Genomic DNA, 44,111 nt, shown 5'->3' with positions numbered 1-44,111 from the left:
TCCCACCCCTCCCGCCACCCCCGCCGGAGGCGACCAGCGTCGTGGAGCCCTTCAGCAGCGCCGCCACCCCGTACCGCTCGGCCAGCGCCCGTACCGACCCCAGCCGCCCCGCCTCCACCGACTCCCGCGACACCCCCAGCAGGGCCGCCGCCTCCCCCGCGTGCGGGGTCAGCAGGGTCGGGGCGGACCGGGCCCGCAGCACCTCGGCGTCGAGCCCGCGCAGCCCGTCCGCGTCGACCAGTACCGGCACGTCCTCGGCCAGCAGCCCCGCGACCTCGCCCGCGCGCCCCTCCCCCAGCCCCGGCCCGACCACCCAGGCCTGTACGCGGCCGCGCCCGATCAGCGTCTCCGGGTACCGCGCGAGCACCGCGTCCGCGGCCGCCGTCGGGCCGACGTACCGGACCGCGCCCGCGCCGCCCCGCAGCGCCCCGGCCACGGCCAGCACCGCCGCGCCCGGGTACTGCGCGGACCCGGCGACGATGCCGACCACGCCCCGCCGGTACTTGTCGCTCGACGCTCCCGGCTCCGGCAGCAGCCCCGCGACGTCGGCGTGCTGGAGGGCCTCCGCGTCCGGCTCGCCCAGGGCCAGCCCGATGTCCACCAGGTGCACGGCGCCCGCCCGCGAGGCCCCGGGGTCGATCAGCAGCCCGGGCTTGTACGCCCCGAACGCCACCGTCACATCGGCGGTCACCGCCGGGCCCGCCACCTCCCCGGTGTCCGCGTCCACCCCGCTCGGCAGGTCCACGGCGACCACCGGGACCCCGGACGGGATCCGCTCGACCAGCGCCGCGGCCGCCGGCCGCAGCCCGCCCCGCCCGCCGATCCCGAGCAGCCCGTCGAGTACCAGGTCCGCCCGCGCGGGCACGGTGTCCGCCACCCGGCCGCCGGCGGCGCGCAGGGCCGCGAGCCCGCCCGCGTGCATCCGCTGCGGGTCCATCGGCACCGCTGTCACCCCGGCCCCGCGCCGGGCCAGGCGCGCGCCGGCGTACAGCGCGTCGCCCCCGTTGTCGCCCGGCCCCACCAGCAGCACGACGCGCGCCCCGTAGACCCGCCCCGGCCGCCGGGCCAGCAGTCCCGCGCAGACGGCGGCCAGCCCGGCCGCCGCCCGCAGCATCAGAGCGCCTTCGGGCAGCCGGGCCATCAGCTCCCGCTCGGCGGCCCGTACGGTCTCCACGCTGTAAGCAGTACGCATGGCCCCCAGCCTGCCCGACCGGCGCGGCCCCTACCCCTCGGCCACCGCCCCGCGGCTCCTACCCCTCGGCGATCACCACGGCGGAGGCGACCCCCGCGTCGTGGCTCAGCGAGATGTGCCAGGACCTCACGCCCAGCGCCAGCGCCCTCGCCTCAACCGTCCCGGACACCCGCAGCCGGGGTCGCCCGGACTCCTCCACGTACACCTCGGCGTCGGTCCACAGCATCCCGCCCGGCGCGCCGAGCGCCTTGGCGAGGGCCTCCTTGGCCGCGAACCGGGCGGCGAGCGAGGCGGTTCCGCGCCGCTCGCCGCTCGGGAGCGTCAGCTCGGCGTCGACGAAGAGCCGCCGCGCCAGGTTCGGCGTACGCTCCAGCGCCGCGCCGAAGCGGTCGATCTCCGCGACGTCGATCCCCACACCGATGATCACAACGACTACCCCACTGCCCCGCTACTCCACCGTCACCGACTTGGCAAGGTTACGCGGCTGGTCCACCTCGTTGCCCCGCGCCGTCGCCAGCTCGCACGCGAAGACCTGCAACGGCACCGTCGCCACCAGCGGCTGGAGCAGCGTGGGCGTCGCGGGGATCCGGATCAGGTGGTCGGCGTACGGGACGACCGCCTCGTCACCCTCCTCCGCGATCACGATGGTCCGCGCCCCGCGGGCCCGGATCTCCTGGATGTTCGACACCATCTTGTCGTGGAGCACCGAGCGGCCCTTCGGCGACGGCACGACCACCACCACCGGCAGGTCCTCCTCGATCAGCGCGATCGGCCCGTGCTTCAACTCGCCCGCCGCGAAGCCCTCGGCGTGCATGTACGCCAGCTCCTTGAGCTTGAGCGCGCCCTCCAGCGCCACCGGGTAGCCGACGTGCCGCCCCAGGAACAGCACCGTGTTCTTGTCCGCCAGGGAGCGCGCGAGCTCCCGTACGGGCTCCATCGTCTCCAGCACGGTGTCCACGGCCGCGGCGATGTCCGACAGCTCCCGGACGACCGTCTCGATCTCGTCGCCCCACTTCGTGCCGCGCACCTGCCCGAGGTAGAGCGCGACGAGGTAGCAGGCGACCAGCTGGGTCAGGAACGCCTTCGTGGAGGCGACGGCCACCTCCGGACCGGCGTGCGTGTACAGCACGGCGTCCGACTCGCGCGGGATGGTGGAGCCGTTCGTGTTGCAGACGGCCAGCACCCTGGCCCCCTGCTCGCGCGCGTGCCGCAGCGCCATCAGGGTGTCCATGGTCTCGCCGGACTGCGAGATCGCGATCACCAGGGTGCGCTGGTCGAGGATCGGATCGCGGTAGCGGAACTCGCTCGCCAGCTCCGTCTCGCACGGGATGCGGGTCCAGTGCTCGATGGCCAGCTTCGCGATCATGCCCGCGTGGTAGGCCGTCCCGCAGGCGACGATGACGACCTTGTCGACCTCCCGGAGCACCGAGACGGGGATGCGCACCTCGTCCAGGGTCAGCGAGCCGTTCACGTCGATCCGGCCCAGGAGGGTGTCGGCCACGGCCTTCGGCTGCTCGGCGATCTCCTTGAGCATGAAGTAGTCGTAGCCGCCCTTCTCGGCCGCCGAGGCGTCCCAGTCCACGTGGTACGCCCGCACGGTGGCGGCGGAGCCGTCGAAGTTGGTCACCGTGACGCCGTCGCGGCGCAGTTCGACGACCTGGTCCTGGCCCAGCTCGATCGCGGCCCGGGTGTGGGCGATGAACGCGGCCACGTCGGAGGCGAGGAAGTTCTCGCCCTCCCCGACCCCCACCACCAGGGGCGAGTTCCGGCGCGCGCCGACCACCACGTCCGGCTCGTCGGCGTGCACCGCGACCAGCGTGAAGGCGCCCTCCAGGCGCCGGCACACCTGCCGCATCGCCTCGGCGAGGTCCCCGGCGGCCGCGAAGTGCTCGGCGAGCAGGTGCGCCACGACCTCGGTGTCCGTCTCGGACTCCAGGCGGTGCCCGCGCTCGGCCAGTTCGGCGCGGAGCGCGGCGAAGTTCTCGATGATCCCGTTGTGTACGACGGCCACGCGCCCCGCGTTGTCGAGGTGCGGGTGGGCGTTGGCGTCGGTGGGCCCGCCGTGGGTCGCCCACCGGGTGTGCCCCAGTCCCGTGGACCCGGCCGGCAACGGGTTCCCGACCAGCTCCTTCTCCAGATTGACCAGCTTCCCGGCCTTCTTGACGGAGGCCAGCTCACCGTCGGCGAGCACGGCGATCCCCGCCGAGTCGTAGCCGCGGTACTCCAGCCGCTTGAGTCCGGCGATGACCACATCGAGCGCCGACTGCGCTCCCACGTAACCCACAATTCCGCACATAGGCGGCAGGGTACGCCGTAGTCGGCCGTCTGCCCGGTACCTGAACAAGACGAAAACCCGCCCCGGCGCGTACACCGGGGCGGGTCGACGGCGACCCTCGCGAGGGTCGGACCAGCTTCTCGCCCTGCGCCTCGATCAGCGTCCTCGGGAAGACGGCCTTGCCCGTCAGGCTGATCGACGAGAAGGCGGCGACCGTGTTGCCCTTGCGCGCCACGTTCAGCAGGACGCTCGACTTCTCGCCGGGCTTGACGCTGTCGAACCCGGTGCTCTCGCTGCCCTCGCTCACCGTGAAGCCGCCCGCGCCCGCCTGGCCCGGCGCCTTGACGGACGCCAGCGTCTTCCCGGTGCCCCGCGGCAATCGTGATCATCGCGAGACTCCAAGAGCCTCGAATCGGTACCGGAGCCCGTACCACCCCGGCACTCCGCGGCCACCGGTACCGCTACGTGACCCACCGCATAACCCACAACAGCCCCCCACCCCCGACAATGGCGGTGTGATCACTTCGCCGCCACGAAGCAGCACGCCGGAGAACGCAATGGAGCGCACCGGCCAGGACGGGCCCCACCCGGCCACCGGCCAGGACGGGGCCCACCCGCGCCCGGCCCACCGCCGGGGCCCGGACGCCTCGCCGTACGTCGACCTGAGCCGTGCCGAGTGGAGCGCCCTGCGCGAGCGGACCCCGCTCCCGCTCACCGCCGACGAGGTCGAGCGGCTGCGCGGACTCGGCGACGTCATCGACCTCGACGAGGTGCGCGACGTCTACCTGCCGCTCTCCCGCCTGCTCAACCTGTACGTCGGCGCCACCAGCAACCTCCGCGGCACCCTCAACACGTTCCTCGGCGACGCGGGCAACGGGCACGGCGCCCAGCAGGGCACCCCGTTCGTCATAGGGGTCGCCGGGTCCGTCGCCGTCGGCAAGTCCACCGTGGCCCGCCTGCTCCAGGCGCTCCTCGCCCGCTGGCCCGAGCACCCGCGCGTGGAGCTGGTCACCACGGACGGGTTCCTATACCCGATGAAGGAGCTCCAGCGACGCGGGCTCACCTCCCGCAAGGGCTTCCCCGAGTCCTACGACCGCCGCGCGCTCACCCGCTTCGTCGCGGACATCAAGGCCGGCAAGGACGAGGTCCGGGCCCCCGTCTACTCGCACCTGATCTACGACATCGTCCCGGGCGAGGAGCTCGTCGTACGCCGCCCGGACATCCTCATCGTGGAGGGCCTGAACGTCCTCCAGCCGGCCCTCCCCGGCAAGGACGGCCGCACCCGCGTCGGCCTCGCCGACTACTTCGACTTCAGCGTGTACGTCGACGCCCGGCCCGAGGACATCGAGCGCTGGTACCTGAACCGCTTCCGGAAGCTGCGCGCGACCGCCTTCCAGAACCCGTTCTCCTACTTCCGCAAGTACACGCAGGTCTCCGAGGAGGAGGCCGTGGAGTACGCGCAGACGATGTGGCGGACCATCAACAAGCCCAACCTGCTGGAGAACGTGGCCCCCACCCGCGGCCGCGCCACCCTGGTCGTCCGCAAGGGCCCCGACCACAAGGTGCAGAAGCTGAGCCTGCGCAAACTCTGAGCCGAAGGGAACGCACTAGGGTGCGGGGATGCTGCATCTCCGCCTGATCGCGCCGCCCGACCGTACCGAGGCGGTGGTCGCGGCCATCGAGAAGACGGTCGGCACCACCCACCTCGTCGTCCTGCGCGGGGCCGCCCGGGTGCCGCACGGCGACCTCGTGCTGTGCGACGTGGCGCGCGAGGCGGCGGACGAGCTGCTGGAGGAGCTCCGGGCCCTGGGGATCGCCGAGGACGGCTCGATCGCCGTCGAGAACATCGACCTCTCGCTGTCCAAGCGGGCCGACGCGGCCGAGGAAGAAGCGCCGGGCGAGCCCGCAGACGCCGTCCTGTGGGAACACTTGAGCGAATCCACGCACGAGGAGTCCACCCTCAGCGTCACCTACGTCGCGTTCATGATCATCGCGACGATGATCGCCGCCTGTGGCGTGGTCCTCGACAACGCCGTCCTGATCGTGGGCGCCATGGCCGTCGGCCCCGAGTTCGGCCCGCTCGCGGGCGTGTGCACCGCCCTGGTGCAGCGCGCGCCCCGGCTCGCGGCGCGCTCCCTCCTCGCCCTGCTGATCGGCTTCGCGGCCGCGATCGCCGTCACCACCCTGTTCAGCCTGGCGATGGACGCGCTGGGCCAGTTCGACAAGGGCATGCTGGAGGACCCGCGGCCGAACACCAGCTTCATCTGGCAGCCGGACCCGTTCTCGTTCATCGTGGCGCTGCTCGCCGGGGTCGCCGGAATACTGTCCCTGACCTCGGCCAAGTCCGGGGCCCTGGTGGGTGTGGCGATCTCCGTGACCACGGTCCCGGCGGCCGCCAACGCCGCCGTGGCCCTGAGCTACGGCGACCTCGGCCAGATGTGGGGATCGGCGGAGCAGCTGCTGCTGAACCTGGGCGGCATCGTCGTGGCGGGCGTCCTGACCCTGCTGGCGCAGAAGGCCCTGTGGCGGACCCAGCGGCGCCGCTGGGTCCGCGGCGCGAAGACCTGAAGACCCGTCGTACGCCTGCGGCCCCGTACCCGGTCCGGGTACGGGGCCGCAGGCGTACGGCGGTCGGCTGTCGGCGCGGTCAGCCCAGCGCCGACTTCACGACGTCCGCGAGCCGGCCGGCGACCGCGCGGGCCTGCTCGATGTCGGCGGCCTCGACCATCACCCGTACGAGCGGCTCCGTGCCGGACGGACGCAGCAGCACCCGGCCGGTGGTGCCCAGCTCGCGCTCGGCGTCGGCGACGGCCGCGGCCAGCTCGGCGGAGGTCGTCACCCGGGTCCGGTCCACGTCGGGAACGTTGATCAGCACCTGCGGCAGCCGGGTCATGACGCCCGCCAGCTCGGCCAGGGACTTGCCGGTGTCCGCGATCCGCGCCGCCAGGAGCAGGCCGGTCAGCGTGCCGTCGCCGGTCGTCGCGTGGTCGAGGATGATCACGTGGCCGGACTGCTCGCCGCCCAGCGCGTAGCCGTGCTGCTTCATCGACTCCAGGACGTACCGGTCACCGACCCCGGTCTGCACGACCTGGATGCCCTCGCCCTCCATGGCCAGCTTGAAGCCGAGGTTCGACATCACGGTGCCGACGACGGTGTTCTCGCGCAGCTGACCGGACTCCCGCATGGCCAGCGCCAGTACGGCGAGGATCTGGTCGCCGTCGACCTCCGCGCCGGTGCCGTCGACGGCGAGGCAGCGGTCCGCGTCGCCGTCGTGCGCGATGCCGAGGTCGGCGCCGTGCTCGACCACGGCGGCCTTGAGCAGGCCGAGGTGGGTGGAGCCGCAGCCGTCGTTGATGTTCAGGCCGTCGGGCTCGGCGCCGATCGTGATGATCTCCGCGCCCGCCCGGGTGAAGGCCTCGGGCGACACGTAGGCGGCCGCGCCGTGCGCCTCGTCCAGGACGACCTTCAGGCCGTCGAGGCGGTTGGGGAGGACTCCGATGAGGTGGGCGACGTACTTGTCGAAGCCCTCCGTGTAGTCGGAGATCCGGCCCACGCCGGAGCCGGTGGGCCGGTCCCAGGGGGCGCCGGTGCGGTGCTCTTCGTAGACGGACTCGATCCGGTCCTCCAGCTCGTCGGCGAGCTTGTGGCCGCCGCGCGCGAAGAACTTGATCCCGTTGTCGGGCATGGCGTTGTGGCTGGCGGAGAGCATCACGCCGAGGTCGCCGCCCAGCGCACCGGTGAGATACGCCACCGCCGGGGTGGGCAGCACACCGACGCGCAGGACGTCCACGCCCGCGCTCGCGAGGCCCGCGACGACCGCGGCCTCGAGGAACTCACCGGAGGCCCGTGGGTCACGGCCGACCACGGCGGTGGCCCGGTGGCCCGCGAAGGTGCCCGCCTCGGCCAGTACGTGGGCGGCCGCCACGGAGAGGCCGAGCGCGAGCTCAGCCGTCAGATCCGCGTTGGCGACGCCGCGTACACCGTCCGTCCCGAAGAGTCGTCCCACTGTTGTCCTCCCGAGTTTCTGCTTCGCTTGTGACCGCATGTGACAAATATGTGCCGCTTGTGGCGGTAAACGAACCGCCCCGGCAGCACAGAGAGTGCTGCCGGGGCGGATTCGTTGCAGAACAGCAGGCGCAGATTAACGCTTGCTGTACTGCGGGGCCTTACGGGCCTTCTTGAGACCGGCCTTCTTGCGCTCGACCGCACGGTCGTCGCGGGAGAGGAAGCCGGCCTTCTTCAGCGCCGCGCGGTTGTTGTCCACGTCCGCCTCGTTCAGCGCACGGGCCACACCCAGGCGCAGGGCGCCGGCCTGGCCGGAGACGCCGCCACCCGAGATGCGGGCGATGACGTCGTAGCGGTTGTCCAGCTCGAGCAGCTTGAACGGCTCGTTGACTTCCTGCTGGTGCACCTTGTTGGGGAAGTAGTCCTCAAGGGTACGACCGTTGATCTTCCACTTGCCGGTGCCCGGAACGATCCGGACGCGGGCGATGGCGTTCTTGCGACGGCCCAGGCCGGCGGCCGGCTGGGGGTCGCCGAAGCGGCCGGCAAGGGACTCGGAGGTGTAGTCGCCCTCGGCGACGACCTCAGACTCGCTGGTGTACTCCTCGACGTTGCCCTCGAACTCGTCGACGGGGGTCGTCTCGGCGGTGGTCTCGGCCACGATGCTCCTCAGAATTTTCTACGTCTTAGGGGGTGGCCGGAACTACTGCGCGACCTGGGTGATCTCGAACGGCACCGGCTGCTGGGCAGCGTGGGGGTGCTGGTCGCCCGAGTAGACCTTCAGCTTCGACAGCATCTGACGGCCCAGGGTGTTCTTGGGGAGCATGCCCTTGATGGCCTTCTCGACGGCCTTCTCCGGGTTGTTCGCCAGAAGGTCGTCGTAGCGCACCGAGCGGAGGCCGCCCGGGTAGCCGGAGTGGCGGTACGCCATCTTCTGGGTCGCCTTGTTGCCGGACAGGTGAACCTTGTCGGCGTTGACGATGATGACGAAGTCGCCCATGTCCATGTGGGGGGCGTAGGTCGGCTTGTGCTTGCCCCGCAGAAGGGCAGCGACCTGGGTCGCCAGACGGCCGAGGACAACGTCCTGGGCGTCGATGACGAGCCACTGGCGCGAGATGTCGCCGGGCTTGGGGCTGAACGTACGCACGCGTATGCCTTCGCTTCTTCAGTGGTGGTATCCCAAGGGCGCAAGCCCAGCGGGAAGGTCCTGACAGGGTCACCACGGACGATCACGACAGCCCTCGTCCACATCGGGGACGCAACCCGTGTGAACCGCTGGTCATCGGTCCGGTGGACCGGCGCAAGGCCCTTTCACGTGAGAATGAGAAAGCCAATACGCATAACAAACCAGCAGGATACCCAAGTAGACCCGGACGGGTCAAAACGCGGTCCGCGATGCCGGTTCTACTGGCGTCGCGGCGCACTCCGGTTCGGTCCTGAGTGGGGACCCCGTAGTTGTTACGGGCTCCAGGGTAACCCGCCCGGAGCGCAGTGCACGACGCGCCAGCAGGATCGCGAGCCCGCACAGGGTCGCGCAGTCCTTGAAGGCCCGCCGTTTGGCGTCCAGCTCCGACGGCCAGGGGATCCCGGCCGTCTGGGGCGCAAGGGCCGCCCAGAACCAGGGCGAGCGCGGCATCGAGCCCGGCCGGACCGCCGACGCCAGCAGCAGCGGGAGCACCACCAGCAGGTAGTGGTCGAAGGACGGCCGTGACACCAGGAATGCGGCGAGCATCACCATGCAGGCCGTCTCCGCCAGCCGCAGCTCCCCGCCGTCCGCGTCGTCCTCGACGCGCCGCCAGCGCACCCAGACCGCCCACAGGCCCGCCCCCGCCCCCGCGAACGCCACCAGCAGCGCCAGCGGCTCCGGCACCCCCAGCCGCGGCAGCACCGCGATCGGCGAGGCGTCCCAGGGCAGCGCGTAGGCGTCCTGCCCCTTGAGCAGGAACGGCAGGGTCTTGGTGAAGAACAGCGTCGGGCTCGGCATCAGCAGCGCGCCCGCCAGCGAGAGCCCCATCGGCACCAGCACGGCCGCGGCCAGCCCCCGCCACTGCCGGGCCAGCAGGAACAGCAGCCCGACCGGCACCAGCATCGGCTTGCAGGCGATGGCCAGCCCGATGACCAGGCCGGCCGCGCCCCAGTGCCGCCGGTGCGCGAGCAGCAGCGCCACCGGCAGGGCGGCCGCCGAGATGGCGGTCCAGTTGCCGATCAGCACCAGGTTCACGTACGGCTTGTAGGCGAGGGCGAGCACCGGGAAGCCGATGACCGCGAAGCGCGAGCGCAGCGGCACCGAGAACAGCCGCAGCGCGGCCAGCCAGCCGATGCCCAGCAGGCCCGACATCCCCACCGGCAGCAGCCAGCGCAGCGCGGTCTGCGGGAGCATCGCCTCCGGCACCGCCATGAGCACGGCGCTGGGCAGGTACAGGAAGCGCTTGTCCTCGTACGGGGACCCGCCCTCCAGCAGCGTCTGCGCCGCCTTGACCACGAAGGCGTTGTCCGAGCCCCAGTTCGCCCGCAGGCTCGTGGAGACCGCGATCCCCAGGAGCACGGCGAGCGACAGGAACTGCCACGGCCGCGAGGCCGGCCGCAGCAGCCAGTCCATCAGCCGGTTCCCCGAGGCCCGGTTCTCCCACTTCGTCAGCCAGATGCCAGGGCGCAGCCCCACAACGCCTCCCCCTCACTGTCCCGAGGGGGTGGTCCGCCCCCTAGCGCTTGCGCGCGACTCTACGTTCGTCCCAGACGGGCTCCTGAGTCTCCCGCACAACACCGTCCGAACCGAAGACCAGGTAACGGTCAAATGTGCGCGCGAACCACCGGTCGTGTGTGACACACAACACAGTGCCGTCGTACGCCTCCAGTCCGTCCTGCAGCGCCTCCGCCGATTCGAGGTCCAGGTTGTCCGTCGGCTCGTCCAGCAGCAGCGTCGTGGTGCCCGCCAGCTCCAGCAGCAGGATCTGGAAACGCGCCTGCTGGCCGCCCGACAGCTTCTCGAACGGCTGGTCCGCCTGACCCTCCAGCTCGTACCGGCGCAGCGCGCCCATCGCCGCGCCCAGCGGCTTGGCGGCCTCCGTCCACAGGATGTCGACGAGCGTGCGGCCGAACAGCTCGGGGTGGGCGTGGGTCTGCGCGAAGTGCCCGGGGACCACGCGCGCGCCCAGCTTCCACGTACCGGTGTGCTTGACGTCCTCGCCGGCCATCAGCCGCAGGAAGTGCGACTTGCCGGAGCCGTTCGAACCGAGCACCGCGACCCGCTCGCCGTAGAAGACCTCCAGCGAGAACGGCTTCATCAGGCCCGTGAGCTCGAGGTTCTCCACCGTCAGCGCGCGCACGCCGGTGCGGCCGCCCTTGAGCCGCATCCGGATGTCCTGCTCGCGCGGCGGCTCCGGCGGCGGGCCGGCCTCCTCGAACTTCTGGAAGCGGGTCTGCATCGCCCGGTACCGCGAGGCCATGTCGGGGCTGGAGGCCGCCTGGTTGCGCAGCCGCAGCACCAGCGCCCTCAGCCGGGCGTGCTCCTCGTCCCAGCGCCGCTTGAGCTCCTCGAAGCGCGCGAAGCGCTCCTTGCGGGCCTCGTGGTACGTCCCGAAGCCGGCGCCGTGCACCCACACGTCGCTGCCGGTCGGGCTCGCCTCCAGGCTGATGATCTTCTCGGCGGCCTGGGTGAGCAGCTCCCGGTCGTGGCTGACGAAGAGCACCGTCTTGCGGGTGGCCTTCAGCTGCTCCTCCAGCCACCGCTTGCCCGGGACGTCGAGGTAGTTGTCCGGCTCGTCGAGCAGCAGCACCTCGTCCGGCCCGCGCAGCAGCGCCTCCAGCACGAGCCGCTTCTGCTCACCGCCCGAGAGCGTGCGCACCTCGCGGAACTGCGCCGCGTCGTACGGGATGTCCAGGGCGGCCATGGTGCAGACGTCCCACAGGGTCTCCGCCTCGTAGCCCTGGACGTCGGCCCAGTCGCTCAGCGCCTGCGCGTACGCCATCTGCGCGGCCTCGTCGTCGACGGTCAGGATCAGCTCCTCGGCCCGGTCCACGGCCTTGGCCGCCTCCCGGATCCGCGGCTGGGCGACCGAGACCAGCAGGTCCCGTACGGTCGTCTCGTCCCGCACCGAGCCCACGAACTGCGACATCACCCCGAGCCCGCCGCTGATCGCGACCCCGCCGCCGTGCGGCTGCAGCTCACCGGAGATCAGCTTGAGCAGGGTGGTCTTGCCGGCGCCGTTCGCCCCCACCAGGGCCACCACCGACCCCTCCCCCACGCGGAAGGAGACGTCGGGGAGCAGGACCCGCCCGTCGGGAAGGTAGTACTCCAGGTGGTTGGCTTCGAGATGTCCCATGCCGGGCATTGTCCCGGTCCGCCGGCGATCCGCCCAAACGGGTGGACGGGCGCCCGGCGGGGGCGCTCAGCAGCAGCCGGCTCCGGGCAGGGTGCGCACGTTGCGCGCCTCCTTGCTGCGGGCGGCGAGCAGCTCGTCGGCGGGGTAGCCGACCTCCTCCAGCGTCAGCCCGTGCGGCTTGACCACGTGCACCGAGGAGTCCCGTACGGCGGCGGCCAGCACCTTCCCCGGCCAGTCGACCGGCCGGTGGCCGTCCCCGACGTGCAGCAGGGCGCCGACGAGCGAGCGGACCATGTTGTGGCAGAAGGCGTCGGCCCGGACGGTCGCGGTGACGATCCCGTCCTCGGCCCGCTCCCAGCCGAGCTGCTGGAGGGTGCGGATGGTCGTGGCGCCCTCGCGCTTCTTGCAGTACGCGGCGAAGTCGTGCTCGCCGAGCAGCGGGGCGGCGGCCTCGTTCATGGCGTCCACGTCCAGGGGCCACTGGTGCCAGAGCACGTGCCCGCGGCGCAGCGGGTCCACGCCCGCCTGGTGGTCGCCGACGCGGTACGCGTAGCGGCGCCAGATCGCCGAGAAGCGCGCGTTGAAGCCCGCGGGGGCCTCGGCGGCCCTCCATACCCGTACGTCGTGCGGCAGGCGCCCCGCGAGGCGCCGCAGGAGCTTGTCGTGGTGCTCGGCCCACACCTCCTCGGCCAGGTCGAACTGCGCGACCTGCCCGCGGGCGTGCACGCCCGCGTCCGTCCGCCCGGCCACGGTCAGCTCGACCGGCTCGGACAGCCGCATCACGGTCCGCAGCGCCGACTCCAGCTCGCCCTGGACGGTCCGCAGCACGCGCTGCTTCGCCCAGCCGGAGAAGTCCTTGCCGTCGTAGCTCAGGTCCAGCCGTACCCGGACGTGCCCGGGCTCCACCTCGTCACTCACGTGACCGATCCTCTCAGAAAGCCGAACACACCGGACAACGCAGAACGGGCCCGCCCCAGGAAGGGGCGGGCCCGTTCAGAGCCGTTCAAGCAGACACGATTCCCGGGAGGGGAATCAGGCCTCCTTGGTCTCCTCGGCCGGAGCCTCGGTCTCGGCGGGAGCCTCGGCCTTGGCCTCGGACTCCTTGACGGCGCGCTTGGTGGCGGCCTCGGCCTCACCGGTGGCCTGCTGGGCGACCGTAAGGGCCTCGACCAGCTCGATCACGGCCATCGGGGCGTTGTCGCCACGACGGTTGCCGATCTTGGTGATGCGCGTGTAACCACCGGGGCGGTTCTCGTAGCGCGGGGCGATCTCGGTGAAGAGCGTGTGCACGATGCTCTTGTCCGTGATCGTCTGCAGCACCAGGCGACGGTTGTGGATGTCGCCCTTCTTGGCCTTGGTGACCAGACGCTCGGCGTAGGGACGCAGGCGACGGGCCTTGGCCTCGGTGGTGGTGATGCGGCCGTGCTCGAAGAGCGCCTTCGCGAGGTTCGCGAGGAGGTGCTTCTCGTGCGCGGCGCTGCCGCCCAGACGGGCACCCTTTGCGGGACGCGGCATGGTGATACTCCTTCATATCTGCACCGGCCGTGTCAGGTACCGGTGTCAGTTCCCCCGGAGCGGCTGCCCCGGGAAAGTCACGACAAGCCCGGCCGGCGGTCGGGCACGAGGCCCGGGCCGCCGGCGGCGGGAAGAATCAGTACTGCTCGGTCTCGACGAAACCGGCGTCCGCGTCGTCGTCGGCGCCGAAGGCGTCGGCGGCGGCGGTCGGGTCGAATCCGGGCGGGCTGTCCTTGAGGGCCAGGCCCATGCCGGCCAGCTTCGCCTTGACCTCGTCGATCGACTTCGCACCGAAGTTGCGGATGTCGAGCAGGTCGGCCTCGGAGCGGGCGACGAGCTCACCCACGGAGTGGATGCCCTCGCGCTTGAGGCAGTTGTACGAGCGGACCGTGAGCTCGAGCTCCTCGATCGGCAGCGCCAGATCGGCGGCGAGCGCGGCGTCCGTCGGGGACGGGCCCATGTCGATGCCCTCGGCGTCGATGTTGAGCTCGCGCGCCAGACCGAACAGCTCGACCAGGGTCTTGCCCGCCGACGCCATGGCGTCACGCGGGCGCATGGCCTGCTTGGTCTCGACGTCGACGATCAGCTTGTCGAAGTCGGTGCGCTGCTCGACTCGGGTCGCCTCGACCTTGTAGGTGACCTTGAGGACCGGGCTGTAGATGGAGTCGATCGGGATGCGACCGATCTCCTGGCCCAGCTGCTTGTTCTGGACGGCGGAGACGTAGCCGCGACCGCGCTCGACGGTCAGCTCCATCTCCAGCTTGCCCTTGCCGTTGAGCGTGGCGAGGACCAGGTCCGGGTTGTGCACCTCGACACCGGCCGGGGGCGCGATGTCGGCAGCGGTGACCAGGCCGGGACCCTGCTTGCGCAGGTACATCACGACCGGCTCGTCATGCTCCGAGGAGACGACCAGCTGCTTGATGTTGAGGATGATGTCGGTGACGTCTTCCTTGACACCCGGCACGGTGGTGAACTCGTGCAGGACGCCGTCCACGCGGATGCTGGTGACAGCGGCACCCGGGATCGAGGACAGGAGCGTGCGGCGCAGCGAGTTGCCGAGGGTGTAACCGAAGCCCGGCTCGAGCGGCTCGATCACGAACCGCGAGCGGTACTCGTCTACGACCTCTTCGGTCAGCGAGGGGCGCTGAGCGATAAGCATGTGTGTTCCTTCAGTCGTGGACGCCCACTATTTGACGTCCGACGGGGACTACATACAGCAAGGGTACGGGCGGCACGTCCCCCGCGAGGGGTTCGTACCGCCCGGACACTCAAAGACGCACAAGTGCGTCCGCTGCGTCAGACGCGGCGGCGCTTGGGCGGGCGGCAGCCGTTGTGCGGGGTGGGGGTGACGTCCTGGATCGAGCCGACCTCGAGGCCGGTGGCCTGGAGGGAGCGGATCGCGGTCTCACGGCCGGAGCCGGGACCCTTGACGAAGACGTCGACCTTGCGCATGCCGTGCTCCTGCGCGCGGCGGGCGGCCGACTCGGCGGCCATCTGCGCGGCGAAGGGGGTGGACTTGCGCGAGCCCTTGAAGCCGACGTGGCCGGCGGAGGCCCAGGAGATCACGTTGCCCGCGGGGTCCGTGATCGAGACGATGGTGTTGTTGAACGTGCTCTTGATGTGGGCGTGCCCATGAGCGACGTTCTTCTTTTCCTTGCGGCGCACCTTCTTGGCAGCGCCCTGACGACCCTTGGGGGGCATCTAAATCTCCTACGGGAGGTGGTCGGTCCTACAGCGCAAGACCGCTGAACAGGACTACTTCTTGCCCGGCTTCTTCTTACCGGCGATCGCGCGACGCGGACCCTTGCGGGTACGGGCGTTCGTGCTGGTGCGCTGACCGTGCACCGGCAGGCCACGACGGTGGCGGATGCCCTGGTAGCACTGGATCTCGACCTTGCGGCGGATGTCGGCCTGGATCTCGCGGCGGAGGTCACCCTCGGTGCGGAGGTTGGCGTCCACGTACTCGCGGATCTTGACCAGGTCCTCTTCGGCCAGGTCACGAACGCGGGTGTTCGGGTTCACACCAGTGGCCTCAAGGATTTCCTTGGACCGGGTGCGCCCGACACCGAAGACGTAGGTGAGTGCGATCTCCACGCGCTTTTCGCGCGGGATGTCGACACCGGAAACGCGTGCCATTCAATGGCTCCTGTGTGTTCGGGGGTCTTCAGCAGAACCATCCCCGACCGCCGACCACGCCTTGATGGGTGGTGGTACGTCCGGGTCCCCGGCCCCCGCCGGAGGTGCCGCCGGCCCCGTACGGGGCTGGGCGGGTTCTGCGTATGTACGTTTTCTTACGTCGCGCGAAGAACTGCGGAAGGCAGGTCGGTCGGCGTGCGTCAGCCCTGGCGCTGCTTGTGGCGCAGGTTGTCGCAGATGACCATGACCCGACCGTGACGGCGGATCACCTTGCACTTGTCGCAGATCTTCTTGACGCTCGGCTTGACCTTCATGTGGGTGAGGTTCTCCGGGTCAGTGCCACCACCCGCGCCGGGACGAGATGCCCAGACGGAGTGAAGACAAGATCTACTTGTATCGGTAGACGATCCGGCCACGCGTCAGGTCGTACGGAGAGAGCTCCACGACAACCCGGTCATCAGGAAGGATGCGGATGTAGTGCATGCGCATCTTGCCGCTGATGTGCGCGAGGACCTTGTGACCGTTCTGGAGTTCCACCTTGAACATCGCGTTCGGGAGGGACTCGATCACGGTGCCCTCGATTTCGATGGCACCTTGCTTCTTGGCCACGCTTCGCCTTTCGAATCGGCTACCTTGATCGACTCAGTGCGCCATGCAGGCATGGGAGTGCACGTGAGCCGACGAGTCAGTCTACGACAGGGCATCCGGAAAGACGAATCCGGAAAGTTTGCCCCAGAGCCTAGATCATTAACCGAGAGGGCCCGGCGCCGTCGTGACGCCGACCCCTCCCCCTCCCGCCGCGGTCAGCCCAGCGGGTCCGGCGCCGTCGTGACGCCGTACTCCGCCAGCTTCGCCTTGCCGCAGTCCGGGCTGGTCAGCACGATGGGGCCGGCCTCGGTCAGCGCGATGGAGTGCTCCCAGTGCGAGGACCAGGTGCCGTCCGTGGTGATGACCGTCCAGTCGTCCGCCAGGACCTCCGTCTGGGCCGTGCCCAGGGAGACCATCGGCTCGATCGCCAGGCACAGGCCCGGGACGAGCTTGATCCCCTTGCCCCGCTTGCGCGAGACGTAGTTCAGCAGGTGGGGGTCCATGTGCATCTCGGAACCGATGCCGTGGCCGCCGTAGTCCTCGATGATCCCGAACTTGCCGAGGCTGTGCTCACCGGTGGTGGGCCGCGGCTGGCGCTTGATGTACGTCTCGATCGCCTTGGAGATGTCCACGAGGCGGTTGCCGAGCCGCATGGCGGCGATCCCGGCCCACATGGACTCCTCGGTCACCCGGGAGAGCTCCACGAGCTCAGGGGCGTGCCCAGTGCCCACGAAGGCGGTGTACGCGGCGTCGCCGTGCCAGCCGTCGACGATCGCGCCGGCGTCGATCGAGATGATGTCGCCGTCCTTGAGGACGGTCTTGTCGTCCGGGATGCCGTGGACGACGACCTCGTTCACGGAGGTGCAGATCGTCGCGGGGAAGCCGCCGTAGCCGAGGAAGTTCGACTTGGCGCCGGCGTCGTCGATGACCTTGCGGGCCACCATGTCCAGATCCCGCGTCGTGGCGCCCGGCACGGCGGCCTCGCGGGTCGCCGCGTGGATGGCCGCGACGACCAGCCCCGCCTCGCGCATCTTCGCGATCTGCTCGGGGGTCTTGATCTGCACCATGAACGTGCCTTCCCTCTGTAGCGGCGGGGCCGCCGCCGCTCTCGCGGAGGCGGTTGATCTCCGCTGTGGTTCCTCAATTATTGGCTGATGTCCCGCGAACCCGCGTCACGCAGACGGCCGCGGTGCCCCGAGGGACACCGCGGCCGGACCTGCGCAGCGAGGGGTACTACTTCTTCAGGGCTTCCATGGCGCGCTTGGTGATCTCCTGCACCTCGCCGAGGGCGGGGATGGTCACCAGCAGGCCCTGGGCCTTGTAGAAGTCGATGATCGGCTCGGTCTGCGTGTGGTAGACGTCCAGCCGGTTGCGGACCGTGGCCTCGGAGTCGTCGTCACGCAGGTAGAGCTCGCCACCGCAGGTGTCGCAGACGCCTTCCGCCTTCGGCGGGGCGTACGTGACGTGGAAGACGTGCTTGCCGTCGTTGCGGCAGGTGCGGCGACCCGCGATCCGCTTGACGACCTCGTCCTCCTCGACCTCCAGGTCCAGGACGGCGTCCAGCTTCATGCCGGACTCCTGGAGCATCGTGTCCAGGGCGGCGGCCTGGGACACGTTGCGCGGGAAGCCGTCGAGCAGGAAGCCGTTCGCGGCGTCCTGCTGCTCCATGCGGTCCTTGGCCATGCCGATGGTGATCTCGTCGGGGACGAGGTCGCCGGCGTCCATGAACGCCTTCGCACGCCGCCCGAGCTCGGTGCCCTGGCTGATGTTGGCCCGGAACAGGTCTCCCGTGGAGATGTGCGGGATGGACAGGTTCTTGGCGAGGAACGCGGCCTGCGTTCCCTTGCCCGCACCGGGCGGTCCGACGAGGACGATTCGCATCAGCGGAGGAACCCTTCGTAATTACGCTGCTGGAGCTGGCTCTCGATCTGCTTCACGGTTTCCAGACCCACACCCACGATGATCAGGATGCTCGTCCCGCCGAACGGGAAGTTCTGGTTCGCTCCGAAGCCGGCCAACGCCATCGTCGGCACGAGAGCGATCAGACCCAGGTACAGCGACCCCGGCCAGGTGATGCGGTTGAGTACGTAGCTCAGGTACTCAGCGGTGGGTCGACCGGCGCGGATACCCGGGATGAACCCACCATACTTCTTCATGTTGTCTGCAACTTCCTCGGGGTTGAACGAGATCGCCACGTAGAAGAACGCGAAGAAAACGATCAGGAGGAAGTAGACGGCGATGTAGTACGGGTGGTCGCCCTTGACGAAGTGCTTCTGGATCCAGGTGGCCCAGCCGGCGGTGGAACCGCTGAACTGGACGATCAGCGCCGGGATGTAGAGCAGCGACGAGGCGAAGATGACGGGGATGATGCCCGCCTGGTTCACCTTGAGCGGGATGTACGTCGAGGTGCCGCCGTAGGCGCGACGGCCCACCATGCGCTTGGCGTACTGGACGGGGATCCGGCGCTGCGCCTGCTCGACGAAGACCACCAGACCCACCATCGCGAGGCCGACGAGCATCACGACGCCGAACTCGACCCAACCGTCGGCGATCTTGCCCTGGAGCTTGATCTGCCAGAGGGCGCCGATGAAGCCGGCGGCGATCGAGATGAACATGAGGATCGACATTCCGTTGCCGATACCGCGGTCCGTGATGAGCTCACCGAGCCACATGACGACACAGGTACCGGCGGTCATGGTGATGACCATGACCACGGTGGTGAAGATCGAACGGTCGGGGACGATCTGACTGGCGGCGGAGCAGCCCTGGAAGAGGGCACCCGTGCGGGCGGTGGCCACGAGGCCGGTGCCCTGCAGGATCGCGAGCGCGACCGTCAGATAGCGCGTGTACTGAGTGATCTTCGCCGTGCCGGACTGTCCCTCTTTTTTGAGGTTCTCCAGCTTCGGGATGACCACGGTCAGCAGCTGCAGGATGATGCTCGCCGTGATGTACGGCATGATGCCGAGCGCGAAGATCGTGATCTGCAGCAGCGCACCGCCACTGAACATGTTGACGAGACCGAAGAGGCTGTTGCTGCTCCCGGCCTGGTCGACACAGATCTGAACGTTCTTGTAGCTCACGCCGGGGACCGGGATGTGTGACCCGAGCCGGAACAGCACGATGATGGCGAGCGTGAAGAGCAGCTTCTTGCGCAGGTCGGGCGTCTTGAACGCCCGGGCGAACGCGGTGAGCACGGTGCCTCCTGCGACCCCCGCGCAACTGCGTCAGAGGTGACGGTCTGAGGGATCGACGAATACGTACAAGCAAAGGTGCAGGCCACCTTACCGGCGACAGTGCCCCCCGTGGAACGACCAACCGGGGATGCCCCATATGTGAGGCATCCCCGGTCGGGTTTCGAGCTATTTAGCCACTGGATTCGTCTTAGACGAGCTCGGTGACAGTGCCACCGGCAGCGGCGATCTTCTCCTTGGCGGAGCCGGAGACGGCGTCAACCGAAACCTGCAGCGCCACGGAGATCTCGCCCTGGCCCAGGACCTTGACGAGACTGTTCTTGCGAACCGCGCCCTTGGCGACCAGGTCGGCCACCGTGACTTCTCCACCCTCGGGGTAGAGAGCGCCGAGCTTGTCCAGGTTAACGACCTGGAACTCGGTGCGGAACGGGTTCTTGAAGCCCTTGAGCTTCGGCAGACGCATGTGGAGGGGCATCTGCCCACCCTCAAAGCGCACCGGGATCTGGTAACGGGCCTTCTGGCCCTTCGTACCACGACCGGCCGTCTTACCCTTCGACGCCTCACCACGACCGACACGGGTCTTCGCGGTCTTGGCGCCGGGGGCGGGACGGAGGTTGTGGGCCTTCAGCGGGCTGTTCTCAGCCATGTTAGTCAACCTCCTCAACCGTCACGAGGTGGCGGACGGTCTGCACCATTCCGCGGAACTCGGGGCGGTCCTCCTTGACGACCACGTCGTTCAGGCGCTTGAGCCCGAGCGAACGCAGCGTGTCGCGGTGGTTCTGCTTGCTACCGATGTACGACTTCGTCTGCGTGATCTTGAGGCGGGCCATTACGCAGCACCCGCCCCGGCACGCGCACGGAGCAGGGCCGCCGGGGCGACGTCCTCGAGGGGCAGACCACGGCGAGCCGCGATCTCCTCGGGACGCTGCAGACCCTTGAGCGCTGCCACGGTCGCGTGCACGATGTTGATCGCGTTCGACGAGCCGAGCGACTTCGACAGGATGTCGTGAACGCCGGCGCACTCCAGAACGGCGCGCACCGGGCCACCGGCGATAACACCGGTACCGGGGGAAGCCGGCTTCAGGAGCACGACGCCCGCGGCACGCTCGCCCGTGATCGGGTGAGGGATCGTGCCCTGGATGCGCGGAACCTTGAAGAAGTTCTTCTTGGCTTCCTCGACACCCTTGGCGATGGCCGCGGGAACTTCCTTGGCCTTGCCGTAACCGACACCTACAGTGCCGTCACCGTCGCCCACCACGACCAGCGCGGTGAAGCTGAAGCGGCGACCACCCTTGACAACCTTGGCGACGCGGTTGATCGCGACAACGCGCTCAACGTAAGCGGTCTTTTCGGCGGCAGGGCCACCGTCGCGACCCTTCCGGTCCCGCCGCTCGCCGCCACCGGCACCGCTTCCGCGGCGCTGGGGTCCAGCCATTGGATTACCTCTCTCTGTTACGTCCGTGAGTCCCGGAACCGGGGCTTAGAACTTCAGCCCGGCTTCGCGGGCGGCGTCAGCCAGAGCGGCAATGCGCCCGGCGTATCGGTTGCCACCGCGGTCGAACACGACGGTCTCGACACCCGCGGCCTTGGCACGCTCGGCGACGAGTGCGCCTACAGCCTGGGCCTGGGCGCTCTTGTCGCCTTCTCCACCGCGGATCGAAGCGTCCAGGGTCGACGCCGACGCCAGGGTGTGACCCTGGAGGTCGTCGATGACCTGGGCAACGATGTTGCGGTTGGAACGCGTCACGACGAGGCGCGGACGCTCCGCCGTACCCGACACGTGCTTGCGGATGCGGATGTGGCGGCGGGCCTTGGCGGCACGCTTGTATGCGTCGCCCTTGGCGATCTTTACACCGTATGCCATGGCTACTTACCAGCCTTTCCGACCTTGCGGCGGATGACTTCGCCGGCGTACTTGACACCCTTGGCCTTGTACGGGTCGGGCTTCCGCAGCTTGCGGATGTTGGCGGCGACCTCGCCGACCTTCTGCTTGTCGATGCCCTCGACCGTGAACTTGGTGGGCGACTCGACCTTGAAGGAGATGCCCTCGGGCGCCTCGATCAGGATCGGGTGGCTGTAGCCAAGCTGGAACTCCAGGTTGGAGCCCTTCGCGGCGACGCGGTAACCGACACCGCTGATCTCGAGAGCCTTGACGTATCCCGTGGTCACGCCGGTGATCATGTTCGCCACCAGCGTGCGGGACAGGCCGTGCAGGGCCTTGTTCTGACGCTCGTCGTTCGGGCGGGTGACGTTCAGGACGCCGTCCTCGCCCTTGGCGACTGCGATGGGCGCCTTAACGGTGTGCGAGAGGGAACCCTTGGGGCCCTTCACGGCGACCGTGGTGCCATCGATGGTGACGTCCACACCGGCGGGAACCTGGATGGGGAGCTTGCCGATTCGCGACATTGCTTTTCCTCCGTTCCCGACTACCAGACGTAGGCGAGGACTTCCCCACCTACGCCCTTCTTGCCTGCCTGCTGGCCGGTGAGCAGTCCGTGGGACGTGGAGATGATCGCCACGCCCAGGCCGCCGAGCACCTTGGGCAGGTTGGTGGACTTCGCGTACACGCGCAGGCCGGGCTTGGAGATCCGCTTGATGCCCGCGATGGAGCGCTCACGGTTCGGCCCGAACTTCAGCTCGAGGACGAGGTTCTTGCCGACCTCGGCGTCCTCGACCTTCCAGCCGGTGATGAAACCCTCCTGCTTGAGGATTTCCGCGATGTGCGACTTGATCTTGCTGTGCGGCATCACGACGGTGTCGTGGTACGCCGAGTTAGCGTTACGCAGACGCGTGAGCATGTCTGCGATCGGGTCAGTCATGGTCATGAAGTGGCCTTCGGCCTCTCTCGCCGGGGTTTCCTGTATGCGCCATCCCTCTCCCCACTCAGTGGCGGGACGGGTGCGGTGCGGGGACCTACGGCGTAGTAAGTCGTTATGGGCGGCAGACGCCCAACCACACAAGCCTAAGGCATGCGCGGCCGGGCACCTGCCGTCCAGATGCTTACCGAGAGTGCCTGGATGTTCCCAAGTCCTTGCGGACGAGCGGGAATTACCAGGAGCTCTTGGTCACGCCCGGCAGCTCGCCACGGTGAGCCATCTCACGAAGGCACACGCGGCACAGGCCGAACTTGCGGTACACGGAGTGGGGGCGACCGCAGCGCTGGCAGCGGGTGTACGCACGCACACCGAACTTGGGCTTACGGGCAGCCTTCGCGATAAGAGCCTTCTTCGCCATCTCGCTTACGCCTCCTTGAAGGGGAAGCCGAGGTGACGAAGGAGGGCGCGGCCCTCGTCGTCGTTGGTCGCCGTGGTGACCACGGTGATGTCCATACCCCGGGTACGGTCGATCTTGTCCTGGTCGATCTCGTGGAACATGACCTGCTCCGTGAGACCGAAGGTGTAGTTGCCACGGCCGTCGAACTGCTTCGGCGACAGACCACGGAAGTCACGGATACGCGGCAGCGCGAGCGACAGCGTACGGTCCAGGAACTCCCACATGCGGTCACCACGGAGGGTGACGTGGCAGCCGATCGGCTGACCCTCGCGCAGCTTGAACTGCGCGATGGACTTCCGGGCCTTCGTGACGGCCGGCTTCTGACCGGTGATCGTCGTCAGGTCCTTGATGGCGCCGTCGATCAGCTTGGAGTCGCGGGCGGCGTCGCCCACACCCATGTTGACCACGATCTTCACGAGGCCGGGGATCTGCATGACGTTCTCGTAGGAGAACTCCTCACGCAGCTTGCCCGCGATGTCCTCGCGGTACTTCGTCTTGAGACGCGGAGTGGTAGCCATCAGATGTCCTCACCCGTCCGCTTGGCAACGCGGATCTTGTTGCCCTCGTCGTCGAAGCGGAAACCGACGCGGGTAACGACCTTCTGGCCGTCCTTCTCCACAACCAGCTGAACGTTGCTGACGTGGATCGGAGCCTCGGTGATCACGATGCCACCGGTCTGGGACCCACCAGCGGTCTGACCGGCCTTGGTGTGCTTCTTGACCCGGTTGACACCCTCGACGAGGACGCGGTTGGCAGTGGGCATGGCCGCGATGACCTTGCCCTGCTTGCCCTTGTCCTTACCGGTGATGACCTGAACCAGGTCGCCCTTCTTGATCTTCATGCTTACAGCACCTCCGGCGCGAGCGAGATGATCTTCATGAACTTCTTCTCGCGCAGCTCACGGCCCACCGGGCCGAAGATACGGGTGCCGCGAGGGTCGCCGTCGTTCTTGAGAATGACAGCGGCGTTCTCGTCGAAGCGGATGTACGAGCCGTCCTGGCGGCGACGCTCCTTGACGGTGCGAACGATGACCGCCTTGACGACGTCACCCTTCTTCACGTTGCCACCGGGGATCGCATCCTTGACGGTGGCGACGATGACGTCACCGATGCCCGCGTAGCGGCGACCGGAACCACCGAGAACACGGATGCAAAGGATTTCCTTGGCACCAGTGTTGTCGGCGATACGCAGTCGCGACTCCTGCTGGATCACGTGTATCTCCTGTTTGTCTGCCGGTTCCCGGCGGGGGCTTCACTCCGAGGAGCTACAGCCCCCACCGAGCCTGGCGGAACGAACCTGAGGGGCCCCTGAACTTGTTGTCCAGGGCCTCAGATAATTACTTGGCCTTCTCGAGGATCTCGACGATGCGCCAGCGCTTGCTCGCCGACAGCGGACGCGTCTCCATGATGAGGACGCGGTCGCCGACGCCGGCAGCGTTCTGCTCGTCGTGCGCCTTGAGCTTGTTCGTACGGCGGATGACCTTGCCGTACAGGGCGTGCTTGACGCGGTCCTCGACGGCGACGACGACGGTCTTGTCCATCTTGTCGCTGACGACCAGACCCTCACGGGTCTTGCGGAAACCGCGTTCGGTCTTCTCAGTCACGTTGTTCTCGCTCATCAGGCGCTCTCCACCGTCTCGATACCGAGCTCACGCTCGTGCATCAGGGTGTAGATGCGAGCGATGTCCTTACGGACGGACCTGAGCCGGCCGTTGTTCTCCAGCTGACCCGTGGCCGCCTGGAAGCGGAGCTTGAACAGCTCCTCCTTGGCCTCGCGCAGCTTGCCAACGAGCTCCTCGTTGCCGAGCTCACGCAGCTCGGACGCCTTGGTTCCCGTCGCCATCACGACTCACCTGCCTCGCGCCGAACAATCCGGCACTTCATCGGAAGCTTGTGAGCAGCGCGGGTGAGCGCCTCACGAGCAATCTTCTCGTTCGGGTAGGACAGCTCGAACATGACCCGACCCGGGTGCACGTTCGCGATCCACCACTCGGGAGAACCCTTACCGGAACCCATGCGGGTCTCGGCAGGCTTCTTGGTCAGCGGGCGGTCCGGGTAGATGTTGATCCAGACCTTGCCGCCACGCTTGATGTGGCGGGTCATCGCGATACGAGCCGCCTCGATCTGGCGGTTCGTCACGTACGCCGGGGTCAGCGCCTGGATGCCGTACTCGCCGAACGAGACCTCAGTACCGCCCTTGGCCATACCGCGGCGCTTCGGGTGGTGCTGCTTGCGGTGCTTGACCCTACGAGGGATCAGCATGTCGGTCAGGCCTCCGTTCCGGTGCTCTCGGCCGGAGCGGCGGCGGGGGCGTCGGCCTTGGGGGCCTCGGCACCAGCAGCCTGCTGCGGCTTGCGGCCACCACGGCCGCCGCGCTCGCCACCACGGCCACCACGGCCGGCGGGACGGTCGCCAGCGCCCTGCGCGCCACGGGCCGGGCGGTTACCCGCACGGGCCGCAGCGTTCTCGGCGCGAACCTCGGCGATGTTCTTGACGTCGCCCTTGTAGATCCAGACCTTCACACCGATACGGCCGAAGGTGGTCTTGGCCTCGAAGAAGCCGTAGTCCACGTTCGCGCGCAGCGTGTGCAGCGGCACACGACCCTCGCGGTAGAACTCGGAGCGGGACATCTCGGCGCCGCCGAGACGGCCGCCACACTGGATCTTGATGCCCTTGGCGCCGGCCTTCATCGTGCCCTGCATGCTCTTACGCATGGCGCGACGGAAGGAGACGCGGGAGGAAAGCTGCTCGGCAACGGCCTGGGCAACCAGCTGAGCGTCAAGCTCGGGGTTCTTGACCTCGAGGATGTTCAGCTGGACCTGCTTGCCCGTGAGCTTCTCGAGGTCACCGCGGATGCGGTCGGCCTCGGCGCCACGGCGGCCGATGACGATGCCCGGACGAGCGGTGTGGATGTCCACACGCACGCGGTCACGGGTGCGCTCGATCTCAACCTTCGAGATGCCGGCGCGCTCCATGCCGGACGTCATCATCCGACGGATGGCAACGTCTTCCTTGACGTAGTCCTTGTACAGCTTGTCGGCGTACCAACGCGACTTGAAGTCGGTGGTGATGCCGAGCCGGAACCCGTGCGGGTTTACCTTCTGGCCCATTACCGGGAACCTTCCTTGCTGCTGACGACCACGGTGATGTGGCTGGTCCGCTTGCGGATCCGGTAGGCACGGCCCTGCGCACGCGGACGGAACCGCTTCAGGGTCGGGCCCTCGTCCACGAACGCCTCGCTGATGACCAGCGAAGAAGCGTCCGGGTGGTTGTAGTTGTGTGCGGCATTGGCAATGGCGCTGTCCAGCACCTTGCCAACCGGCACGCTCGCGGCCTGCGGGGCGAAACGCAGGACCGCCTGAGCCTCCGTGGCATCCATGCCACGGATAAGGTCCACCACTCGGCGGGCCTTCATGGGCGTGACGCGGATGTACCGCGCCTGGGCCCTGGCTTCCATGGTTGTCCCTTCGGTGTAAGTCATAGTCGTAACCACCCCGCCTTTAGCGGCGCTTCGACTTCCGGTCGTCCTTGACGTGGCCGCGGAAGGTGCGAGTCGGCGAGAACTCGCCGAGCTTGTGGCCGACCATCGACTCGGTGACGAACACCGGGACGTGGGTCTTGCCGTTGTGCACCGCGATGGTGTGACCCAGCATGCTGGGGATGATCATCGAGCGACGGGACCAGGTCTTGATGACGTTCTTGGTGCCGGCTTCGTTCTGGACGTCCACCTTCTTTACGAGGTGGTCGTCGACGAAGGGCCCCTTCTTGAGACTGCGCGGCATCTAAACCCGCTCCTAGCGCTTCTTGTTCGTCTTGCGGCGGCGGACGATGTACTTGCTCGAAGCCTTCTTCGGCGAGCGAGTACGACCCTCCTTCTGACCCCACGGGGAGACCGGGTGGCGACCACCACTGGTCTTGCCCTCACCACCACCGTGCGGGTGGTCGACCGGGTTCATCGCGACACCGCGGACGGACGGGCGAACGCCCTTCCAGCGCATGCGGCCGGCCTTGCCCCAGTTGATGTTCGACTGCTCGGCGTTGCCGACCTCGCCGACCGTGGCGCGGCAGCGGGCGTCGACGAGACGGATCTCGCCGGACGGCATGCGGAGGTGGGCCATGACGCCCTCCTTCGCGAGCAGCTGCACGGACGCACCGGCGGAGCGGGCGAACTTGGCGCCGCCACCGGGACGGAGCTCGATCGCGTGGATCGTGGTACCGACCGGGATGTTGCGGAGTGCCAGGTTGTTTCCGGGCTTGATGTCGGCCGTGGGGCCGTTCTCAATCCGGTCGCCCTGCTTCAGGCTCTTCGGCGCGATGATGTAGCGCTTCTCGCCGTCGGCGTAGTGCAGCAGCGCGATGCGCGCCGTGCGGTTGGGGTCGTACTCGATGTGCGCGACCTTCGCCGGCACGCCGTCCTTGTCGTGACGACGGAAGTCGATCACGCGGTAGGCGCGCTTGTGTCCACCACCCTGGTGGCGAACAGTGATCCGACCGGTGTTGTTACGGCCGCCCTTGCTGTGCAGCGGGCGAACCAGCGACTTCTCCGGCGTGGACCGCGTGATCTCGACAAAGTCGGCGACGCTGGAGCCACGACGGCCCGGGGTCGTCGGCTTGTACTTGCGGATACCCATTTCTCAGTCCTCGTCCGATTCCGGACGACTCAGGACTCCGTTAGGAGCCCTGGCCGCCGAAGATGTCGATTCGGTCGCCCTCAGCGAGGGTCACGATGGCGCGCTTGGTGTTCGCACGCTTGCCGAAACCGGTCTTGGTGCGCTTGCGCTTACCCTGACGGTTGATCGTGTTGACCCCGGTGACCTTGACCGAGAAGACCGCCTCGACGGCCTGCTTGATCTGGGTCTTGTTGGCGCCGGGCGCGACGATGAACGTGTACTTGTTCTCGTCGAGCAGCGCGTAGCTCTTCTCCGAGACAACCGGCTTGATCAGCAGGTCGCGCGGGTCAGTGAAGGTCTTGCTGGTAACGGTCGCCTCAGACATCAGGCGTCGCTCCCTTCGGTCTCATCGGCCTTGGGGCCAGACACGAAGGACTCGAAAGCGGCCTGAGTGAAGACCACGTCGTCAGAGACGATCACGTCGTACGTGTTCAGCTGGCCCGGCTCCAGGATGTGAACCTGGGGCAGGTTGCGGGCGGACAGCCACGCGGCCTCGTCGGCGCGCTCGACGACCAGGAGCAGGTTCTTGCGCTCCGAGATCTTGCCGAACAGCGTCTTGGCGGCCTTCGTGGAAGCGGAACCCTCGACCACGCCGGTGACGACGTGGATGCGGGAGTGACGCGCACGGTCCGAGAGGGCACCGCGGAGTGCGGCGGCCTTCATCTTCTTCGGGGTCCGCTGGGAGTAGTCACGCGGCTGCGGGCCGTGGACGACGCCACCGCCGACGAACTGCGGGGCTCGGGTCGAACCCTGACGCGCGCGGCCGGTGCCCTTCTGGCGGTACGGCTTGCGGCCACCACCACGGACTTCGCCACGACGCTTGGTCTTGTGCGTGCCCTGACGGGCAGCTGCCAGCTGGGCGACAACGACCTGGTGGATCAGCGGAACGCTGGTCTTCGCGTCGAAGATCTCCGAGGGGAGCTCGACGGTACCGGCCTTGTCGCCTGCCGGCGAAAGGATGTCAATGGTGCTCATTACCTCAAGCCCCCTTGGCCGCGGTACGGACCAGGACGAGGCCGCCGTTCGGACCGGGGACCGCGCCCTTGATGAGGAGCAGACCCTTCTCCGCGTCAACCGCGTGGATGGTCAGGTTCTGGGTGGTGACGCGCTCGTTACCCATACGACCGGCCATGCGCATGCCCTTGAAGACACGCCCAGGGGTGGCGCAGCCACCGATCGAACCGGGGGAGCGGTGCTTGCGCTGGACGCCGTGACCGGCACCGAGGCCCTTGAAGTTGTGACGCTTCATGACACCGGCGAAGCCCTTGCCCTTGCTGTTGCCCGTGACGTCAACCTTGACGCCCGACTCGAACACAGCGGCAGTGATCTCCTGGCCGAGCGTGTACTCGCTGGCGTCGGAGGTGCGGAGCTCCACCAGGTGGCGGCGCGGGGTCACGTCGGCCTTGGCGAAGTGGCCCTTGAGGGGCTTGTTCACCTTGCGCGGGTCGATCTCGCCGAAGGCGATCTGGACCGACTCGTAGCCGTCGATGTCGTTCTTACGGACCTGGGTAACGACGCAGGGTCCGGCCTTGACCACGGTGACCGGGACGACACGGTTGTTCTCGTCCCAGACCTGGGTCATGCCGAGCTTCTCGCCCAGGACGCCCTTGATCTGCTTTGCCATCTTCTCGACGCCTCTCAGAGCTTGATCTCGATGTCAACGCCGGCCGGAAGGTCCAGGCGCATCAGCGAGTCAACGGTCTTGGGGGTCGGGTCGAGGATGTCGATCAGGCGCTTGTGCGTGCGCATCTCGAAGTGCTCGCGCGAGTCCTTGTACTTGTGCGGCGACTTGATGACGCAGTACACGTTCTTCTCAGTGGGCAGCGGCACCGGGCCCGCGACCGACGCACCAGTGCGCGTCACCGTCTCGACGATCTTCTTCGCCGAGGAATCGATGACCTCGTGGTCGTAGGCCTTGAGCCGGATGCGGATCTTCTGTCCCGCCATGGCTACTCCGTAGTCCTGTCTCTATGTGGAAACGCTCTGGCCCTCGATCGGCTGCGGGATCGATCCCGCGGCTTCCCCTCCGACCCACGCGGTCGGGCGTGTCGCACTCCCTCTACAGAAAATTCCCATACGGAAATTCCCTCTCCAAGGGGGTGCGGTCCCTGAGACCGCGTTGCGGGGGAGAAACACCCACCGAGCGCCTGGTGTGCGCCGTGCTGACACTTCCCAGAAGATTCCCGTACGTCCGTCCTCATTGCTGCCCCGAAAGGCAGATTAAGGACGACGAGTACTGTGGGACTCGCTTCCGGTCCTCCCGGCGGGAGGCGCGCAGCATCGGCACTCAGCCGAGCAACTTGAGTAGTCTGCCATACGAGGCACGTACCTGGCCAATCGGGCGGAAGAGAGTACCCCGCCACGCTGCGTGGTCAAACGACCCGCGCCCCGGCAGCGCCGCCGGCCCGCCGGACAGCGGTGAGGCCCCGCACGCGTGGTGCGGGGCCTCTGCCACAGGGGCTCGGTTCACCCGGTGGAACAGCTCGCCACCCGGCGTGGACGCGGGGCCCTGGGCGGGCCCGTACGCGTCCTACTCCCAGGGCGCCTTCCACGGCGGCTTGCGGCCGCACACCGTGAGCCACTCCTCGGCGGAGATGCCGGCACAGAAGATGCCGCCCTCGTCCTTCTGCTGCTTCCACAGCTTGACCTTGGGCTCGGCGCAGTTCTTGACCGGCGAGAAGCGCGGGCACTGGCCGTTCGCCTTCTTGATCTCGTGCGCGCGCCAGGCGTCGAGGCCCATCGTGTTGGTCGACTCGGGCGTCGGCATGTACCGGTTGACCGACCAGGACGCGCCCATCGTGGCGAACAGGGCGACCGCGCACACCATCCCGGCCGAGAGCTGCTGCACCACCCGGCGCGGAACGACCCGCACCGCCGGGTCGGCGCCGGCCGGGCGCAGGGTGCGCTCGGCCCAGCCCGAACTCCGCTGGACCAGGGCCATCATGCCCAGTACGCACAGGATCATCAGGCAGTACATGATGATCCACGTGGTCCGCGGGAAGAGCTGAACGGCCTTCTCCTGCGCCATGTTGGAGGCGAACCAGAAGCGCGCCAGCCAGGCACCGGCGAGCGTCGCCGCCGCGGTGCGCACCATGATGTGCCGCAGCCCGAGGCCGACTCCGAGGCCCACGCCGAGGAGCAGCAGCAGCGTGAAGCCGCTCTGGCCCGCCATCTCGCCGGAGACCGGCCAGTCCTGGTACGTCAGCTTGCCCGACCGGTCGGAGGACCAGCCCATGACGTACGCCGGGTCCACGTACACCGTCAGGTAGGCGTAGCGGTCCGGCGTCTGCGCGCCGAGCCGGGCCATCTGGTAGAGCAGCGGGGCGCCGATCGCGCCGGCGGTGACCAGGACGGCTCCCACGTACGCCGCGGCCCGCTTGACCACGGGCGCGCCCGCCCGCCAGGGGAAGAGGAAGAGGAAGAGCAGGCCCACGCCGGGGGCGGCCCACACGTACCAGCCGGAGTACCAGAGGAACAGCACGCCGAAGATCACGCCCATGCCCGCGCCGCGGAGCAGGACGGACTTCACCGAGCGCGCGCCCGCCTTGCGCAGCTCCAGCAGGCAGTAGCCGAGGAGCGGCAGCAGCACGATCATGACGACGTGGCTGTACGGGCGGATCGGGTCGAGGAACAGCACGGAGGCCGGGACGGCGATGAGCAGCGCCCAGAAGGGGCGCAGCAGCAGCCGCCAGGACAGGTAGGCCATCGGGCCGACCAGGGCGCTGAAGAAGATCTGGAAGTCGTGGAGGGCGAAGCCGTTCCCGCCGAGGCCGCCGTAGCGGAGCTTGGCCCACACGGCCATCAGGCCGGGGAAGCCGGGCGGGTAGATGCCCGACATGCTCTCGCCGGCGAGGAACGAGTTGGCCATCTCCACCAGCACGCTCGGGTCGCCCTCCTGGCCGCCGAGCGGCCAGGGCGTTCCGTTCAGGGCGACGACGACGCCGCCGGCCACCACGCCGGTGGACAGGCCGGCCAGGGCCGCGCAGACCATGCGCTTCACCAGCTGGTGGCGGGCGAGGCGCCCGCGGTACGCGGTGTAGAGGAGCACTGCGAGGAGCGGCAGGCCGACCAGGGCCGCGTACTCCTGCATCTTGGCGAGGCCGCTGACCTGGCCGATGCGGTTGAGCGGGTTGACGCCGATGCGCGAGCACAGCAGCGTGTAGCCGAGTGCCGCCACGACGCTGACCAGGGCCTCGGCGAGGATCAGCACCCAGCGCTTGGCCATCCACGCGCGGACGCGCGAGGAGGACGGGGACGGGGCGGGCCCGCCCTTCGCCGTCCCGCTCCGGGCGGGCGCGGAGTCGGCCTCTCCGACCGCCTCGGGGGCCAGATTCGTCATCTCAGTCCATTTCCGTCGCGATACGAACCGCGGGTGGGGCCCGGGGCGTCTGTCTGCTGTTCGATGTCCGCGCAGACGTGCGGGCGTCCTCGCGTTGACCGCGGCGCGCCGCCATCCCGTGCGATCAGACGCGTGGGGTGCGGTGCGGTAGCGGTGCACAGGCAGGTGTGACCGTGGTGCGGCCGTGATGCGCCGGAGCGCGCGGCCGGGGCACGGCGGCGCGGCATGCGCGTACGTCCCCCCGGCGTCACCGTACCAAGGGGGCACCGGCCCCTGCGGCGCCGCCCGCCCGCTCCCGGGCCTCGTGGCCGGGGATCGGCGGCCGGTATGGTGAACGGAACATGATAGTGACCGCTCCCTCGTCGGCCCCGGCCGCGGAAAAGAGGGCCCCGCGCCGCCCGAGCGGCGGCCTCCGACGTACCTTCGCCCTCAGCCTGGCCGAGGGAGCCGTTTCCCTCGCCTCCGCCGCGCTCCTGCTGTGGCTGTGCCTGCGGATCCGGATCAACCCGATGGACCGGATCGGGCAGGTCAGCGGACTGGCCGGGATCCAGCTGCGGCTGATGGTCATGATGGCCCTGACGGTGCTGCTGTACCTGCTGGTCTCCCGGTGGAAGCCGGGCGCCGCCACCCGCTTCGGCGCCGCCGCGGTGGCCGGCCTGGCCACCGCCGTGATCGCGGCCGGCAACGTGGTCTCCCTGCGCGGTACGGCCTGGCCGATCTACGCGAACTGGGGCGACGTCGGCAACCTCCAGCAGTGGGCGTACGACGTCATCGACGGCGTCGCCCTCCCCGCGATGTACCCGCCTGGCTTCCCGCACCTGCTGGCCTGGACCTCCGAGCTGTTCTTCGACGGCGACATGGGGAAGGCCACGAAGTGGGTGATGATCGGCTTCCTCGCCCTGTCCGGGCCGGCCGTCTACATGGCCTGGCGGATGCTGCTGCCCCCGCTGTGGGCGCTCGGCATCGGGGTGACCGCGACGCTGCCGGTGATCGACCCGTACAAGCCGTACTCCGCGCTCGTCCTCGCCGTGGTGATCCCGGTCTTCGCCAAGATGTGCGACGTGGTGCTGCACTCCACCGAGCTGGGCAGGAGGCGGTCGGCGGCGACGGGGGCCGGGCTCGGCCTGCTGCTGGCCGTGATGTTCCTGCTGTACTCGGGCTGGTTCCTCTGGTCCTCGGTCGGCGTGGTCGTGCTGTTCGCGATGGTGCTCGCGGGCCTCGCCCGGTCCGGCGGGATCCGCGGGCTGGTGGACGGGCTGGTGCCGCTGGCGTCCGCCCTGGCCGTCTTCCTCGCGCTGGCCGGCACGTACCTCGTACGCCTGCTCGGCTCCGGCGCTACGACGAAGGACGCGTACTTCTACTTCGACACCTGGGTCGACCCCGCCTACTTCACCATGTGGGCCTCCGGGACCCCGGGCCCGCTGCGCAGCCTCGGCTGGCCGCCGCCCGGCGAACTCGCCGGCGTCGGGCTGTTCACCCTCGTCCTGGTGGCCGGTCTGGGCGTGGCCCTCACCCTCGGCCTGCGCCAGCCCATGGTGCTCACCCTCGCCGCCTGCACCGCGAGCGCGTTCCTGCTGCGCTACTGGTACGCCGCGCACATGGAGCGCGACCAGGCCGTCCAGCTCTACCCGCGGACCAGCCACCAGCTGATGTACTGCCTGATCGCCCTGACCGGACTGGCGCTGTACTACGCCGGCAAGCGGGTCCGGGTCTGGCTGCGCCTGCACGAGGCGGCGCTGCGGGGCGGTGCGCGGCGGACCGCCGCCTCGCGGCGGCCCCGGGCCGGCGTCGTCGGCGCGCTCTGCGCGCTCGGGCTGCTCTTCGGCCTGGCGGGCTCGGCGACGGTCAACGCGTACATGCCGCAGGACCCCGGGCTGAACTCCTCCGGGCAGTTCGCCTGGTTCTCGCACAACATCCGGCAGGCGGACGGCCAGTGCCCCCGCTACGCGGTCAAGGGCGAGTGCTCGCCGTACGTTCCGCCGCTGCGCGGCCCGTACCGCCCGCCGGCGGTGCAGAAGCCCTTCGAGCGGCTGACGCCGCCGCCGGCCCTGTCGGTCACCCCGAAGTGACCGCCGCCCGGACATGAGGAACGGCCCGCCTCCGGATGAACCGGAGGCGGGCCGTTGTCGTTTCCCCGCGTCGTACCGCGCACCTCGCACCGCGCACCTCGCACCGCACGCGTCGTACTACGCGCGGTCGTTCAGCTCTGGCCCGAGGTGAAGGCGTGCCGGGCCAGGGCGCGTACGCCCTCGCTGTGCCGGCGGCGCAGGGCGCCGGGCAGCATGGTGAGCGCGTGCAGGCGGGACGCGCTGTGGAAGCGCGCCGCGCGGGCCGCCTTGGGCCAGCCGCGCGCGTCCATCCGCTCGGCCACCGCGTGGAAGTAGCGGGCGGCCTCGGTGAAGCGGGTGCCGGAGAACGCCTGGACCGACGACTCGCTGACGGCGTGGCGCCGGTACTGGAAGACGGTGGCCGAGTTGTCGACGACCATGCGCTCGCCGGCCTCCAGGAGGTCGACGACGAGCGCCAGGTCCTGGATCACCGAGTAGTCGTCACGGAAGCTCACCTTGCGCAGCGCCTCGCCGCGCCAGGCGATCGACGGGAAGTAGAGCCAGTTTCCGCGCAGCACGCTGGCGGCCAGCTCCTCGCCGGCCATCAGCCGGGTGCCCTTGACCTGCGGCTGGTAGAGCCGCTTCTTGGTGTTGTCCGCCAGGCCCTGGGTGACCCGGCCGGAGCCGTCGATGACCTCGACGCCGGGCTGGACCATGCCGATGCCGGGGGTGGCCTCGGCGAGGCCGCGCACCGTCTTCAGGTAGTCCGGGTGCAGCAGGTCGTCGCAGCCCATGATGACGACGTAGTCGGCCTCGGAGAGCTCGACGCACTTCTGGAAGTTCTTGGTGATGCCGAGGTTGTGCGCGTTGCGGGTGTAGTGCACCCGGTCGTCGCCGAGCCCCTCGAACCAGCCGGGCACCTCCGCCTCGCGGCCGTCGTCGATGACGACGAGCCGGAACTCCCGGTCGGTCTGGGCCAGGACGCTGCGGACGGCATCCTGCATCAGCCGCACGTCCCCGTAGTAGGGGAGCATGAAGTCGAACGTCACCATGGAGCGTCAGGCCTTCACGGAGTCGGAGGCGGAGTCGGAGTCAGCGGCCGGGCCCGGCTCCGGGACGGTCGCGGCCGCAGCGGCTGCCGCTGCCGGTGCCGCGGCGTCCTGGCCGAGGCGGGCGTCGTTGTGCCGGAGGCCCTCGCTGATGGCCACGGTCCGCGCCAGGTCCGTGATCTTCTTCTCGAGGGAGCGGAAGCGCAGGAAGGTGTTGAGGGTCAGGAACCCCATCGCCATCACCATCACGTACAGCACCAGGTCGGTGCCCCGGCCGACGCCGAGCTGCTGGGCGAGCCAGGTGACGTCCGTCGGGCGCAGCACCGCGTACACGTTGACGACGACGAACACCGAGAACGCGATGCGCTTCCAGGCGCGGTTCTTCGCCTGGCTCCACGTCCGTATGAACATCAGTGCCATGGACACGGAGCCCAGGATCAGCAGCAGCTGGATCCAGAAGTACTTCATCGACGTCCACGCTCCCGCAGGGAAATGTCAAAGATGATGTTGACGCCGTTGATCAGGGACTGACCCTTGGCGCGCGAGTAGTCGGTGTAGAGGATGTCTACCGGCACCTCGGTGACCCGCAGTCCGGATCCGGCCAGGAAGCCGACGATCTCGGACGCGTGGGCCATGCCGTTCATGGTGATGCTGAGCTGCGCCGCGGCCGCGCGGCCGAGGACGCGCAGGCCGTTGTGCGCGTCGGTGAGCTTCAGCTTCCGGGCGGTCGGGCTCACGGCGGCCGCCGTGCGCAGCACGACCTGCTTGATCCACGGCACCTGGCCGTTCTGCTCGATGAACCGGGAGCCGAGGACGACGTCCGCCTCGTCGGCGCGCAGGACGCCGACCATCGTCTCGACGTCCTTGGTCTGGTGCTGGCCGTCGGCGTCGAAGGTCGCGAAGTACCGGGCGCCGGGCTGCGCGAGGGCGTACGTGAGACCGGTCTGCAGGGCCGCGCCCTGACCGAGGTTGACCGGGTGACGGACCAAGTGGGCGCCGGTGGAGGCTATGTGCTCCGCCGAGTCGTCCGTGCTTCCGTCATCGACGACGACGATGTTGGGGAACGTCTTGCGGGCCCCCTCGACCACGTCGGCGATCACCTGGCCCTCGTTATAGGCCGGTATGACCAGCCAGACATCGTCGTATTGGGACACGGTAGCTCCAACAGAATGTGGCACATGCGAGTGCTCGGTGATCAAGGTGGCGTCAGGGGCCGGCATGGTCATTTTCCGGCCGCACCAGCACCCAGCCGGCTGGCGGCGCCCGTGTGCCCAGGCCCTTCCGCGGCGGCGGAAGCCGCTCCCGGAAAGTTCAGCCTCAGCGCGGCAAGCATACCGAGCACGGTGGCGACGGAGCCGAGCGCGTACGCGACGATCACGCGCATCGCCACGTCTCCGGGTACGAAGGTGACGGCCAGCAGCACCGCGGTACCGCCGGCCCAGCACAGCAGTTGCAGGTTGTGCCGCTTGAACACCATCAGCGCCTGGCCGAGGACCATGGCGAGCATGTACGCGACGGTGCCGGCGGACATCAGGAAGAACTCGAAGCAGCCCAGCCGCGGCTTGGCGTCGAACAGGACCTCGATGAGCCACGGGCCGAGCACGGTCGCGGGCACCCCGCCGACCAGCCCGAGCAGCCCGACGACCTTGCCGATCCGGCGGAGCATCGCCCAGAAGGCGGCCCGGTCGCCGGCGGTGAAGGCGGCGCTGAGCCCGCTCAGCAGGGAGGCCTGGAGCGAGCCGAAGACGAAGAGCGGTACGCGGGCCAGCACCAGCGCGTTCAACAGGGCGCCGATGAGCACGCTGTCGGCGGGAGCCAGCAGCTTGGTGCTCATCACGGCGGCGTTGACGACCACCTGGGACAGCAGGGTCGCGCAGACCAGCAGGCCGAGTCCGCCGCACAGCTCCCGCCAGGCGATCTGCTCGCCGGGGCCGGTGGCGCGCAGCAGCGCGGGCAGCGTGACCAGCGTCGCGACGACGGGGGCGACGGCCAGGACGAGGCTGAAGGCGAGTGCCGAGTGCAGGCCGAGGAGCGCGCAGCCGAAGGCGAGCGCGATGCGCAGGCCGCCGTCGACGGCGAGTTGGGTGCCGTACGCCGGGAAGCGGCCGAGGCCGGCCAGCAGTCCCCGGGTCAGGTAGCAGGCGGCCATGCCGGTGAAGGCTCCGCCGAGGGCCGCCACCAGTTCGCGGTCGCCGCCGAACAGCAGGTCGGCGAGCGGGGCCGCGGCGAGGCCGAGCGCGAGCAGGGTGACGCCGAGGACCGCCGCGGTCAGCCAGGCGGCCCGGCGCAGGACGGGGCCCGCGCCCTTGCCCTGCACCACGCGGGCCGAGACGATCCGGGTGAGCTCCTGCTCGATGGGGAAGAACAGGCCGATGCCGACCGACATCACGATCGTCCACAGCACGGAGACGTTCGCCATGGCGTCCTCGGACAGGCTGTGCCCGGCCACGCCCAGGTGGACGTAGGAGGCGGCGCCGAGCACGACGGTGCCGCCGGCCACCGCCGCGGTGCCCGGCGGCAGCGCGGCGGTCAGCTTGTGGAGCAGGGCCTTCATCCCGAACTGCCGTCCCGGGCCGGGCCTGCCAGTGCGGTGAAGACGGGGGTGCGCAGCGCGTCGGCCAGCTGCTCGCGCCAGTCGGCGAGCGGGGCCAGGCCCGCTTCGGCCCAGCGGTCGTGCGCGAGCACGCTGAACGCCGGCCGGGCGGCGGGGCGTACGAAGGCCTCAGAGGTGGTCGGCCGGATGCGCTCGGGGTCGAGACCGCTCAGCCGGTAGGTCTCGCGGGCCAGCCCGCACCAGGTGGTGCGGCCGCTCGCGGTGCCGTGGTAGACGCCGGCCGGGGCGCGGCCGTCGAGCGCGGCCGTGCCGAGCTCGACGAGACGGGCGGCCAGCGCGCGGGTCCAGGTGGGCTGCCCGTGCTGGTCGTCGACGACGTCCAAAGTGTCCCGCTGGGCGGCCAGCTTCAGCATGGTGGCGACGAAGTTCGGGCCGTGCTCCCCGTACAGCCAGGCCGTACGGACCACGTAGCCGTCCCGCGGCAGGAGTTCGGCGACGGCCTGCTCGCCGGCCAGCTTGCCGCGCCCGTAGGCGTTGACCGGGCCGGTCGGGGCGGACTCCGCGTACGGCAGTTCCGCGTCCCCGGGCAGGACGTAGTCGGTGGAGACCTGGAGCAGGCGCGCGCCGGCCTCGGCGCAGGCCTCGGCCAGGACGCGTACGCCGGTGCCGTTGACGGCGGTGGCGGCCTCCTCGGCCGTCTCGGCGCCGTCCACGTCGGTCCAGGCGGCGCAGTTGACGACCACGGCGGCACCCTCGACGGCGGCGCGGACGGCCGCCGGGTCGGTGATGTCCAGGTCGGCGCGGCTCAGGCCCACGGCTTCGGCACCGGCGTCCTTGAGCTCGGACAGGACGTCCTGGCCCAGCATCCCGGCGGAGCCGGTCACCAGCCAGCGGGGGGTACCGGAGTTCGCGGTCACTTCTGCAGCGCCGCCTTAGCCTTCAGCGGCTCCCACCAGGCGCGGTTCTCGCGGTACCAGTCGACGGTGGCCTTGATGCCGTCCTCGAAGGTGACCTGCGGGGCGTAGCCCAGCTCCTCGCCGATCTTGCCGATGTCGATCGAGTAGCGCAGGTCGTGGCCCTTGCGGTCCTCGACCGGCTCGACCATGTCCCAGCCGAGACCCGCTGCCTCCAGCAGGACGCCGGTGAGCTCCTTGTTGGTGAGCTCGGTGCCGCCGCCGATGTTGTAGACCTCGCCGGCGCGGCCCTTGCGCATCGCCAGGTCGATGCCGCGGCAGTGGTCGGAGACGTGCAGCCAGTCGCGGATGTTGCCGCCGTTGCCGTACAGCGGGACCTTGCGGCCGTCCATCAGGTTCGAGACGAACAGCGGGATGACCTTCTCCGGGAACTGGTAGTGCCCGTAGTTGTTGGAGCAGCGCGTGACCACCACGTCCATGCCGTGGGTGCGGTGGTAGGCCAGCGCGAGCAGGTCGGAGGAGGCCTTCGAGGCGGAGTACGGGGAGTTCGGCACCAGCGGCCACTCCTCGGTCCAGGAGCCCTCGCTGATCGAGCCGTAGACCTCGTCGGTGGAGATGTGCACGAAGCGGCCGACGCCGTGCTTGCGGGCGGCGTCCAGCAGGACCTGGGTGCCGACGACGTTGGTCAGCACGAAGGGGCCCGCGCCCGCGATGGAGCGGTCCACGTGCGACTCGGCGGCGAAGTGCACGATCACGTCGTGACCGGGCATCACCTGGTCCACGGCCTCGGGGTCGCAGATGTCACCCTTGACGAACGTGTATCCGGGGTGGTCGGCTACGGGCGCCAGGTTGGCTTCGACGCCGGAATAGGTCAGCTTGTCGAAGACCGTGATCCGCGCGGACGCATCTGCGCCGAGCTGCTGCCGGACGAACTCTGAACCGATGAAGCCGGCGCCGCCGGTCACAAGGATGCGCATAATACGAAGAGTCTAGCCGCCTGCCGAACGTCACAGGCACGTGGCTCCGCCCTCGCACGCGCTCTCGCATAGGCTTCTCCCCATGCGTGGAATCCTTTTGGCCGGTGGGACCGGATCGCGGCTCTGGCCGCTGACCCGGGCAGTCTCGAAGCAGTTGCTGCCCGTATTCGACAAGCCGATGATCTATTACCCCCTCTCCACCCTGGTGATGGCGGGCATCAACGAGATCCTGATCATCACCACCCCGGAGGACCGCACCCAGTTCGAGCGGCTGCTCGGCGACGGTTCCCAGTTCGGCCTCCGGCTGGAGTACGCCGTCCAGGAGCGCCCGGAGGGCATCGCCCAGGCCTTCGTCCTCGGTGCGGACTTCATCGGTGACGACTCGGTCGCGCTGATCCTCGGCGACAACATCTTCCACGGCAGCGGCCTCGGCACCCGGCTCGCCCAGCACACCGGGTCCCGGGGCGGCCGGGTGTTCGCGTACCCGGTGGCCGATCCGACCGCGTACGGCGTGGTCGAGTTCGACGACAAGGGCCAGGCCATCTCCATCGAGGAGAAGCCGGAGAAGCCCAAGTCCCGCTACGCCGTGCCGGGTCTGTACTTCTACGACAACCGCGTCGTCGAGATAGCCCGCGGGCTGAAGCCCAGCGCGCGCGGCGAGCTGGAGATCACCGCGGTCAATGACGCGTACCTCCAGGCCGGCGAGCTGAACGTCACGATCCTCGACCGCGGCACCGCCTGGCTGGACACCGGCACCTTCGTGTCGATGGTGCAGGCCTCGGAGTTCGTGCGCGTGATCGAGGAGCGTCAGGGCTTCAAGATCGGCTGCATAGAGGAGGCGGCCTGGCGGGCCGGCCTGATCGACTCCGCGCAGCTGCGCGCGCTCGCCGAGCCGCTGACGAAGAGCGGTTACGGCGACTACCTGCTGACCCTGCTCGACGAGGAGGCCGCGCGATGAAGTTCCGCGAGCTGTCCATCGAGGGCGCCTTCGAGATCACCCCGCAGCTGCACGGCGATCCGCGCGGCCTGTTCACCGAGTGGTACCGCTTCGACAAGCTGTCCGCGGTGGTCGGACACCCGCTGAACCTGGCGCAGGGCAACCTCTCGGTCTCCTCCCGCGACGTGGTCCGCGGCATCCACTTCGCCGACGTGCCGCCCGGCCAGGCCAAGTACGTGAGCTGCGTGCGCGGCGCCGTGCTCGACGTCATCGTCGACCTCCGGGTCGGCTCCCCCACCTTCGGGCAGTGGGAGGGCGTACGGCTGGACGACACCGACCGCCGCGCCGTCTACATCTCCGAGGGCCTGGGCCACGGGTTCTGCGCGCTCAGCGACGACGCCACGCTCTCGTACCTCTGCTCGGAGCCGTACAACCCGACGGGCGAGCACGCGGTGCACCCCCTCGACCCCGATCTGGGCATCGAGTGGCCGGCCGAGGTCCCGCAGCTGTCCGCCCGCGACGAGGCCGCCCCCTCGCTGGCCGACGCCATCGCGACGGGGCTGCTGCCGGACTACGCGGCCTGCAAGGCGTTCACCGAGTCGCTCCGGGTGGTCTGACCCCCGCCGCCGGCCGGCCTTACACGAAAGGAGGGCCGCACCCCCGCGCGGGGGTGCGGCCCTCCTTTCGTCGTGCCCGGCGGTGTCCGTACCCGGCGGTGTCCGTACCGGGGAACGCCGAAGGGCCCCGGCCCACCGCCGAAGCGGTGGGGCGGGGCCCTTCAGTGCGACTCGGTGCCCGGTGAACGGGCTACCAGGTCAGATCAACGACTAGGCGTTGACCTTGGTGACCTGGCCGGCGCCCACGGTACGACCACCCTCACGGATGGCGAACTTCAGGCCCTCCTCCATGGCGACCGGCTGGATCAGCGCGACCGTCATCTCGGTGTTGTCGCCCGGCATGACCATCTCCGTGCCGGCCGGCAGGGTGACGACACCCGTGACGTCCGTGGTACGGAAGTAGAACTGCGGACGGTAGTTGTTGAAGAAGGGGGTGTGACGGCCACCCTCGTCCTTCGACAGGATGTAGGCCTGAGCCTCGAACTCCTTGTGCGGGGTGACCGAGCCCGGCTTGATGATGACCTGGCCGCGCTCGACGTCCTCGCGCTTGATGCCACGGAGGAGCAGACCGACGTTCTCGCCCGCCTGGCCCTCGTCGAGCAGCTTGCGGAACATCTCGATACCGGTGACCGTGGTGGTGGTCTTCTCTTCCTTGATACCGATGATGTCGACGGTCTCGTTGACCTTCAGGACACCACGCTCGATACGGCCGGTGACGACCGTACCGCGACCGGTGATCGTGAAGACGTCCTCGACGGGCATGAGGAACGGCTTCTCGGTGTCACGCGGCGGGGTCGGGATCGCCTCGTCGACGGCGGCCATGAGGCCGAGAAGCTTCTCGCCCCACTCCTTGTCGCCCTCGAGCGCCTTCAGCGCGGAGACGCGGACGACCGGCAGGTCGTCGCCCGGGAAGTCGTACTCGGAGAGCAGCTCGCGGACCTCGAGCTCGACGAGCTCCAGGATCTCCTCGTCGTCCACCATGTCGGCCTTGTTCAGGGCGACGACGATGTAGGGGACGCCGACCTGGCGGGCCAGGAGCACGTGCTCCTTGGTCTGCGGCATCGGGCCGTCGGTGGCGGCGACCACGAGGATGGCACCGTCCATCTGCGCGGCACCGGTGATCATGTTCTTGATGTAGTCAGCGTGACCCGGGCAGTCGACGTGGGCGTAGTGACGCGCCTCGGTCTGGTACTCGACGTGCGCGATCGAGATGGTGATACCGCGCTGGCGCTCCTCGGGAGCCTTGTCGATCTGGTCGAAGGCCGAGGCCTCGTTCAGGTCCGGGTACGCGTCGTGCAGCACCTTGGTAATGGCGGCCGTAAGGGTCGTCTTACCGTGGTCAATGTGACCAATGGTGCCGATGTTGACGTGCGGCTTAGTCCGCTCGAACTTCGCCTTCGCCACGGGGTCCTCCTGGAGAGTGGTTCTGTACGCCTTGCTCATCGGCGCCAGGTGATCTTTGCTGGATAGCCGGTTCCCCCGGGACAACGGGAGGGTTGCTCCTGTTGTCCCAGAGGCTCCGGTGACAAGCCTAAAGCGTGTACTCGGAAGAGTTACTCGCCCTTGGCCTTCGCGATGATCTCCTCAGCGACGTTCCGGGGAACCTCGGCGTAGGAGTCGAACTGCATCGAGTAGCTGGCGCGACCCGAGGTCTTGCTGCGGAGGTCTCCGACGTAGCCGAACATCTCCGAAAGCGGCACGAGGCCCTTCACGAGACGAGCGCCGTGACGCTCCTCCATGGCCTGGATCTGGCCACGGCGGGAGTTGATGTCACCGATGACATCGCCCATGGACTCTTCGGGCGTGGTGACCTCAACGGACATCATCGGCTCGAGGAGTACGGGAGACGCCTTGCGCGCGGCTTCCTTGAAGGCCTGCGAACCGGCGATCTTGAAGGCGAGCTCCGAGGAGTCGACCTCGTGGTAGCCACCGTCGAGAAGAATGACGCGGACGCCAGTCATCTCGTAGCCGGCGAGGATGCCGAACTGCATGGCTTCCTGCGCACCCGCGTCGACCGAGGGGATGTACTCCCTCGGGATGCGGCCACCGGTGACCTTGTTCACGAACTCGTACGCCGGACCGTCGGCCTCGAGGATCGGCTCGATCGCGATCTGCACCTTGGCGAACTGACCGGTACCACCGGTCTGCTTCTTGTGGGTGTAGTCGTGACGCTCGACGGTCTTGCGGATCGTCTCACGGTACGCGACCTGCGGCTTGCCGACGTTGGCCTCGACCTTGAACTCGCGCTTCATACGGTCGACCAGCACCTCGAGGTGCAGCTCGCCCATACCGCCGAGGATGGTCTGGCCGGTCTCCTCGTCCGAGTGAACGTGGAAGGAGGGGTCCTCCTCCGCGAGACTCTGGATGGCGACACCCAGCTTCTCCTGGTCACCCTTGGACTTGGGCTCGATGGCGACCTGGATGACCGGAGCCGGGAAGTCCATGGACTCCAGGATCACGGGTGCCTTGTCGTCACACAGCGTCTCACCGGTGGTGGTCTGCTTCAGGCCCATGACGGCGACGATGTCGCCGGCGCCCACCGCAGCGATCTCTTCACGCTTGTTCGCGTGCATGCGGTAGATCTTGCCGATGCGCTCCTTCTTGCCCTTGACGGAGTTCAGCACCGCGGTGCCGGCCTCCAGGCGGCCCGAGTAAACCCGGACGAAGGTGAGCTTCCCGAGGTGCGGGTCGCGCATGATCTTGAACGCCAGAGCCGAGAGCGGCTCGTCGTCCGAGGGCTTGCGCTTCACGACGACCTCGGCGTCCCTGACGTCGTGGCCTTCGATGGCCTCGATGTCCAGGGGCGACGGGAGGTAGCGGATGACGGCGTCGAGCAGGGGCTGAACGCCCTTGTTCTTGAACGCCGTGCCACAGAACACCGCGGTGATCGTGGCGCCGTCACCCTTGCCCGAGCCGATGATGATGCGACGGACGGCGGCGTGCAGCTGCTCGACGGAGGGCTCGGTGCCCTCCAGGAACAGCTCCATGAGCTCGTCGTCGTTCTCGGACACCTGCTCGATGAGCTTGGCGCGCCATTCTTCGGCGGCCTCGGTGTGCGTGGCCGGGATGTCGACGATGTCGTACATCTCGCCCTTGGTCGCCTCGGCGGACCAGACGAACGCCTTCATGGTGACCAGGTCGACAACGCCCTGGAAGTCCATCTCGGCACCGATGGGGAGCTGCATGACGATCGGAACCGCGCCGAGGCGCGACTCGATCATCTCGACACAGCGGTGGAACTCGGCGCCGGTGCGGTCCAGCTTGTTGACGAAGCAGATGCGCGGAACGCCGTAGCGGTCTGCCTGACGCCAGACCGTCTCGGACTGCGGCTCCACACCGGCGACACCGTCGAACACGGTGACGGCGCCGTCGAGGACGCGGAGCGAACGCTCCACCTCGACGGTGAAGTCGACGTGACCCGGGGTGTCGATGATGTTGATGGTGTGGTCGACCTCGTCAAGAGGCCAGTGGCAGGTCGTCGCGGCAGACGTGATGGTGATACCACGCTCCTGC

53 protein-coding genes (1 of these 53 only partly in view) are annotated in these 44,111 nt (G+C 68.9%); 5 read left to right on the top strand and 48 right to left on the bottom strand.

Annotation, left to right across the window (positions count from 1 at the left end):
- From OTB16_RS31580 to glmS, 3 genes are all read right to left on the bottom strand, one after another.
- A partial coding sequence (locus tag OTB16_RS31580; protein ID WP_267725079.1) for an NAD(P)H-hydrate epimerase occupies positions 1 to 1,192 on the bottom strand: 1,192 nt, incomplete at its 3' end.
- Positions 1,193 to 1,250: 58 nt separating this feature from the next.
- Positions 1,251 to 1,619, bottom strand: coding sequence for a holo-ACP synthase (locus OTB16_RS31575; RefSeq protein WP_267725076.1), 369 nt, complete (start codon positions 1,617 to 1,619; stop codon positions 1,251 to 1,253).
- Positions 1,620 to 1,640: 21 nt separating this feature from the next.
- A complete protein-coding gene (gene glmS, locus OTB16_RS31570; RefSeq protein ID WP_267725073.1) occupies positions 1,641 to 3,488 on the bottom strand; it encodes a glutamine--fructose-6-phosphate transaminase (isomerizing) in 1,848 nt (615 codons plus the stop codon).
- A 536-nt stretch (positions 3,489 to 4,024) separates the two neighbouring features.
- Between glmS and coaA the strand changes: the two genes are divergently transcribed.
- Positions 4,025 to 5,059 (top strand): type I pantothenate kinase, encoded by a 1,035-nt coding sequence (gene coaA, locus OTB16_RS31565; protein ID WP_267725071.1) that lies wholly within the window; start codon positions 4,025 to 4,027, stop codon positions 5,057 to 5,059.
- A 28-nt stretch (positions 5,060 to 5,087) separates the two neighbouring features.
- Complete coding sequence (locus OTB16_RS31560; RefSeq protein ID WP_267725068.1) at positions 5,088 to 6,035, top strand: DUF389 domain-containing protein; 948 nt, start codon at positions 5,088 to 5,090, stop codon at positions 6,033 to 6,035.
- A gap of 79 nt (positions 6,036 to 6,114) precedes the next feature.
- On the opposite strand, the gene glmM is transcribed toward OTB16_RS31560, so the two are convergent.
- From glmM to OTB16_RS31375, 37 genes are all read right to left on the bottom strand, one after another.
- The gene (gene glmM, locus OTB16_RS31555; protein ID WP_267725066.1) at positions 6,115 to 7,473 is read right to left on the bottom strand and encodes a phosphoglucosamine mutase; all 1,359 of its coding nucleotides are present in this window, start codon (positions 7,471 to 7,473) and stop codon (positions 6,115 to 6,117) included.
- Positions 7,474 to 7,608: 135 nt separating this feature from the next.
- Complete coding sequence (gene rpsI / locus OTB16_RS31550; RefSeq protein WP_267725064.1) at positions 7,609 to 8,130, bottom strand: 30S ribosomal protein S9; 522 nt, start codon at positions 8,128 to 8,130, stop codon at positions 7,609 to 7,611.
- 42 nt (positions 8,131 to 8,172) lie between these two features.
- Complete coding sequence (rplM, locus tag OTB16_RS31545; RefSeq protein ID WP_266934864.1) at positions 8,173 to 8,616, bottom strand: 50S ribosomal protein L13; 444 nt, start codon at positions 8,614 to 8,616, stop codon at positions 8,173 to 8,175.
- A gap of 231 nt (positions 8,617 to 8,847) precedes the next feature.
- Complete coding sequence (locus tag OTB16_RS31540) at positions 8,848 to 10,131, bottom strand: glycosyltransferase family 87 protein (protein WP_267725060.1); 1,284 nt, start codon at positions 10,129 to 10,131, stop codon at positions 8,848 to 8,850.
- A gap of 40 nt (positions 10,132 to 10,171) precedes the next feature.
- Positions 10,172 to 11,791: an ABC-F family ATP-binding cassette domain-containing protein gene (locus tag OTB16_RS31535; protein WP_420717839.1), complete on the bottom strand. Its 1,620-nt coding sequence runs from the start codon at positions 11,789 to 11,791 to the stop codon at positions 10,172 to 10,174.
- 66 nt (positions 11,792 to 11,857) lie between these two features.
- Positions 11,858 to 12,709 carry a tRNA pseudouridine(38-40) synthase TruA gene (gene truA / locus OTB16_RS31530; RefSeq protein ID WP_267725055.1) on the bottom strand — a complete coding sequence of 284 codons (852 nt, stop codon included), beginning with the start codon at positions 12,707 to 12,709 and terminating at the stop codon, positions 11,858 to 11,860.
- A gap of 114 nt (positions 12,710 to 12,823) precedes the next feature.
- On the bottom strand, positions 12,824 to 13,306 hold the full coding sequence (gene rplQ / locus OTB16_RS31525; protein WP_267725053.1) for a 50S ribosomal protein L17: 483 nt from the start codon (positions 13,304 to 13,306) through the stop codon (positions 12,824 to 12,826).
- A 136-nt stretch (positions 13,307 to 13,442) separates the two neighbouring features.
- Positions 13,443 to 14,465, bottom strand: coding sequence for a DNA-directed RNA polymerase subunit alpha (locus tag OTB16_RS31520; RefSeq protein ID WP_008739666.1), 1,023 nt, complete (start codon positions 14,463 to 14,465; stop codon positions 13,443 to 13,445).
- 137 nt (positions 14,466 to 14,602) lie between these two features.
- Positions 14,603 to 15,007, bottom strand: coding sequence for a 30S ribosomal protein S11 (rpsK, locus tag OTB16_RS31515; RefSeq protein ID WP_006376016.1), 405 nt, complete (start codon positions 15,005 to 15,007; stop codon positions 14,603 to 14,605).
- A gap of 54 nt (positions 15,008 to 15,061) precedes the next feature.
- Positions 15,062 to 15,442, bottom strand: coding sequence for a 30S ribosomal protein S13 (rpsM, locus tag OTB16_RS31510; RefSeq protein WP_214936437.1), 381 nt, complete (start codon positions 15,440 to 15,442; stop codon positions 15,062 to 15,064).
- Positions 15,443 to 15,642: 200 nt separating this feature from the next.
- Entirely contained in the window at positions 15,643 to 15,756 is a 114-nt protein-coding gene (gene rpmJ / locus OTB16_RS31505; protein WP_003956441.1) for a 50S ribosomal protein L36, read from the bottom strand.
- Positions 15,757 to 15,829: 73 nt separating this feature from the next.
- Entirely contained in the window at positions 15,830 to 16,051 is a 222-nt protein-coding gene (gene infA / locus OTB16_RS31500) for a translation initiation factor IF-1 (protein WP_003956442.1), read from the bottom strand.
- Positions 16,052 to 16,245: 194 nt separating this feature from the next.
- Positions 16,246 to 17,097 carry a type I methionyl aminopeptidase gene (gene map, locus OTB16_RS31495; protein WP_267724885.1) on the bottom strand — a complete coding sequence of 284 codons (852 nt, stop codon included), beginning with the start codon at positions 17,095 to 17,097 and terminating at the stop codon, positions 16,246 to 16,248.
- Between the two features lie 166 nt (positions 17,098 to 17,263).
- A complete protein-coding gene (locus OTB16_RS31490; RefSeq protein ID WP_267724882.1) occupies positions 17,264 to 17,911 on the bottom strand; it encodes an adenylate kinase in 648 nt (215 codons plus the stop codon).
- Positions 17,911 to 19,224 (bottom strand): preprotein translocase subunit SecY, encoded by a 1,314-nt coding sequence (secY, locus tag OTB16_RS31485; RefSeq protein ID WP_267724880.1) that lies wholly within the window; start codon positions 19,222 to 19,224, stop codon positions 17,911 to 17,913. The genes OTB16_RS31490 and secY overlap by 1 nt, the downstream gene beginning before the upstream one ends.
- 187 nt (positions 19,225 to 19,411) lie before the next feature.
- Positions 19,412 to 19,867 carry a 50S ribosomal protein L15 gene (gene rplO, locus OTB16_RS31480; protein WP_214946842.1) on the bottom strand — a complete coding sequence of 152 codons (456 nt, stop codon included), beginning with the start codon at positions 19,865 to 19,867 and terminating at the stop codon, positions 19,412 to 19,414.
- Position 19,868: 1 nt separating this feature from the next.
- Entirely contained in the window at positions 19,869 to 20,051 is a 183-nt protein-coding gene (rpmD, locus tag OTB16_RS31475; RefSeq protein ID WP_053682614.1) for a 50S ribosomal protein L30, read from the bottom strand.
- Entirely contained in the window at positions 20,051 to 20,656 is a 606-nt protein-coding gene (gene rpsE / locus OTB16_RS31470; protein ID WP_030298218.1) for a 30S ribosomal protein S5, read from the bottom strand. The genes rpmD and rpsE overlap by 1 nt, the downstream gene beginning before the upstream one ends.
- A 45-nt stretch (positions 20,657 to 20,701) precedes the next feature.
- A complete protein-coding gene (gene rplR, locus OTB16_RS31465; protein ID WP_267724873.1) occupies positions 20,702 to 21,085 on the bottom strand; it encodes a 50S ribosomal protein L18 in 384 nt (127 codons plus the stop codon).
- 2 nt (positions 21,086 to 21,087) lie between these two features.
- Positions 21,088 to 21,627, bottom strand: a complete 540-nt coding sequence (rplF, locus tag OTB16_RS31460) for a 50S ribosomal protein L6 (protein WP_267724871.1) — start codon at positions 21,625 to 21,627, stop codon at positions 21,088 to 21,090.
- Positions 21,628 to 21,647: 20 nt separating this feature from the next.
- Entirely contained in the window at positions 21,648 to 22,046 is a 399-nt protein-coding gene (gene rpsH, locus OTB16_RS31455; RefSeq protein ID WP_007265911.1) for a 30S ribosomal protein S8, read from the bottom strand.
- A gap of 223 nt (positions 22,047 to 22,269) precedes the next feature.
- Positions 22,270 to 22,455, bottom strand: coding sequence for a type Z 30S ribosomal protein S14 (locus OTB16_RS31450; protein ID WP_003956452.1), 186 nt, complete (start codon positions 22,453 to 22,455; stop codon positions 22,270 to 22,272).
- Between the two features lie 5 nt (positions 22,456 to 22,460).
- Positions 22,461 to 23,012 (bottom strand): 50S ribosomal protein L5, encoded by a 552-nt coding sequence (gene rplE / locus OTB16_RS31445; RefSeq protein WP_030388859.1) that lies wholly within the window; start codon positions 23,010 to 23,012, stop codon positions 22,461 to 22,463.
- On the bottom strand, positions 23,012 to 23,335 hold the full coding sequence (rplX, locus tag OTB16_RS31440; RefSeq protein ID WP_267724807.1) for a 50S ribosomal protein L24: 324 nt from the start codon (positions 23,333 to 23,335) through the stop codon (positions 23,012 to 23,014). Before rplX ends, rplE begins: the two co-directional genes overlap by 1 nt.
- A gap of 2 nt (positions 23,336 to 23,337) precedes the next feature.
- A complete protein-coding gene (rplN, locus tag OTB16_RS31435) occupies positions 23,338 to 23,706 on the bottom strand; it encodes a 50S ribosomal protein L14 (protein ID WP_008739701.1) in 369 nt (122 codons plus the stop codon).
- A gap of 124 nt (positions 23,707 to 23,830) precedes the next feature.
- Positions 23,831 to 24,112, bottom strand: coding sequence for a 30S ribosomal protein S17 (rpsQ, locus tag OTB16_RS31430; RefSeq protein ID WP_030008467.1), 282 nt, complete (start codon positions 24,110 to 24,112; stop codon positions 23,831 to 23,833).
- A complete protein-coding gene (gene rpmC, locus OTB16_RS31425) occupies positions 24,112 to 24,336 on the bottom strand; it encodes a 50S ribosomal protein L29 (protein WP_073912892.1) in 225 nt (74 codons plus the stop codon). Before rpmC ends, rpsQ begins: the two co-directional genes overlap by 1 nt.
- Positions 24,336 to 24,755, bottom strand: coding sequence for a 50S ribosomal protein L16 (gene rplP, locus OTB16_RS31420; protein ID WP_030026326.1), 420 nt, complete (start codon positions 24,753 to 24,755; stop codon positions 24,336 to 24,338). The genes rpmC and rplP overlap by 1 nt, the downstream gene beginning before the upstream one ends.
- A 5-nt stretch (positions 24,756 to 24,760) precedes the next feature.
- Positions 24,761 to 25,603, bottom strand: coding sequence for a 30S ribosomal protein S3 (gene rpsC, locus OTB16_RS31415; RefSeq protein ID WP_008739710.1), 843 nt, complete (start codon positions 25,601 to 25,603; stop codon positions 24,761 to 24,763).
- On the bottom strand, positions 25,603 to 25,950 hold the full coding sequence (gene rplV / locus OTB16_RS31410) for a 50S ribosomal protein L22 (RefSeq protein WP_267725087.1): 348 nt from the start codon (positions 25,948 to 25,950) through the stop codon (positions 25,603 to 25,605). Before rplV ends, rpsC begins: the two co-directional genes overlap by 1 nt.
- 43 nt (positions 25,951 to 25,993) lie before the next feature.
- A complete protein-coding gene (gene rpsS, locus OTB16_RS31405; RefSeq protein ID WP_008739713.1) occupies positions 25,994 to 26,275 on the bottom strand; it encodes a 30S ribosomal protein S19 in 282 nt (93 codons plus the stop codon).
- 12 nt (positions 26,276 to 26,287) lie between these two features.
- On the bottom strand, positions 26,288 to 27,124 hold the full coding sequence (rplB, locus tag OTB16_RS31400) for a 50S ribosomal protein L2 (protein WP_031146577.1): 837 nt from the start codon (positions 27,122 to 27,124) through the stop codon (positions 26,288 to 26,290).
- A 40-nt stretch (positions 27,125 to 27,164) separates the two neighbouring features.
- The gene (gene rplW, locus OTB16_RS31395; RefSeq protein WP_073912895.1) at positions 27,165 to 27,488 is read right to left on the bottom strand and encodes a 50S ribosomal protein L23; all 324 of its coding nucleotides are present in this window, start codon (positions 27,486 to 27,488) and stop codon (positions 27,165 to 27,167) included.
- Entirely contained in the window at positions 27,488 to 28,138 is a 651-nt protein-coding gene (gene rplD / locus OTB16_RS31390) for a 50S ribosomal protein L4 (protein ID WP_267724792.1), read from the bottom strand. Before rplD ends, rplW begins: the two co-directional genes overlap by 1 nt.
- 4 nt (positions 28,139 to 28,142) lie before the next feature.
- Positions 28,143 to 28,787: a 50S ribosomal protein L3 gene (gene rplC, locus OTB16_RS31385; protein WP_215015311.1), complete on the bottom strand. Its 645-nt coding sequence runs from the start codon at positions 28,785 to 28,787 to the stop codon at positions 28,143 to 28,145.
- Positions 28,788 to 28,801: 14 nt separating this feature from the next.
- Positions 28,802 to 29,110, bottom strand: a complete 309-nt coding sequence (rpsJ, locus tag OTB16_RS31380; RefSeq protein WP_003948644.1) for a 30S ribosomal protein S10 — start codon at positions 29,108 to 29,110, stop codon at positions 28,802 to 28,804.
- A 583-nt stretch (positions 29,111 to 29,693) separates the two neighbouring features.
- Positions 29,694 to 31,502 (bottom strand): hypothetical protein, encoded by a 1,809-nt coding sequence (locus OTB16_RS31375; protein WP_267724788.1) that lies wholly within the window; start codon positions 31,500 to 31,502, stop codon positions 29,694 to 29,696.
- Positions 31,503 to 31,843: 341 nt separating this feature from the next.
- On the opposite strand from OTB16_RS31375, the gene OTB16_RS31370 reads away from it, so the two are divergent.
- Complete coding sequence (locus OTB16_RS31370; protein WP_267724785.1) at positions 31,844 to 33,571, top strand: hypothetical protein; 1,728 nt, start codon at positions 31,844 to 31,846, stop codon at positions 33,569 to 33,571.
- Positions 33,572 to 33,702: 131 nt separating this feature from the next.
- Here the strand turns inward: OTB16_RS31370 and OTB16_RS31365 are convergent, their stop codons facing one another.
- From OTB16_RS31365 to rfbB, 6 genes are all read right to left on the bottom strand, one after another.
- Positions 33,703 to 34,602 carry a glycosyltransferase family 2 protein gene (locus tag OTB16_RS31365; RefSeq protein WP_267724781.1) on the bottom strand — a complete coding sequence of 300 codons (900 nt, stop codon included), beginning with the start codon at positions 34,600 to 34,602 and terminating at the stop codon, positions 33,703 to 33,705.
- Positions 34,603 to 34,608: 6 nt separating this feature from the next.
- Complete coding sequence (locus OTB16_RS31360; protein WP_267724778.1) at positions 34,609 to 35,067, bottom strand: DUF2304 domain-containing protein; 459 nt, start codon at positions 35,065 to 35,067, stop codon at positions 34,609 to 34,611.
- Positions 35,064 to 35,753, bottom strand: a complete 690-nt coding sequence (locus tag OTB16_RS31355; protein ID WP_267724775.1) for a glycosyltransferase family 2 protein — start codon at positions 35,751 to 35,753, stop codon at positions 35,064 to 35,066. Before OTB16_RS31355 ends, OTB16_RS31360 begins: the two co-directional genes overlap by 4 nt.
- Before the next feature lie 68 nt (positions 35,754 to 35,821).
- On the bottom strand, positions 35,822 to 37,153 hold the full coding sequence (locus OTB16_RS31350; protein WP_267724773.1) for a polysaccharide biosynthesis protein: 1,332 nt from the start codon (positions 37,151 to 37,153) through the stop codon (positions 35,822 to 35,824).
- The gene (rfbD, locus tag OTB16_RS31345) at positions 37,150 to 38,070 is read right to left on the bottom strand and encodes a dTDP-4-dehydrorhamnose reductase (protein WP_267724772.1); all 921 of its coding nucleotides are present in this window, start codon (positions 38,068 to 38,070) and stop codon (positions 37,150 to 37,152) included. The genes OTB16_RS31350 and rfbD overlap by 4 nt, the downstream gene beginning before the upstream one ends.
- A complete protein-coding gene (rfbB, locus tag OTB16_RS31340; RefSeq protein ID WP_267724770.1) occupies positions 38,067 to 39,044 on the bottom strand; it encodes a dTDP-glucose 4,6-dehydratase in 978 nt (325 codons plus the stop codon). Before rfbB ends, rfbD begins: the two co-directional genes overlap by 4 nt.
- An 82-nt stretch (positions 39,045 to 39,126) precedes the next feature.
- Between rfbB and rfbA the strand changes: the two genes are divergently transcribed.
- Complete coding sequence (gene rfbA, locus OTB16_RS31335; RefSeq protein ID WP_267724769.1) at positions 39,127 to 40,002, top strand: glucose-1-phosphate thymidylyltransferase RfbA; 876 nt, start codon at positions 39,127 to 39,129, stop codon at positions 40,000 to 40,002.
- Positions 39,999 to 40,598 carry a dTDP-4-dehydrorhamnose 3,5-epimerase gene (rfbC, locus tag OTB16_RS31330; protein WP_267724768.1) on the top strand — a complete coding sequence of 200 codons (600 nt, stop codon included), beginning with the start codon at positions 39,999 to 40,001 and terminating at the stop codon, positions 40,596 to 40,598. The genes rfbA and rfbC overlap by 4 nt, the downstream gene beginning before the upstream one ends.
- Before the next feature lie 210 nt (positions 40,599 to 40,808).
- Here the strand turns inward: rfbC and tuf are convergent, their stop codons facing one another.
- Together tuf and fusA are read right to left on the bottom strand one after the other, a co-directional pair.
- Entirely contained in the window at positions 40,809 to 42,002 is a 1,194-nt protein-coding gene (gene tuf / locus OTB16_RS31325) for an elongation factor Tu (protein ID WP_267725084.1), read from the bottom strand.
- Positions 42,003 to 42,151: 149 nt separating this feature from the next.
- Positions 42,152 to 44,111 carry the 3' portion of an elongation factor G gene (fusA, locus tag OTB16_RS31320; protein ID WP_267724766.1) on the bottom strand. 170 nt of this gene lie beyond the right edge of the window, so the window shows 1,960 of its 2,130 coding nt (coding positions 171-2,130); its start codon lies beyond the right edge, outside the window — the gene reads right to left on this strand; its stop codon occupies positions 42,152 to 42,154.

Source organism: Streptomyces antarcticus (assembly GCF_026627255.1).
GTDB lineage: Bacteria > Actinomycetota > Actinomycetes > Streptomycetales > Streptomycetaceae > Streptomyces > Streptomyces antarcticus.
This window is presented reverse-complemented; position numbering and strand designations above follow the sequence as displayed.

Excerpts from the sequence above, each read along its gene's own strand:
- rpsH (WP_007265911.1), bottom strand. The coding sequence starts at position 22,046 with ATGACCATGACTGACCCGATCGCAGACATGCTCACGCGTCTGCGTAAC.
- OTB16_RS31450 (WP_003956452.1), bottom strand. The coding sequence starts at position 22,455 with ATGGCGAAGAAGGCTCTTATCGCGAAGGCTGCCCGTAAGCCCAAGTTC.
- rfbB (WP_267724770.1), bottom strand. The coding sequence starts at position 39,044 with ATGCGCATCCTTGTGACCGGCGGCGCCGGCTTCATCGGTTCAGAGTTC.
- coaA (WP_267725071.1), top strand. The coding sequence starts at position 4,025 with ATGGAGCGCACCGGCCAGGACGGGCCCCACCCGGCCACCGGCCAGGAC.
- rplP (WP_030026326.1), bottom strand. The coding sequence starts at position 24,755 with ATGCTGATCCCTCGTAGGGTCAAGCACCGCAAGCAGCACCACCCGAAG.
- OTB16_RS31520 (WP_008739666.1), bottom strand. The coding sequence starts at position 14,465 with ATGCTTATCGCTCAGCGCCCCTCGCTGACCGAAGAGGTCGTAGACGAG.
- rplO (WP_214946842.1), bottom strand. The coding sequence starts at position 19,867 with ATGGCTGAGAACAGCCCGCTGAAGGCCCACAACCTCCGTCCCGCCCCC.
- OTB16_RS31370 (WP_267724785.1), top strand. The coding sequence starts at position 31,844 with ATGATAGTGACCGCTCCCTCGTCGGCCCCGGCCGCGGAAAAGAGGGCC.
- OTB16_RS31375 (WP_267724788.1), bottom strand. The coding sequence starts at position 31,502 with ATGACGAATCTGGCCCCCGAGGCGGTCGGAGAGGCCGACTCCGCGCCC.
- rplD (WP_267724792.1), bottom strand. The coding sequence starts at position 28,138 with ATGAGCACCATTGACATCCTTTCGCCGGCAGGCGACAAGGCCGGTACC.
- rpsC (WP_008739710.1), bottom strand. The coding sequence starts at position 25,603 with ATGGGCCAGAAGGTAAACCCGCACGGGTTCCGGCTCGGCATCACCACC.
- rpsE (WP_030298218.1), bottom strand. The coding sequence starts at position 20,656 with ATGGCTGGACCCCAGCGCCGCGGAAGCGGTGCCGGTGGCGGCGAGCGG.
- rplW (WP_073912895.1), bottom strand. The coding sequence starts at position 27,488 with ATGTCTGAGGCGACCGTTACCAGCAAGACCTTCACTGACCCGCGCGAC.
- rplE (WP_030388859.1), bottom strand. The coding sequence starts at position 23,012 with ATGGCTACCACTCCGCGTCTCAAGACGAAGTACCGCGAGGACATCGCG.
- OTB16_RS31560 (WP_267725068.1), top strand. The coding sequence starts at position 5,088 with ATGCTGCATCTCCGCCTGATCGCGCCGCCCGACCGTACCGAGGCGGTG.
- rpsK (WP_006376016.1), bottom strand. The coding sequence starts at position 15,007 with ATGCCCCCCAAGGGTCGTCAGGGCGCTGCCAAGAAGGTGCGCCGCAAG.
- glmS (WP_267725073.1), bottom strand. The coding sequence starts at position 3,488 with ATGTGCGGAATTGTGGGTTACGTGGGAGCGCAGTCGGCGCTCGATGTG.
- rpsS (WP_008739713.1), bottom strand. The coding sequence starts at position 26,275 with ATGCCGCGCAGTCTCAAGAAGGGGCCCTTCGTCGACGACCACCTCGTA.
- OTB16_RS31365 (WP_267724781.1), bottom strand. The coding sequence starts at position 34,602 with ATGGTGACGTTCGACTTCATGCTCCCCTACTACGGGGACGTGCGGCTG.
- rpsQ (WP_030008467.1), bottom strand. The coding sequence starts at position 24,112 with ATGAGCGAGAACAACGTGACTGAGAAGACCGAACGCGGTTTCCGCAAG.
- rpmJ (WP_003956441.1), bottom strand. The coding sequence starts at position 15,756 with ATGAAGGTCAAGCCGAGCGTCAAGAAGATCTGCGACAAGTGCAAGGTG.
- rplQ (WP_267725053.1), bottom strand. The coding sequence starts at position 13,306 with ATGCCGCGTCCCGCAAAGGGTGCCCGTCTGGGCGGCAGCGCCGCGCAC.
- rfbA (WP_267724769.1), top strand. The coding sequence starts at position 39,127 with ATGCGTGGAATCCTTTTGGCCGGTGGGACCGGATCGCGGCTCTGGCCG.
- rplV (WP_267725087.1), bottom strand. The coding sequence starts at position 25,950 with ATGGAAGCCAGGGCCCAGGCGCGGTACATCCGCGTCACGCCCATGAAG.
- rplB (WP_031146577.1), bottom strand. The coding sequence starts at position 27,124 with ATGGGTATCCGCAAGTACAAGCCGACGACCCCGGGCCGTCGTGGCTCC.
- rplC (WP_215015311.1), bottom strand. The coding sequence starts at position 28,787 with ATGGCAAAGCAGATCAAGGGCGTCCTGGGCGAGAAGCTCGGCATGACC.
- OTB16_RS31360 (WP_267724778.1), bottom strand. The coding sequence starts at position 35,067 with ATGAAGTACTTCTGGATCCAGCTGCTGCTGATCCTGGGCTCCGTGTCC.
- rplX (WP_267724807.1), bottom strand. The coding sequence starts at position 23,335 with ATGAAGATCAAGAAGGGCGACCTGGTTCAGGTCATCACCGGTAAGGAC.
- rplR (WP_267724873.1), bottom strand. The coding sequence starts at position 21,085 with ATGGCATACGGTGTAAAGATCGCCAAGGGCGACGCATACAAGCGTGCC.
- rpmC (WP_073912892.1), bottom strand. The coding sequence starts at position 24,336 with ATGGCGACGGGAACCAAGGCGTCCGAGCTGCGTGAGCTCGGCAACGAG.
- rpmD (WP_053682614.1), bottom strand. The coding sequence starts at position 20,051 with ATGGCCCGCCTCAAGATCACGCAGACGAAGTCGTACATCGGTAGCAAG.
- rplF (WP_267724871.1), bottom strand. The coding sequence starts at position 21,627 with ATGTCGCGAATCGGCAAGCTCCCCATCCAGGTTCCCGCCGGTGTGGAC.
- OTB16_RS31535 (WP_420717839.1), bottom strand. The coding sequence starts at position 11,791 with ATGGGACATCTCGAAGCCAACCACCTGGAGTACTACCTTCCCGACGGG.
- rfbC (WP_267724768.1), top strand. The coding sequence starts at position 39,999 with ATGAAGTTCCGCGAGCTGTCCATCGAGGGCGCCTTCGAGATCACCCCG.
- map (WP_267724885.1), bottom strand. The coding sequence starts at position 17,097 with ATGGTGCAGATCAAGACCCCCGAGCAGATCGCGAAGATGCGCGAGGCG.
- OTB16_RS31350 (WP_267724773.1), bottom strand. The coding sequence starts at position 37,153 with ATGAAGGCCCTGCTCCACAAGCTGACCGCCGCGCTGCCGCCGGGCACC.
- rpsJ (WP_003948644.1), bottom strand. The coding sequence starts at position 29,110 with ATGGCGGGACAGAAGATCCGCATCCGGCTCAAGGCCTACGACCACGAG.
- OTB16_RS31490 (WP_267724882.1), bottom strand. The coding sequence starts at position 17,911 with ATGCGAATCGTCCTCGTCGGACCGCCCGGTGCGGGCAAGGGAACGCAG.
- rpsM (WP_214936437.1), bottom strand. The coding sequence starts at position 15,442 with ATGGCACGCGTTTCCGGTGTCGACATCCCGCGCGAAAAGCGCGTGGAG.